This window comes from Roseobacter sp. HKCCA0882, from assembly GCF_037805225.1.
Lineage (GTDB): Bacteria > Pseudomonadota > Alphaproteobacteria > Rhodobacterales > Rhodobacteraceae > M30B80.
Window position 1 is genome coordinate 564,115 of the sequence record NZ_JBBLYI010000001.1, and the last position, 55,954, is coordinate 620,068.

Annotated in this window: 58 protein-coding genes, 1 tRNA gene and 1 pseudogene (2 of these 60 running past the window's edge); 37 read left to right on the plus strand and 23 right to left on the minus strand. The window is 54.6% G+C overall.

What is annotated here, in order from left to right; translation table 11 throughout:
* The 8 genes from AAC622_RS02910 to AAC622_RS02945 form a co-directional block, all read left to right on the plus strand.
* Nucleotides 1–449 carry the 3' portion of an Lrp/AsnC family transcriptional regulator gene (locus AAC622_RS02910; protein ID WP_340242252.1) on the plus strand. The gene continues 7 nt to the left of window position 1, outside the view, so the window shows 449 of its 456 coding nt (coding positions 8–456); its start codon lies off the left edge, out of view; it ends in the stop codon at nt 447–449.
* On the plus strand, nt 446–904 hold the full coding sequence (locus tag AAC622_RS02915; protein ID WP_317655199.1) for an Lrp/AsnC family transcriptional regulator: 459 nt from the start codon (nt 446–448) through the stop codon (nt 902–904). Before AAC622_RS02910 ends, AAC622_RS02915 begins: the two co-directional genes overlap by 4 nt.
* Before the next feature lie 18 nt (nt 905–922).
* Complete coding sequence (locus AAC622_RS02920) at nt 923–1,078, plus strand: DUF2256 domain-containing protein (protein ID WP_340260226.1); 156 nt, start codon at nt 923–925, stop codon at nt 1,076–1,078.
* 127 nt (nt 1,079–1,205) lie between these two features.
* Nucleotides 1,206–3,350 carry a malate synthase G gene (locus AAC622_RS02925; protein ID WP_340260227.1) on the plus strand — a complete coding sequence of 715 codons (2,145 nt, stop codon included), beginning with the start codon at nt 1,206–1,208 and terminating at the stop codon, nt 3,348–3,350.
* A gap of 253 nt (nt 3,351–3,603) precedes the next feature.
* The gene (locus AAC622_RS02930) at nt 3,604–3,774 is read left to right on the plus strand and encodes a hypothetical protein (RefSeq protein WP_340260228.1); all 171 of its coding nucleotides are present in this window, start codon (nt 3,604–3,606) and stop codon (nt 3,772–3,774) included.
* Between the two features lie 63 nt (nt 3,775–3,837).
* Nucleotides 3,838–4,257, plus strand: a complete 420-nt coding sequence (locus AAC622_RS02935) for a GlcG/HbpS family heme-binding protein (protein WP_340242257.1) — start codon at nt 3,838–3,840, stop codon at nt 4,255–4,257.
* Nucleotides 4,254–4,658, plus strand: a complete 405-nt coding sequence (locus AAC622_RS02940; protein WP_340260230.1) for a RidA family protein — start codon at nt 4,254–4,256, stop codon at nt 4,656–4,658. The genes AAC622_RS02935 and AAC622_RS02940 overlap by 4 nt, the downstream gene beginning before the upstream one ends.
* A gap of 119 nt (nt 4,659–4,777) precedes the next feature.
* Nucleotides 4,778–5,557: a gamma-glutamyl-gamma-aminobutyrate hydrolase family protein gene (locus AAC622_RS02945; RefSeq protein ID WP_340260232.1), complete on the plus strand. Its 780-nt coding sequence runs from the start codon at nt 4,778–4,780 to the stop codon at nt 5,555–5,557.
* On the opposite strand, the gene AAC622_RS02950 is transcribed toward AAC622_RS02945, so the two are convergent.
* Complete coding sequence (locus AAC622_RS02950; RefSeq protein ID WP_340260234.1) at nt 5,554–6,219, minus strand: pyrimidine 5'-nucleotidase; 666 nt, start codon at nt 6,217–6,219, stop codon at nt 5,554–5,556. The two genes, AAC622_RS02945 and AAC622_RS02950, sit on opposite strands and share 4 nt — an antisense overlap.
* Before the next feature lie 92 nt (nt 6,220–6,311).
* On the opposite strand from AAC622_RS02950, the gene AAC622_RS02955 reads away from it, so the two are divergent.
* The gene (locus tag AAC622_RS02955) at nt 6,312–6,953 is read left to right on the plus strand and encodes a GntR family transcriptional regulator (protein WP_340260235.1); all 642 of its coding nucleotides are present in this window, start codon (nt 6,312–6,314) and stop codon (nt 6,951–6,953) included.
* A gap of 228 nt (nt 6,954–7,181) precedes the next feature.
* Here AAC622_RS02955 and carA read toward each other — a convergent pair whose 3' ends face one another.
* Nucleotides 7,182–8,321, minus strand: coding sequence for a glutamine-hydrolyzing carbamoyl-phosphate synthase small subunit (gene carA / locus AAC622_RS02960; RefSeq protein ID WP_340260237.1), 1,140 nt, complete (start codon nt 8,319–8,321; stop codon nt 7,182–7,184).
* Between the two features lie 196 nt (nt 8,322–8,517).
* Between carA and AAC622_RS02965 the strand changes: the two genes are divergently transcribed.
* Nucleotides 8,518–8,976 (plus strand): GatB/YqeY domain-containing protein, encoded by a 459-nt coding sequence (locus AAC622_RS02965; RefSeq protein ID WP_340242262.1) that lies wholly within the window; start codon nt 8,518–8,520, stop codon nt 8,974–8,976.
* 14 nt (nt 8,977–8,990) lie between these two features.
* Here AAC622_RS02965 and AAC622_RS02970 read toward each other — a convergent pair whose 3' ends face one another.
* The 3 genes from AAC622_RS02970 to lipB form a co-directional block, all read right to left on the minus strand.
* Nucleotides 8,991–9,536, minus strand: a complete 546-nt coding sequence (locus AAC622_RS02970; RefSeq protein ID WP_340260238.1) for a DUF2244 domain-containing protein — start codon at nt 9,534–9,536, stop codon at nt 8,991–8,993.
* A gap of 32 nt (nt 9,537–9,568) precedes the next feature.
* Nucleotides 9,569–11,233 carry a cytochrome c oxidase subunit I gene (ctaD, locus tag AAC622_RS02975; RefSeq protein WP_340260239.1) on the minus strand — a complete coding sequence of 555 codons (1,665 nt, stop codon included), beginning with the start codon at nt 11,231–11,233 and terminating at the stop codon, nt 9,569–9,571.
* A gap of 204 nt (nt 11,234–11,437) precedes the next feature.
* Complete coding sequence (gene lipB / locus AAC622_RS02980; RefSeq protein WP_340242264.1) at nt 11,438–12,190, minus strand: lipoyl(octanoyl) transferase LipB; 753 nt, start codon at nt 12,188–12,190, stop codon at nt 11,438–11,440.
* Between the two features lie 144 nt (nt 12,191–12,334).
* Between lipB and AAC622_RS02985 the strand changes: the two genes are divergently transcribed.
* Nucleotides 12,335–12,421, plus strand: a tRNA-Leu gene (locus tag AAC622_RS02985).
* Nucleotides 12,422–12,787: 366 nt separating this feature from the next.
* Here AAC622_RS02985 and AAC622_RS02990 read toward each other — a convergent pair.
* Complete coding sequence (locus tag AAC622_RS02990) at nt 12,788–14,026, minus strand: aspartate kinase (RefSeq protein ID WP_340260240.1); 1,239 nt, start codon at nt 14,024–14,026, stop codon at nt 12,788–12,790.
* Between the two features lie 241 nt (nt 14,027–14,267).
* Here AAC622_RS02990 and AAC622_RS02995 point away from each other — a divergent pair, with 241 nt between their 5' ends.
* Nucleotides 14,268–14,720 (plus strand): GNAT family N-acetyltransferase, encoded by a 453-nt coding sequence (locus AAC622_RS02995; RefSeq protein WP_340260242.1) that lies wholly within the window; start codon nt 14,268–14,270, stop codon nt 14,718–14,720.
* 33 nt (nt 14,721–14,753) lie between these two features.
* On the opposite strand, the gene AAC622_RS12420 is transcribed toward AAC622_RS02995, so the two are convergent.
* From AAC622_RS12420 to glmU, 3 genes are all read right to left on the minus strand, one after another.
* Nucleotides 14,754–14,960: a recombinase family protein gene (locus AAC622_RS12420; protein WP_445322419.1), complete on the minus strand. Its 207-nt coding sequence runs from the start codon at nt 14,958–14,960 to the stop codon at nt 14,754–14,756.
* A gap of 122 nt (nt 14,961–15,082) precedes the next feature.
* Nucleotides 15,083–16,891 carry a glutamine--fructose-6-phosphate transaminase (isomerizing) gene (gene glmS, locus AAC622_RS03000; protein ID WP_340260243.1) on the minus strand — a complete coding sequence of 603 codons (1,809 nt, stop codon included), beginning with the start codon at nt 16,889–16,891 and terminating at the stop codon, nt 15,083–15,085.
* Between the two features lie 5 nt (nt 16,892–16,896).
* Complete coding sequence (gene glmU, locus AAC622_RS03005; protein ID WP_340260244.1) at nt 16,897–18,249, minus strand: bifunctional UDP-N-acetylglucosamine diphosphorylase/glucosamine-1-phosphate N-acetyltransferase GlmU; 1,353 nt, start codon at nt 18,247–18,249, stop codon at nt 16,897–16,899.
* A gap of 174 nt (nt 18,250–18,423) precedes the next feature.
* On the opposite strand from glmU, the gene AAC622_RS03010 reads away from it, so the two are divergent.
* The 5 genes from AAC622_RS03010 (at nt 18,424) to AAC622_RS03030 (ending at nt 23,325) form a co-directional block, all read left to right on the plus strand.
* Nucleotides 18,424–19,152 (plus strand): HAD hydrolase-like protein, encoded by a 729-nt coding sequence (locus AAC622_RS03010; protein WP_340255514.1) that lies wholly within the window; start codon nt 18,424–18,426, stop codon nt 19,150–19,152.
* A 41-nt stretch (nt 19,153–19,193) separates the two neighbouring features.
* Entirely contained in the window at nt 19,194–20,393 is a 1,200-nt protein-coding gene (locus tag AAC622_RS03015) for a DegT/DnrJ/EryC1/StrS family aminotransferase (protein WP_340260246.1), read from the plus strand.
* 198 nt (nt 20,394–20,591) lie between these two features.
* Nucleotides 20,592–20,906, plus strand: coding sequence for a DUF3572 family protein (locus AAC622_RS03020; RefSeq protein ID WP_340260247.1), 315 nt, complete (start codon nt 20,592–20,594; stop codon nt 20,904–20,906).
* A gap of 31 nt (nt 20,907–20,937) precedes the next feature.
* Nucleotides 20,938–21,639, plus strand: a complete 702-nt coding sequence (locus tag AAC622_RS03025; protein ID WP_340260248.1) for an HAD family hydrolase — start codon at nt 20,938–20,940, stop codon at nt 21,637–21,639.
* A 123-nt stretch (nt 21,640–21,762) separates the two neighbouring features.
* A complete protein-coding gene (locus AAC622_RS03030; RefSeq protein WP_340260250.1) occupies nt 21,763–23,325 on the plus strand; it encodes a trimethylamine methyltransferase family protein in 1,563 nt (520 codons plus the stop codon).
* Nucleotides 23,326–23,531: 206 nt separating this feature from the next.
* Here AAC622_RS03030 and AAC622_RS03035 read toward each other — a convergent pair whose 3' ends face one another.
* On the minus strand, nt 23,532–23,894 hold the full coding sequence (locus AAC622_RS03035; RefSeq protein ID WP_340260251.1) for an OB-fold nucleic acid binding domain-containing protein: 363 nt from the start codon (nt 23,892–23,894) through the stop codon (nt 23,532–23,534).
* 147 nt (nt 23,895–24,041) lie between these two features.
* Here AAC622_RS03035 and AAC622_RS03040 point away from each other — a divergent pair, with 147 nt between their 5' ends.
* The 3 genes from AAC622_RS03040 (at nt 24,042) to AAC622_RS03050 (ending at nt 27,070) form a co-directional block, all read left to right on the plus strand.
* Complete coding sequence (locus AAC622_RS03040; protein WP_340255532.1) at nt 24,042–24,365, plus strand: 2Fe-2S iron-sulfur cluster-binding protein; 324 nt, start codon at nt 24,042–24,044, stop codon at nt 24,363–24,365.
* A gap of 149 nt (nt 24,366–24,514) precedes the next feature.
* Nucleotides 24,515–26,293: an aspartate--tRNA ligase gene (gene aspS, locus AAC622_RS03045; RefSeq protein WP_340261402.1), complete on the plus strand. Its 1,779-nt coding sequence runs from the start codon at nt 24,515–24,517 to the stop codon at nt 26,291–26,293.
* A gap of 78 nt (nt 26,294–26,371) precedes the next feature.
* Nucleotides 26,372–27,070 (plus strand): GNAT family N-acetyltransferase, encoded by a 699-nt coding sequence (locus AAC622_RS03050; protein ID WP_340260252.1) that lies wholly within the window; start codon nt 26,372–26,374, stop codon nt 27,068–27,070.
* Here the strand turns inward: AAC622_RS03050 and AAC622_RS03055 are convergent.
* Nucleotides 27,065–27,760 carry a response regulator gene (locus AAC622_RS03055; protein ID WP_340260253.1) on the minus strand — a complete coding sequence of 232 codons (696 nt, stop codon included), beginning with the start codon at nt 27,758–27,760 and terminating at the stop codon, nt 27,065–27,067. The genes AAC622_RS03050 and AAC622_RS03055 overlap by 6 nt on opposite strands.
* A gap of 144 nt (nt 27,761–27,904) precedes the next feature.
* Between AAC622_RS03055 and mce the strand changes: the two genes are divergently transcribed.
* Both mce and AAC622_RS03065 read left to right on the plus strand, forming a co-directional pair.
* On the plus strand, nt 27,905–28,309 hold the full coding sequence (gene mce / locus AAC622_RS03060) for a methylmalonyl-CoA epimerase (protein WP_340260254.1): 405 nt from the start codon (nt 27,905–27,907) through the stop codon (nt 28,307–28,309).
* A complete protein-coding gene (locus AAC622_RS03065) occupies nt 28,309–28,596 on the plus strand; it encodes a DUF1467 family protein (RefSeq protein WP_340260255.1) in 288 nt (95 codons plus the stop codon). The genes mce and AAC622_RS03065 overlap by 1 nt, the downstream gene beginning before the upstream one ends.
* On the opposite strand, the gene AAC622_RS03070 is transcribed toward AAC622_RS03065, so the two are convergent.
* The 5 genes and pseudogenes from AAC622_RS03070 to tldD all read right to left on the minus strand — a co-directional run bounded on the left by AAC622_RS03070 (nt 28,590) and on the right by tldD (nt 35,293).
* Nucleotides 28,590–29,291, minus strand: a complete 702-nt coding sequence (locus AAC622_RS03070; protein WP_340260256.1) for an EI24 domain-containing protein — start codon at nt 29,289–29,291, stop codon at nt 28,590–28,592. The genes AAC622_RS03065 and AAC622_RS03070 overlap by 7 nt on opposite strands.
* A 78-nt stretch (nt 29,292–29,369) precedes the next feature.
* A complete protein-coding gene (locus AAC622_RS03075; protein WP_340260257.1) occupies nt 29,370–29,963 on the minus strand; it encodes a nitroreductase family protein in 594 nt (197 codons plus the stop codon).
* Nucleotides 29,960–32,581, minus strand: a complete 2,622-nt coding sequence (gene topA, locus AAC622_RS03080) for a type I DNA topoisomerase (protein ID WP_340260259.1) — start codon at nt 32,579–32,581, stop codon at nt 29,960–29,962. The genes AAC622_RS03075 and topA overlap by 4 nt, the downstream gene beginning before the upstream one ends.
* Nucleotides 32,582–32,695: 114 nt before the next feature.
* Nucleotides 32,696–33,786 (minus strand): annotated as a pseudogene (gene dprA / locus AAC622_RS03085) (DNA-processing protein DprA).
* Between the two features lie 46 nt (nt 33,787–33,832).
* Nucleotides 33,833–35,293 (minus strand): metalloprotease TldD, encoded by a 1,461-nt coding sequence (tldD, locus tag AAC622_RS03090; protein WP_445322592.1) that lies wholly within the window; start codon nt 35,291–35,293, stop codon nt 33,833–33,835.
* Nucleotides 35,294–35,484: 191 nt separating this feature from the next.
* Between tldD and coxB the strand changes: the two genes are divergently transcribed.
* The 11 genes from coxB to AAC622_RS03145 all read left to right on the plus strand — a co-directional run bounded on the left by coxB (nt 35,485) and on the right by AAC622_RS03145 (nt 45,682).
* The gene (coxB, locus tag AAC622_RS03095; RefSeq protein ID WP_340260261.1) at nt 35,485–36,369 is read left to right on the plus strand and encodes a cytochrome c oxidase subunit II; all 885 of its coding nucleotides are present in this window, start codon (nt 35,485–35,487) and stop codon (nt 36,367–36,369) included.
* A gap of 85 nt (nt 36,370–36,454) precedes the next feature.
* A complete protein-coding gene (gene cyoE, locus AAC622_RS03100; RefSeq protein WP_340260263.1) occupies nt 36,455–37,423 on the plus strand; it encodes a heme o synthase in 969 nt (322 codons plus the stop codon).
* Nucleotides 37,424–37,426: 3 nt separating this feature from the next.
* Nucleotides 37,427–37,636: a hypothetical protein gene (locus AAC622_RS03105; protein WP_317655154.1), complete on the plus strand. Its 210-nt coding sequence runs from the start codon at nt 37,427–37,429 to the stop codon at nt 37,634–37,636.
* Nucleotides 37,633–38,190: a cytochrome c oxidase assembly protein gene (locus tag AAC622_RS03110; protein WP_340260264.1), complete on the plus strand. Its 558-nt coding sequence runs from the start codon at nt 37,633–37,635 to the stop codon at nt 38,188–38,190. Before AAC622_RS03105 ends, AAC622_RS03110 begins: the two co-directional genes overlap by 4 nt.
* A 23-nt stretch (nt 38,191–38,213) precedes the next feature.
* A complete protein-coding gene (locus AAC622_RS03115; protein WP_340255574.1) occupies nt 38,214–39,023 on the plus strand; it encodes a cytochrome c oxidase subunit 3 in 810 nt (269 codons plus the stop codon).
* Between the two features lie 91 nt (nt 39,024–39,114).
* Nucleotides 39,115–39,813, plus strand: a complete 699-nt coding sequence (locus tag AAC622_RS03120; protein ID WP_340260265.1) for an SURF1 family protein — start codon at nt 39,115–39,117, stop codon at nt 39,811–39,813.
* Nucleotides 39,814–39,826: 13 nt separating this feature from the next.
* Complete coding sequence (gene thrC, locus AAC622_RS03125) at nt 39,827–41,215, plus strand: threonine synthase (RefSeq protein WP_340260266.1); 1,389 nt, start codon at nt 39,827–39,829, stop codon at nt 41,213–41,215.
* Nucleotides 41,212–42,474 (plus strand): M16 family metallopeptidase, encoded by a 1,263-nt coding sequence (locus tag AAC622_RS03130; RefSeq protein WP_340260267.1) that lies wholly within the window; start codon nt 41,212–41,214, stop codon nt 42,472–42,474. Before thrC ends, AAC622_RS03130 begins: the two co-directional genes overlap by 4 nt.
* On the plus strand, nt 42,474–43,058 hold the full coding sequence (locus AAC622_RS03135) for a GNAT family N-acetyltransferase (protein ID WP_317655148.1): 585 nt from the start codon (nt 42,474–42,476) through the stop codon (nt 43,056–43,058). Before AAC622_RS03130 ends, AAC622_RS03135 begins: the two co-directional genes overlap by 1 nt.
* A 27-nt stretch (nt 43,059–43,085) precedes the next feature.
* Entirely contained in the window at nt 43,086–44,492 is a 1,407-nt protein-coding gene (locus AAC622_RS03140) for an FAD-binding oxidoreductase (RefSeq protein ID WP_340260269.1), read from the plus strand.
* An 89-nt stretch (nt 44,493–44,581) separates the two neighbouring features.
* On the plus strand, nt 44,582–45,682 hold the full coding sequence (locus AAC622_RS03145) for a mandelate racemase/muconate lactonizing enzyme family protein (protein WP_340260270.1): 1,101 nt from the start codon (nt 44,582–44,584) through the stop codon (nt 45,680–45,682).
* Nucleotides 45,683–45,692: 10 nt separating this feature from the next.
* Here the strand turns inward: AAC622_RS03145 and AAC622_RS03150 are convergent, their stop codons facing one another.
* A complete protein-coding gene (locus AAC622_RS03150) occupies nt 45,693–46,688 on the minus strand; it encodes a hypothetical protein (protein WP_340260271.1) in 996 nt (331 codons plus the stop codon).
* A 63-nt stretch (nt 46,689–46,751) separates the two neighbouring features.
* On the opposite strand from AAC622_RS03150, the gene AAC622_RS03155 reads away from it, so the two are divergent.
* Nucleotides 46,752–47,549 carry an SDR family NAD(P)-dependent oxidoreductase gene (locus AAC622_RS03155; RefSeq protein WP_340260272.1) on the plus strand — a complete coding sequence of 266 codons (798 nt, stop codon included), beginning with the start codon at nt 46,752–46,754 and terminating at the stop codon, nt 47,547–47,549.
* 273 nt (nt 47,550–47,822) lie between these two features.
* Here the strand turns inward: AAC622_RS03155 and AAC622_RS03160 are convergent, their stop codons facing one another.
* Nucleotides 47,823–48,512, minus strand: coding sequence for an RraA family protein (locus AAC622_RS03160; protein WP_340255604.1), 690 nt, complete (start codon nt 48,510–48,512; stop codon nt 47,823–47,825).
* A gap of 15 nt (nt 48,513–48,527) precedes the next feature.
* Nucleotides 48,528–49,556 (minus strand): C-terminal binding protein, encoded by a 1,029-nt coding sequence (locus tag AAC622_RS03165; protein WP_340260274.1) that lies wholly within the window; start codon nt 49,554–49,556, stop codon nt 48,528–48,530.
* Between the two features lie 102 nt (nt 49,557–49,658).
* Here AAC622_RS03165 and AAC622_RS03170 point away from each other — a divergent pair, with 102 nt between their 5' ends.
* Together AAC622_RS03170 and AAC622_RS03175 are read left to right on the plus strand one after the other, a co-directional pair.
* Nucleotides 49,659–50,330, plus strand: a complete 672-nt coding sequence (locus AAC622_RS03170; protein WP_340260276.1) for a GntR family transcriptional regulator — start codon at nt 49,659–49,661, stop codon at nt 50,328–50,330.
* A gap of 90 nt (nt 50,331–50,420) precedes the next feature.
* Entirely contained in the window at nt 50,421–50,711 is a 291-nt protein-coding gene (locus AAC622_RS03175) for a DUF1330 domain-containing protein (protein ID WP_340260277.1), read from the plus strand.
* A 151-nt stretch (nt 50,712–50,862) separates the two neighbouring features.
* Here AAC622_RS03175 and AAC622_RS03180 read toward each other — a convergent pair whose 3' ends face one another.
* The 3 genes from AAC622_RS03180 to purB all read right to left on the minus strand — a co-directional run bounded on the left by AAC622_RS03180 (nt 50,863) and on the right by purB (nt 54,374).
* Entirely contained in the window at nt 50,863–51,978 is a 1,116-nt protein-coding gene (locus tag AAC622_RS03180) for a serine/threonine protein kinase (RefSeq protein WP_340255616.1), read from the minus strand.
* 120 nt (nt 51,979–52,098) lie between these two features.
* A complete protein-coding gene (locus tag AAC622_RS03185; protein WP_340255619.1) occupies nt 52,099–52,872 on the minus strand; it encodes a short-chain dehydrogenase/reductase in 774 nt (257 codons plus the stop codon).
* 200 nt (nt 52,873–53,072) lie between these two features.
* The gene (gene purB, locus AAC622_RS03190; RefSeq protein WP_340260278.1) at nt 53,073–54,374 is read right to left on the minus strand and encodes an adenylosuccinate lyase; all 1,302 of its coding nucleotides are present in this window, start codon (nt 54,372–54,374) and stop codon (nt 53,073–53,075) included.
* Between the two features lie 108 nt (nt 54,375–54,482).
* Between purB and AAC622_RS03195 the strand changes: the two genes are divergently transcribed.
* Entirely contained in the window at nt 54,483–54,914 is a 432-nt protein-coding gene (locus AAC622_RS03195) for a DUF6314 family protein (protein WP_340260279.1), read from the plus strand.
* Between the two features lie 170 nt (nt 54,915–55,084).
* On the opposite strand, the gene AAC622_RS03200 is transcribed toward AAC622_RS03195, so the two are convergent.
* Nucleotides 55,085–55,954: the 3' portion of a pyridoxal phosphate-dependent aminotransferase gene (locus tag AAC622_RS03200; RefSeq protein ID WP_340260280.1), read on the minus strand. The gene runs 333 nt beyond the window's last position; only the last 870 of its 1,203 coding nucleotides appear in the window; its start codon lies beyond the right edge, outside the window — the gene reads right to left on this strand; its stop codon occupies nt 55,085–55,087.

Consider the following 55,954-nt stretch of genomic DNA (forward strand, 5'->3'; position numbering starts at 1 on the left):
ATGATCTGGATCGCCGCATTTTGCGCCATCTACAGTCTGACCCTGACCAACCTGTGGCGCGGGTGGCCAAAGCGGCGGGTGTTCCTGTGGCGACCTGCTATAAACGGCTTGATCGCATGCAGGCGATGGGCGCGTTGCGCGGGACGCGCGCTGTTATTGATTGGCGGGCGCTTGGCTATGCGGTTCAGGTGTCGTTGCGGATCTCATTGGATAAAACAGATCCACGCGCCTTTGATGAATTTATCGCCGCCGCGCGCGCCGTGCCAGAGGTGACTGAAATTCAAACATTCTTGGGCCGTGTTGACGTGCGCCTTGAGGTGATTGCGCGCACCATGCCGCATTACCAAGAAATTTATCGCGACCGCATTCTAAGCCTGCCGCATATCGCGGATATCGAGGCCCTGATGCATGTCGCGGCAATCAAAGACAGCGAAAGCTTGCCCCTATGATTGATCTTGATCCGATTGACCGCCAAATTCTCCGCGCTTTGCAGGAGGACGCCACGCAAAAGGCCGCCGAGATCGGGCGGCGCTTTGGCTTAAGCCAACCCGCAGCATGGCGTCGCATTAAGCGCCTGTCTGATGCAGGTGTGATCACCACCCGTCGTCTTGATCTTGATGCTGAAAAGCTAGGCTTTGGCGTGACAGTGTTTCTGGGCGTGAAATTGGCCACCAAAGGGCGCGTCAGCCTTGAGGATTTCGAGCGCGCGGTGACCGCCATCCCCGAGGTGCAATTGGTGCAGCATGTTCTGGGCCTTTATGATTACAGGCTGCGCATTATTGCCCGTGATCTGCCAGATTTTGAGCGGGTGCTGCGCCGCCGTATCATGACCCTGCCTGGGGTTGGGAATGTCGAGGCGAATGTGCTGTTGTCAGAGGAACGCCGCCCTGGCCCCTTGGGGTAGGCGTGCTAAATTTCAGCCATGCCCAAAATGAAACGCAAATCAGACCTTCCTCAAAAAACCTGTGCCACCTGTGGTCGCGCCTTCGTGTGGCGGCGCAAATGGGCCAAGGATTGGGAGGAGGTGCGCTATTGCTCGGACAAATGCCGCGCGGCGCGCAAGTCGGTCAAAGCGTAATTTACCTTCCCTTGATAATTGGTCTGTTTATTTTACCAGATCGCTTGCCTCTCGTCTGATTTTTGGCTAACGCGAGGGAAGGGACGCGGGCTGCTTTTGTGCAGCATGAAGAGAGGAGACCCCGCAAATGACCAAACGTGTAGAGCGTGCAGGCCTGCAAGTGGCGCAGGTTTTGGCGGATTTCATAGAAACTCGGGCCTTGGATGGCACTGGCGTGACCGCTGATGCGTTTTGGACGGGGTTCTCCGATCTTTTGCATGGCAAGGCTGACAAGAACCGCGCCCTTTTGCAAAGGCGTGAAGATTTGCAGCGTCAGATTGATGAATGGCATATTGCACGCCGTGGTCAGCCCCATGATGGCGATGCCTATCAGGCCTTTTTGCGTGAGATCGGGTATCTCTTGCCTGAGGGGGAAGATTTCCAGATCGACACAGATCGCGTTGACCCTGAGATCGCCACAGTGGCAGGCCCGCAATTGGTGGTGCCCATCACCAATGCGCGATTTGCCTTGAACGCGGCCAATGCGCGTTGGGGCAGTTTCTATGATGCGCTTTATGGCACGGATGCTGTGGGCAACCTGCCCCCCAAAGGCGGCTATGATCGCGGCCGTGGATCGCGCGTTGTGGCGCGCGCGCGGGTTTTCCTTGATGACAGCTTCCCCATCGAGGGGGCAAGCCATGCCGATATCCGCCGCTACAGCGTGGATAAGGGGCAGTTGATGATGGATGACAAGCCCCTCGCAGATCCTGCGCAGTTCAAGGGCTATACGGGCAATGCAAAGGCGCCTGATACCATCCTTCTGCGCAACAACGGCCTGCATGTTGAATTGGTCTTTGACCGCGCCCATCCGATTGGCAGCCGTGACCAAGCCTTGCTTGCAGATATCCGTTTGGAATCTGCGGTTTCGGCTATCATGGACTGCGAAGATTCGGTGGCCTGTGTCGATGCCGAGGACAAGGTTTTGGCCTATTCCAATTGGCTTGGTTTGATGCAGGGCGATTTGGTGGAAAGCTTTGAGAAGGGCGGGCGAACCATGACCCGCCGCTTGGCCGCCGATAAAACCTTTACCGCGCCCGATGGTAGCACGTTTGACGTGAAAGGCCGCGCTTTGATGCTGGTGCGCAATGTGGGTCATTTGATGACCAACCCTGCGATTTTGCTCAAAGATGGCAGCGAGGCTTACGAGGGCATGATGGATGCGATGATCACCGCATTGATCGCCATGCATGACCTTAAGAAAGCGGATGGTCTGCGCAACAGCCATGCAGGGTCGGTCTATGTGGTGAAGCCTAAGATGCACGGGCCTGAAGAAGTTGCCTTTGCGGACGAGATTTTCACCCATGTTGAGGGCGTTTTGGGTCTGAAACCAAATACGGTCAAACTGGGTGTCATGGATGAAGAGCGCCGCACCTCGGTTAACCTCAAGGAATGTATCCGCGCGGCCAAACATCGCTTGTGCTTTATCAACACAGGCTTCCTTGATCGCACGGGGGATGAAATTCACACCTCCATGGAGGCAGGGCCATTCAGCCGCAAGGATTTCATCAAGCGCAAATCATGGATCACCGCCTATGAAAACCAGAATGTGGATATTGGTTTGGAATGCGGGTTGCGCGGTCGCGCGCAGATCGGCAAGGGGATGTGGGCCATGCCCGATGCCATGGCCGCGATGCTCGAGCAAAAGATCGAGCATCCGCGGGCGGGTGCAAATTGCGCTTGGGTTCCAAGCCCGACTGCTGCGACCCTGCACGCCACCCATTATCACCGCGTAAATGTGGCTGCGGTGCAGGAGAAACTGGCCGCAGGTGGTCGCCGTGCCTATGTGACGGGTCTGTTGGATATTCCAATGGCCAGCTATCGCCGTTGGTCGCAAGACCAGATCACCCGTGAATTGGACAATAACGCCCAAGGGATTTTGGGCTATGTTGTGCGTTGGGTGGATCAGGGTGTTGGCTGCTCGAAAGTGCCAGACATTAACAATGTGGGCCTGATGGAAGACCGCGCCACCTGCCGCATTAGCGCGCAGCATATCGCGAATTGGCTGCATCATGGTGTCGTCAGCGAGGATCAGGTCATGGCCGCCATGCGCCGTATGGCCGAGGTGGTTGATGGCCAAAATGCAGGCGACCCTGCCTATAGCCCAATGGCGCCCGGGTTTAACGGCATCGCCTTTGCGGCGGCTTGTGATCTGGTATTCAAGGGCCGTGTGCAACCCTCTGGCTATACTGAGCCAGTCTTACACGCCCGCCGCCTTGAATGGAAAGCGGCCTAACGCGACCCGATTTTATCGGTTTATCTCTGCCCCCCGTGCCTGTCTGATCGCTGGCGCGGGGGTTATTTTATCGTGGAACCCGCGCGAAAAAGGGGGGGGGCTTACCTGCCACAAGACGGGTGTCTTTACTTTCGATAGACCGCCGCGCGTCTTTTGAGGGGTCGTGATACCTCTGCGCGGCAGACCTAACCCTCCGCCCATCTACACAAAGCCCGAAAATGTCGTTGTCACTGTCAAACACTGTGTTTGAAGAGTGCAAGTCATTGATCGTCTTGCCTTTCAGCTAGAGGGGCTATCGGTGATGGAGGCGTTGAGTCTCTCGTGCGAAGAAACGGATTTGATTTTGAACTACGGCCTAGGCTCGGTCGTTTTATCAGGTCAGGCTGAGGCAGAGCTGACAGAAGACCATTTCCTCTTTGTTTGAACGTGCTATCTGAAGAGGCGGGGGCTATGGCCCCAAGATCAAGACAAGAGGGACAAGACCAAGATGATCACACTCGATCAGGCACGCACAATCATTTCTGCAACCCGCGCCAAAGGCGGCGAGATGGGGCTAAAGCCCCTTTCGGTCGTTGTTCTCGATGCAGGCGGTAATATTCAAGCCTTTGAGCGCGAGGATGGCGCAAGCCCAGGTCGGTTTGAGATTGCGCGCGCCAAGGCCTATGGCGCGGTGATGTTGGGCATGGGCGGCAAGGCGCAAATGGCGCGGGCCGAGGCGCAGGCCTATTTCGTCAATGCGGTCAACGGGGCCTTTGGGGGCCGTGTCGTGCCTGTGCCCGGTGGTGTTCTGGTCAAGCGGGATGGCGTTGTGATCGGCGCAGTTGGGGTCACGGGTGACACATCCGATAATGACAGCGATGCGGCTGTGGCGGGTATTGCCGCAGCAGGGCTTGACGCAGAACCATGAGCGCGGATGCCCCATCAGGGCGGCGCCTGATTTCCTCAGGCTCGCCCTTTGAGGCCGAGATCGGATATGGTCGGGCAGTTGTGCAAGGTGATTGGATTTTCGTGTCGGGAACCACGGGATTTGATTACAGCACCATGCAAATTGATGCCAATATCGCGGCCCAAGCCGAGCAATGCTTTGCCAATATTGACACCGCCCTGCGGGCAGGTGGTGCGTCAATCTCCGATGTGGTGCGGGTGCATTACATTGTGAACGATGCCGCCCTTTGGCCCGCGTGCTGGCCTGTCACGCAAAAATGGCTTAGCGCAGTGCGCCCTGCGGCCACAATGTTTGTGGCAGGCCTGCAAGACCCACGCATGAAGATTGAGATCGAGGTGACAGCCTATCTTGGCTCAAAATGAGGATAAATTTATCGAAAGCAGCCCCGCTAAATTCTTGCGACGAGTTGGGCGAAGGCCTATAGATTTGAGGAACAGATTTTTCCTAACGGCGTCCCCAAAAGCCTGAAGGGGAGGATATCATGGCCCGCCCGGTCATTGGAATTATTGGAAATTTTCATCTGATCAATGATCAATACCCCGCGCATACAGTGGGGGCTATGGACTGTTGTGCTGTATCGGATGTCGCCAAATGCACGCCCTTGGCCATTCCTGCCAATCCAAATTTCGTCAATTACGAAGACCTGCTTGAGATTTGTGATGGGTTTTTGTTCACGGGCGGTCGCCCGAATGTTCATCCCGAGGAATATGGCGAGGAAGAAACAGAGGCGCATGGCGCCTTTGATCGCAACCGTGATGCTGTGACATTGCCCCTGATCCGCGCGGCGGTCGAGCGGGGCTTGCCTATCCTTGGTGTTTGCCGTGGGTTCCAAGAGGTGAACGTGGCCATGGGGGGCAGTCTTTACCCCGAAATCCGCGATTTACCCGGACGGATGAATCACCGCATGCCGCCCCATGGCACCTTGGAGGAAAAATTCGCACCGCGCCATGTCGTGCGCTTCACGCAAGGAGGGCCGTTTCAGCGGCTCTATAACAGCGCCGAGGTGACCACCAACAGCTTGCATGGTCAGGGGTTAAAGACCTTAGGCCGTGATGTGGTGGTTGATGGATGGGCCCCTGATGACACGCCTGAGGCCATCTACATCAAAGGCGCGCGGGGGTTTACCCTCTCGGTGCAATGGCATCCTGAATATCGCGCCGCAGAAGACCCTGTCTCGCGCCTATTATACGAGGCCTTTGGCCGCGCGGCTCATGCATGGCAGGCCGATGGCAAGCCCATGCCAGTCGCGGATGTGGCTTAATCGAGATCACCCAATATATGGCCTAAAAACCATGATAGATCGTGGGTCTGGTGATGGATGTGGGCACTTGGGCCCTCATGGCTACGCTCTTCGTCAATCAAGATCGTCCGCAGGCCCAATTCATGCGGCACGGCCAGATTGCGCGGGTCATCCTCGAACATCGCGGCGCGCGTTGGGCTGAGCCCGTCTTTGCCAAATATCATTGCAAAGGCATCAGGGTCTGGTTTTGGGCGATAATTGGCGTCTTCGACCCCGTAAATCGCGTCGAATAGGCCCGACAAACCCCGATGGTGCAAAACATTACGGGCATAATCAGCGGTGCCATTGGTGTAGACGATACGCCGCCCCCTCAGGCGCGTGATACGGTCTGCCAAAATCGGATCTGGTTTGAGGATGCTGAAATCTATCTCATGCACCTCGTCCAAATACGGATAGGGCGGGACATTATGCTGTGCCATCAGCCCCGCCAGGGTTGTGCCATGGGCGCGCCAATAGGTGTGGCGGATACGATCCGCCTCCTGCGCATCGACATTCAAGGCGCGCATGACAAACGCGGACATGCGGATATTGATCTGATCAAACAGCGCCATTGAGGCGGGATAAAGCGTGTGATCGAGATCGAACACCCATGTGTCGACATGTTGGAAATCTGCGTGTTTCATGGCCGCTACACTAGCCTTAGGTGCTTTTGCTTGCCAAGGGGGGCGGGGCTGCTTAGCTTTGGCAGCGTTAAGAATTGGAAAGATCCCACGCGATGCACAGCAAGCCACAGCAAAAAGACGCCTATGATATGATTTTGGATGCGATAGATGGCGGCATCTATCGCCCTGGATCGCGTTTGGTGGAATCGGAATTGGCCGAGCGGTTCGGTGTCAGCCGCACACCCGTGCGCGAGGCGTTGCAGCGGTTGGAAACCCAAAGCCTGCTCACCCGCGATGGGCGCAGTCTGATTGTGGCCTCATTGAATCATGCACAGATGGCCGAACTTTATGCCGTGCGCACCGAGTTAGAGGCCTTGGCCGCCCGTTTGGCCGCGCAACATGCCGCAACCGAGGAGGTGCGCGTCTTGCGCGAAATGGCACAGGCGGATCGCAAATTATTGAATGATCCGCAGGCGCTGAGCCGTGCAAACCGCCGCTTTCATAAGCAAATCCATCTTGCCAGCCATAATCGTTATTTGGTGCAGCAATTGGATCTTGTGCATCGCTCAATGGCGTTGATGGCCACCACATCCTTGGCCGCAAAAGGGCGGGGCGAAAAAGCCTTGGACGAGCATGATGATATCGTCAACGCCATTGCCGCGCGTGATGGGGATGCAGCGGCCGATGCATTGCGGCGACATCTTTCCATTGCCTTTGAGGTGCGCCTCAAGGAGGAGGCGGGCGCGGTCAGCTAGGTTTGCGTGTCACCACCGTGCCACCAAAAACCCCATGCTTTGTTTTCGCCCAATGAAGCGGGGGCCCGCACCCCTGATGGCCGACTTGAAATCTTCGCGTTTCAAGCCCCGTTAGGGAAGCGCTGCGATGGTTAACAAAATCCTAATCGCGGATAATTTTTTTACGAAAATTCAAAGATTTCCGCGTTATACAGCCTTGGGTTTAGGGGGTTTTTGCCCCCTTCAACTTTAGCGTGTTGCCATGGCGGCTGCGAAGCGCTCGAACAGGTAATAGCTGTCTTGAGGGCCGGGGCTGGCTTCGGGGTGGTGCTGAACGGAAAAGATCGGGCGATCCTTGACGCGGATGCCGCAATTTGACCCATCAAACAAGCTGACATGAGTTTCCAAAACATCATCAGGCAGGGTTTGGCTGTCGACAGTGAACCCGTGGTTCATCGAGGTGATTTCGACTTTGCCCGTTTCCAAATCTTTGACAGGGTGGTTTGCGCCATGATGCCCGTGGTTCATTTTCACGGTTTTCGCCCCAAGCGCCAAAGCCAGCATTTGGTGGCCAAGGCAAATCCCGAAAACAGGCAGGTCTTTTTCCAAAATCGCACGGATCATCGGCACGGCATATTCCCCCGTTGCGGCAGGGTCGCCTGGCCCGTTCGACAGAAATACACCATCGGGGTTTTGCGCAAGGATTTCTTCGGCGGTGGTTCTGGCGGGCATCACGGTGACATCACATCCGGCACTTGCGAGACAGCGCAGGATATTGCGCTTGGCACCGTAATCAATCGCCACCACTTTGGGGCCAGTGCCCGTGCGCTTGCTATAGCCCTCAGGCCATGACCAACCCATCTCGTTCCAACGATAGGATTGCGCGCAAGTCACCTCACGGGCGAGGTCGAGCCCCTCCAGACCCTGCCATGCGCGCGCCTCCTTCAGCATCGCCTCAATGTCGAAATTGCCCTTAGGATCATACGACAAGCAGACATGTGGCGCGCCTTGTTGGCGGATCGCGCGGGTGAGGCGGCGGGTGTCAACACCGCCCATTCCGATGCGGCCCCGTGCGGACAGCCATGTGGTCAGGTTCTGCTCCATCCGCCAATTGGAGGGCTCTGTTGGATCCCATTTCACAATCATCCCTGCCGCGACTGGATCGGCGGTCTCGTCATCCTCGGCAGTGATGCCTGTGTTGCCAATATGCGGGAAGGTGAAGGTTACGACCTGCCCAGCATAGGAGGGGTCGGTCATAATCTCTTGATAGCCCGTCATCGCGGTGTTGAAGCACAGCTCGGCAACGGTCTGGCCTGTGGCGCCAAAACCCTTGCCGTAGAACACGGTTCCATCAGCCAAAACAAGACATGCAGTAGGGCGTTCAGTCATGGCGCTGCTCCGATTACGGCGATGTTGAAATTCGCGGCAACCTAAGTGTCCAAGCGTGCAGGGTCAAGCACCTTGCGACACCAAGTTGCAACCACCAATCTGCCCCCTATTTCAAAGGTTGTTGCGCGGCAAAAAATGCCTTAAATGGGCGGTCTGGTGCGGGTCAGATGGCCCGTTGCAATCTGGGGATGAGACCATGAGTTTGCGAGAGCGTATCACCAACGGCCTAAAAGACGCGATGCGGGAAAAGGATGCTGCGCGTTTATCAACCCTGCGTTTGATCAATGCGGCGATCAAGGATCAGGACATTGCCGCGCGCGGCGCAGGCAAGACCGAGGGTGTCGATGAAGGTGAGATTCTCGCCATCCTTGCCAAAATGGTAAAACAACGGATCGACAGCGCCAATGTCTATGAAGAGGGCGGGCGCCTTGAATTGGCCGAAAAAGAGCGTGCAGAGATCAAAGTGATCGAAGGGTTCTTGCCGCGCCAACTGTCCGAGGCGGAAATCGCCGCAGCGATTGATGCCGCAATTGACCAGACAGGGGCGAGCAGCATTCGCGATATGGGCCGTGTGATGGGGGCGCTGAAAGCGGCCTATGCGGGGCAGATGGATTTCGGTGCCGCAGGGGCGCTGATCAAGGAGCGGTTGGCCTAAACCGCCCCTGGCCCTTAGGCCTTTGCCTGTGCCAAGGCCTCTTCCAATGCGAATTTCAGCTTGACTCTTTCGCTGGGCGTCAGAAACGCGCCAAGCTCGATTTCGCGTGTTGCCTTATCGCCGCGCAAGGTCAGGTAATTGGGCACAGGCCCACCCGTTTTATGCAAGGTCAGCCGCACCCAATAGGGGTTTGCTTCCCAGATTTTCGTTTCTTTGCGGGGCTCTTTGCGCTCAACCCTAATGTGATCGGGCCACAATGTCAGGGTTTCTGCGATTTCCTTATCGCGCCATGAGCGTTTCAGCGCGGCCCAAATGGCCCAAATCGCCGCCAATAGAAAGGGCAGCAGCGTCCAGAACACCGCCGTGCCTAGAATTCCGAAAAGCGGCAGGGCAATTAGCGCGGCGGTCGCACCGACAAACCAAACGAACCCTTCAGGTGTCAGCGATTTATGCGGCGTAATCCGCATCAGCATGTGAGGTGCGCCGCGATCAGGATGAGCAAAGGCCCCGAATTTCTCCGGGGCCTTCTCTATTTGCGGCGTCTCGATATGAAACGGCATATTTTCTCTCAACTGTTCAAAAAGCGGCCAGATTAGTGGCTTGGCTGTTTGTCCCACATTTCGCGTGTGGGCAGTTCCTCGAACGTGTGCTCGGGCGGTGGGTTTGGCAATGTCCATTCCAAGGTATCGGCATGCTCGCCCCAGTAGGCAGGTTCGCTCAGTTTGCGGCCTGCAAGCAGGGTGTAGGCGACAATGCCAAGGAAGAAGAGGAAGGACGCGAATGCGATGAACGCACCGATCGAGCTGACGTAGTTCCACGTTGCAAATGCATCAGGATAATCGATGTAGCGGCGTGGCATGCCCTGACGACCCAAAAAGTGCTGTGGGAAGAAGGTCAGGTTTGCGCCGATGAAGAACAACCAGAAATGCAGCTTGCCCGCCCATTCAGGGTATTGGCGACCTGACATTTTGCCGATCCAGTAATAGATGCCTGCGAAGATACCGAATACGGCACCCAAGCTCATTACGTAGTGGAAGTGCGCTACTACATAGTAGGTGTCGTGATAGGCACGGTCAACGCCGGCTTGGCTAAGTACAATCCCAGTTACACCGCCAACGGTGAAGAGAAAGATGAAGCCAATCGCAAACAGCATTGGTGCTTCAAAGGTTATCGAACCTTGCCACATCGTTGCAATCCATGAGAAGATTTTGATGCCTGTTGGCACCGCAATAACCATGGTTGCGACCATGAAATAGGCCTGCTGGTTCAGCGTCATGCCCGTTGTATACATGTGGTGTGCCCACACTACAAAGCCCAAGCCGCCAATCGCGATCAACGCCCAAACCATCGGCAGATAGCCAAAGACGGGCTTGCGCGAGAAGGTCGAGATCACATGGCTGACAATACCAAATGCGGGCAGGACCACGATGTAAACTTCGGGGTGGCCGAAGAACCAGAAGATGTGTTGGAACAACAGTGGATCACCGCCGCCTGCCACGTCAAAGAAAGTTGTGCCAAAATTACGGTCAGTGAGAAGCATGGTGATTGCACCCGCCAAAACGGGTAGCGACAAAAGCAGCAACCAAGCTGTCACGAAGATCGACCATGCAAACAAAGGCACTTTGAACAGGCTCATGCCAGGTGCACGCATGTTGAGGAAGGTCGTGATGATATTAATCGAGCCCAAGATGGAGCTTGCACCAGACACATGAACCGCGAAAATCGCGAAGTCTACAGCGCGACTAGTAGGGGCGTCTTGCCATGATATGGGCGGATAAAAGGTCCAACCCGGTCCGGCACCACCATCTACAAATACGGAGCAAAAGGCCAAACATGTGCCTGCAACATACAGCCAGTAGGACAAGTTGTTAAGGCGAGGGAAGGCCATATCAGGCGCGCCGATCATCAGCGGCATGAAGAAGTTACCAAAACCACCGAACAGGGCAGGAATGACGACAAAGAACATCATCAATACGCCATGGCCCGTGATCAACACGTTCCACAAATGCCCATCAGGGGTACATTCGCCCGCAGCAGCTTGGCTCAAGACGCGTGCGCCTTCGGCACACATGTATTGAACGCCAGGCTCCATCAACTCGAGGCGCATGTAAACGGTGAAAGCAACCGATACGAGACCCACCAAACCTGCAGTGATGAGGTAGAGAATCCCGATATCTTTATGGTTTGTGGACATGAACCAGCGGGTAAAGAAGCCCGGCCGTTCGTGATCATGTCCAGAAATGGCTGCATCGGCCATGTCTGTCTCCTGTTCATAATTATGAGGGGCAGGGGTCTGGCCACCTGTCCCTTTGACGTTCCACTGACCCCCGTTCTAGTGCGCCTCGCGCGTGCGATCAATTGCGATCACGCCTTTCAGGTGGGAAAAATTGCCTCATGCCAGATCAGCAAGTTTCGCGCCAAAATCTTACGAAAATGGAAAAGGGGGCGGTTGCAATGATCTTTAGGGGTTAGCTGGGTCAGCCAGATCCGCGTCCTGCGTTGGCCCAAAGCGCCGTTCAAATTCTTGGCGCAAAGCGACATCAAGGTCATCTAGGCTCACGGGCAGGCCTAAATCCACAAGGCTTGTCACGCCGTGATCACGGATCCCGCAAGGCACGATTCCCTCAAAATGGCTCAGTTCAGGATCGTGATTGATCGAAATGCCATGAAAGGACACCCATTTGCGCAAGCGAATCCCGATGGCTGCAATTTTGTCCTCACGCGGGCTGCCATCGGGCAGGGCGGCTTTGTCGGGCCGCGCAATCCAGACTCCAACGCGCCCCTCTCGAATTTCCCCGCGCAAGTTAAAGCTTGCAAGCGTGTCAATCACCCAATTTTCCAGATCTTCGACAAAACGGCGAACATCACGACCGCGTTTGTTGAGATCTAGCATGACGTATATAACCCGCTGACCTGGGCCGTGGTAGGTATATTGCCCCCCGCGGCGCGCCTCGTAGACAGGAAAGCGATCAGGGTCAGTTAAATCGTCGGGCTTGGCCGAAGTGCCTGCGGTGTAAATCGGTGGATGCTCCAGCAGCCAAATCGCTTCGGCTGCATCCCCTGAAGAAATTTTTGCGATGCGAGCCTCCATAACGCGAAGTGCATCCTCATAATCGGTCAGCTTATCTGATATTATCCAATCAACCAATTTAAGGCTCTTTAACTTAATAATTTCTTTGCAATGATGTATGCGGGAGACGAGAGGCACGGTCATCCCCTTTCAGTCATAACCTTGTGTTAATAGCAAGTAGGCGTTTCATACTAAACAGAAAAATCAGCTTGGCCAAAATCCACAATTTTAACCCTTGAGCACGGCGCCTGCTTGGTCTAGACAGCGCCATATTAAGCGTCAGACAGTGCGGTCGTGGCGGAATTGGTAGACGCGCAGCGTTGAGGTCGCTGTGGGGTAACTCCCGTGGAAGTTCGAGTCTTCTCGACCGCACCATTACCTTCAGAAGTTACCTAAAGATCGCGCCGCAATCATTTGATAAAATTTATAATTTTAAAAATTCATGCTTAAATTTTGTCGGGATTTTAATTGATACAAAGATTAAACGGCTTCTCCGTATGTATAAGTGTGGGGCCTTTTTTGCTACTTCCGTCGAGTTCAGCAACGCCTGCTTAAACAAAAATCGTGCGGCTGCATTGTTTAGCCTCATTCTATAAAAACTAGTCGTTCGTGCCCAGCGAATTTGCGCGTACGTAATAGCAGTAAGAAACGCCTCTGTGGCGGGGCTGGTACAAAGTCAACAAACCAAGGCCGCCAAAAGAAGGGCCCGAGCAAACAGCGTAAAATCAGCCTAAGGTGAAATCAGGCTGCGCGATCTAGATCGAAGGCGTCATGCAGGGCCTGCACAGCCAATTCCAGATATTTGCGATCCACAAGAACCGAAACTTTGATTTCGGATGTGGTGATGACTTTGATATTGATGCCTTCATCGCGCAAAGTTGCAAACATCTTCGCGGCCACGCCTGCATGGCTGCGCATCCCGATCCCTACGATTGACACTTTGCAAACATCGCTGTCGATCAGCAATTCGGAAAAGCCGATTTCATTGCGGGCTTTCGCCTCTTCAAGGGCCTTTTCAGCGCGTTTGACCTGATCAATCGGCAGCGAGAAGGTCATATCAGTTTTGCCTTCTTCCGAGATATTTTGCACGATCATGTCTACATTGACCGCGGCCTCGGCGAGGGGGCCGAAAATAGCGGCTGCAATGCCCGGGCGATCTTCGACCTCGGTCAGGGTCATTTTTGCTTCATCGCGCGAATAGGCCACGCCCGCCACAGCTTTGCTTTCCACGATTTCCTCCTCGTCACAGACCAATGTGCCCGCGCTGTCATCCATTTCTTCAAAACTCGACAAAACCCGTAAGCGCACCTTATAGCGCATCGCCAGTTCAACCGAGCGCGTTTGCAGAACCTTCGCACCGAGGCTTGCAAGCTCAAGCATCTCTTCAAACGAGATTTTCTCAAGTTTGCGAGCCTTGTTGGTGATGCGCGGGTCGGTCGTGTAGACCCCGTCAACATCTGTGTAGATATCGCAGCGCTCGGCATCGAAAGCGGCGGCAAAGGCCACGGCAGTCGTGTCTGACCCGCCACGGCCCAATGTTGTGATACGCCCTTCAGTGCTGATGCCTTGGAACCCCGCAACCACGGCAACCTTCATCCCTTCGCCAAATTTGGCCATGATGTTATCGGTTGGGATTTCTTCAATCCGCGCGCTTGCATGGGCAGAGGTGGTTTTGACGGGCACCTGCCATCCTTGCCATGACCGCGCGGGGATATCCATTTCTTGCAAGGTCAGCGCCATCAGGCCGGCTGTAACATTCTCGCCCGAGGAGACGACCGCATCATATTCGCGCGCGTCATAGAGCGGCGAGGTTTCGCCCACATATCCCACAAGTTTGTTGGTTTCGCCCGACATGGCCGAGACAATCACGATCAAATCATACCCATTGGCCACCTCGCGCCCCACACGTTTTGCGGCGCGGCGGATGCGATCAAGGGTGGCCACTGATGTGCCCCCGAATTTCATGACCAAAAGCGGCATAGCACTTCCCACTTATAAAGTTGCGCCGAGGCTTTACGCGCCAACGCAAGCGGGCGCAAGTGGAAGCGCTATTCCACCGTCACAGTTATAGGCAAGTTGCGACGCTGGTCACCCAAACTCATCAGAGGTTGAAATACCAAAACCATATTAACATTAGTTTCAATACTGAAATAATCGTTGTAAATCAGAAAAACATAAACAATATGCTAGATATTCACTGGTGTTTTTGAAGGTTAACAACATGATATTCGTTCGTAAATTAGATAAGTCTGATTTTAATTCTTGGTTAGATGTATATCGTTATTACGCTAATCATTACCAGACTGAACTTACTGATAACGGCATTGCAACGACTTGGGATTGGTTGATGGATACTCAACATCCATTGACGGGTATTGTTGCAGAGAGCAACAACGAGTTGATCGGTCTAGCACACTTCAGAGCAATACCAAGTCCGTTGAGGGGTGTAAACTTGGGTTTTCTGGATGATTTGGTGGTGAAACCCCAAGAAAGAGGTAGTAACGCCGCCAGACTATTATTGGATGAATTGAAATCTATTGGCAAAAAAGAGAACTGGGCAAAAATCCGCTGGATTACGGGGGATGATAATTATCGTGCCCGCTCTCTCTATGATAAAGTTGCAACAAAAACTAATTGGACAATGTATGAAATGGAAACTGAGGTTTGGCGTTAATCATTTAATTCAACCTAGATGGTAACCGCTTAGTTATTCTGGACTTGTGTCCAACAGAATCATTGATAACTTACCCATCTGTAATTCATAACGCTTATTCTGGCGTTCATCCCTCACCTTCTTCTTTTTCAAAATAGAAAAGACATGAGTATTTTTGAACTCATGTCCTCTTGGTGTGGTGTATCCATGTTCATTCAACCAGTAGGCAATCCTACGATAACCTATGCCTGAATCATGCATTGTCTTGATTAGATGGTGCAGTGATTCTTGGTAATCAGAATAGTGTGAATACCAAAGGTGAGATGCCCTCAAAGTCACTGTAAAACATAAGAAACCCTGTAGAAAATGTCGTCCGTTGGAAACTACTCCACGGTGACCGATTTCGCCAAATTGCGCGGTTGATCCACATCGGTGCCTTTGGCGATTGCGCTGTGATAGGCCAAAAGCTGCGCCGGCAGGGCATAGAGGATGGGCGCGCTCAGCGGCGTGGTTGCGGGCAGGGCCAATGTGGCAGCGGTGCCTTCAGCGGCGGCTTTGCGCCCCATCTCATCGGTGATTAGTGTCACTTGGCCGTGGCGCGCCATAACCTCCTGCATGTTTGATATGGTTTTATCAAACAGCGCATCATGCGGCGCGAATACCACCACAGGCAGGCTGCGATCAATTAGGGCGATCGGGCCATGTTTTAGTTCACCTGACGCATAAGCTTCGGCGTGTATATAACTGATTTCTTTTAATTTTAATGCTGCCTCAAGGGCTGTGGAATACATCACGCCACGGCCCAGAAACAGCGCGGATTTTGCATCACTCAAGCCTTCGGCTAGATCGGCAATCTCGCCCTCCATCGTCAGAACTTGGCGCATTTGATCAGGCAGTTTTTCCAAACTTTGGATGTGATCCCGCACCTCATGGGCGGACAGCGCGTCGCGCTGCGCCGCGGCCTGCACCGCCATCAGCGCAAGGATGGTCAATTGGTTCACATAGGCCTTGGTTGAGGCTACCGAGACCTCGACCCCTGCTAGAATGGCCAAGGCCAGATCGCTTTCGCGGGCGATGGAGGATGTGCCAACATTGACAAGGCTTGCCACCATGGCAGCGCGTCCGCGCATATATCGTAGGGCCGCCAATGTGTCAGCCGTCTCGCCAGATTGACTGACGAAAAGCGCAAGGGTGCGGGGCGCCACGGGCGGTTCACGATAACGGAATTCCGATGCCATATCGACATCGCAAGGCATCCCTGCCACCTGTTCGAACCAATATTTGGCGGTCAGGCAGGAATAATAACCTGTCCCGCAGGCCACCATCACAACGCGGTCGAATTGGGTGAAATCCAAGGCTTCGGGGAAGGCGGGCGCACCTTTGGGGGCATAGCGCCCCAAGGCCTCGCTCATGGTTTGGGGCTGTTCATGGATTTCTTTCGCCATGAAATGCTTATAACCCGCCTTGTCGATTACGGCGGCCCCTTGTTCAATGCGGGTTTTGGCGCGGCTGACAGCGTGGCCCGCCTCATCAAAAATCTTGATGCTGCTGCGGGTCAGGATGGCGCAATCGCCCTCCTCAAGATAGGTGATTTCATGGGTGAGGGGGCCAAGCGCGATTGCATCCGAACCTACATAGGTTTCACCATCGCCATGACCAATGGCCAAGGGCGACCCTTTGCGCGCGGCGATCATCAGATCATCTTCGCCCTCAAAGAGGAAACAAAGCGCAAACGCGCCTTCAAGCCGTGACAAGGTTTTTCGTGCGGCCTCAGCAGGGCTTAGACCTTGGGCAAGGTAATGCGCGCAAAGCTGAGAGACGGTTTCCGTATCGGTTTCGCTTTCAAAATTGCGGTCTTTTAATTCAGCGCGTAATTCGCGGAAATTCTCGATAATGCCATTATGCACCACCGCAACCTGCCCCGATTTATGCGGATGCGCATTGGTTACAGTCGGCGCGCCATGCGTGGCCCAACGGGTGTGCCCGATACCAGACTTGCCTGCCAAAGGGTGATGCACCAATTCATCCGACAGGTTCACAAGCTTACCCACCGCGCGGCGGCGATCAAGCGCACCATTTTGCACAGTCGCAATGCCTGCGCTGTCATAGCCGCGATATTCCAGACGTTTAAGCGCCTCAACCAATGTGGGCGCAACCTCGTGGCTGCCCAAAATGCCAACGATCCCGCACATAGCCCTTACCCCTTTTTGGTCTTTTCTTTCAGCGCCAGCAGCCGCGCACGCAGGCGTGTGGCAAGCCCCGCTTTGTTTTCTTGCCGTCCACGCGCCACCGCCAAAGCCCCCTCTGGCACGTTTTCGGTGATCACCGAACCTGATGCGGTCAGTGCATCCGCACCAATGGTAACAGGGGCCACAAGCATCGTGTTTGACCCAATAAAGGCCCGCGCGCCCACTTCGGTGTGATGTTTGAACACGCCATCATAATTGCAGGTGATGGTTCCTGCGCCGATATTGGCCCCTTCGCCGATGGTCGCATCCCCGATATAGGACAGGTGGTTGACCTTAGCCCCTTCTTGGATTTGCGCTGATTTTACCTCAACGAAATTACCTATCCGCGCGCCATTGTCGATTTCAGCACCAGGGCGCAGGCGGGCATAAGGCCCCACAACCGCCCCTTGCGAGACATGCGCGCCCTCAAGATGGCTGAAGGCGCGGATATGCGCGCCCGACTCAACAGTCACATTGGGGCCGAAGACCACATATGGCTCGATCACCGCATCGCGGCCAATATAGGTGTCATGGGCAAAATAGACTGTCTCAGGCGCGTGCATGGTGACGCCCAAGTCTAGCATCTCGGCGCGGCGGGTGGCTTGAAAAATCCCTTCGGCGCGCGCCAGTTCCGCACGGCTATTGATCCCCAAGGTTTCCGCTTCTGTGCACGTCACATAGCCTGCTTTCAGGCCCGCCTTATGCGCCAAAGCAGGCACATCTGTCAGGTAATACTCGCCCGCTGCATTTGCGTTATCGACCTGTTCCAAAAGGTCGAATAATTGCGCGGCGTCTGCGGCCATGAGGCCAGAATTACACAAGGTTATAGCAAGCTCGTCTGGGGTCGCATCCTTGGCCTCGACAATTTTATGCAAGGCCGTGCCCTTGGTCACCAAGCGGCCATAGCGCGCAGGGGTGTCTGCCTCAAATCCCAAAACGACCACATCATGATCAGCGCGGGCCGCGATCAATTTGGTCAGGCTGTCCTCGCTGACAAAAGGCGTATCGCCGAACAACACCACCGCATCGCCCGCGAAATCCGCCAAAGCGGCGCGGGCCTGCGCCACGGCATGACCTGTGCCCAATTGTTCATTTTGGCGAATGCAGATCACAGGGTGGTCGGCCAAGGCCGCCTCAACTTGATCCGCGCCATGACCTGTGATCACCACAACCCGCGCAGGCTCAAGGCTGAGGCCGCTGGCAAGGCTGTGTTCAATCATCGGAACGCCGCCCAAAGGATGCAGCACCTTGGGCAGGTCGGAATTCATCCGCGTCCCTTGGCCTGCGGCCAGAATGATCAGGGCAACGGGGCGTGTGCTCATGAGGGTGCCTTTTGGGATTTATGCCTGTTTGGTGTTCTCTTAACCTTCTTCACTTGATCTGCAAAGCCCGCAGGTGGTCACTTCCTCTTTCGATTTGTTACGATGTGCCATCGGCCCTTGGCGAAAATCCGCCTTTAGGTCATAAGCGGGGCACATCTCAGGCAAGAGGACGGAATGGGAGCGCATATTATCGTTTTCGATTTGGATGGCACTTTGGCCGATACCAGCGCCGATCTTCTTGCTGCGGCCAATCAAGCGGTGGCAGAGGCGGGATGGCCCCCGATGTTGTCTCATCCAAAAGACGCGCTTTGTGCCTTTCGGGGCGGGCGGGCGATGTTGAAGCTTTCCTATGCGCGGCTTGCGGCGCAGGGTGGGTCTGACCTGCCACAGGAGGAGGCCTTCATCGAGGCGGGCTATCCCCGTCTGCTTGCGGCCTATGGGGCCGCGATTGACACGCATACAAGGCTCTATGAGGGCGCAGTTCAGGCGGTGCAGGCGTTGCGTGTCGCAGGCTATGCAACGGCGATTTGCACCAATAAGCCCGAGGCGCTGGCCGTGGATTTGGTCGCGAAATTGGGTGTTTCTGATCTTTTTGATGCTTTGGTCGGGGCCGATACATTGCCCACACGAAAGCCAGATGTGGCCCCTTATCATGAAACGCTGCGCCGTGCGGCCAAGCGGCGCTTTGGCGTGGATTTGGGGGCGGATGTGCGCGATTTTCCGCAATCCTGTTTGATCGGGGATACAGTCACTGACCGCGAAACGGCGCGCGCGGCAGGGGTGCCTTCTATTCTCGTGGGCTTCGGGCCAGAGGGGGGCGATATTGCACGGCTCAGCCCTGAGGCGATTTTGGATCATTACAGCGATCTGCCTGCGCTGATTGAGCGGGTCTTATCGGCGTGAATTCAATTGACCTGCCGCGCGAGAACCCTAACCTGTGCGCTATGAGCGACAAACCCATTTTCACCCGGTCTTTCACCCAACAAGAGCCAATCCCAGCGGCGGCGATTGAGGCTGCCAATCGGGTTTTGCGAACGGGCAGGTTGCACCGCTATAACACCGCCCCTGATGAGATTGCCGAAGCCGCCCTTTTGGAGGAGGAATTCGCGGCGATGACAGGGGCGAAATATGCGCTTGCCGTGGCATCGGGTGGCTATGCAATGGGGGCGGCCTTTCGTGCAATTGGCGTGGGGCAGGGGGATTTGGTTCTCTCAAACGGATTTACGCTTGCGCCTGTACCGGGTGCCATCGCCTCGGTGGGCGCTGTGCCTGTCTTTGTCGAGGTGACCGAAAACTTAACCATTGATCTTGAAGATTTGAACACCAAAGCCCAAGCTAGCGGTGCGCGAGTGTTGCTGTTGTCGCACATGCGCGGGCATATCTGCGATATGGGCCGCCTCATGGCAATATGCGATGCGGCGAGCATCACCGTGATTGAGGATTGCGCCCATACCATGGGGGCCGCATGGAATGGTCTGGCCTCAGGGCGGCATGGCAAAATCGCCTGCTATTCCACCCAGACCTATAAACATATCAACTCAGGCGAAGGTGGTTTCCTTACCAGTGATGATGCCGATGTGATGGCGCGGGCCATTCTGCTGTCGGGCAGTTACATGCTTTACGCGCGCCACCGCGCCGCCCCCCCGCCTGAGGCTTTTGCCCAAGCGCGTTTTGAGACGCCCAATGTTTCGGGGCGGATGGATAATTTGCGCGCCGCCATCCTGCGCCCGCAATTGGCCGGTTTGCCGCGCCAAGTGGCACGTTGGCGCGAGCTTTACGAGCGGATGGAGGCGGGGCTTGCCAATCTGCCCCATCTGCGCTTGACCGAGCGCGATCCGCGCGAGGATTACGTTGGATCCTCGTTTCAATTCCTTTTGCCCGATTGGTCGCCCGATAAAATCACGGCATTTGTCCAAGCGGCCGCGCGGCGGGGTGTTGAACTGAAATGGTTCGGCGCGGCAGAACCTGTTGCCTTTACCTCGCGCTATGACAGTTGGCGCTATGCACCTGCGCAAACCCTGCCCAAAACGGATCACATTTTGGCGGGGTTGATTGACTTAAGGCTGCCTTTGACCTTTGCGCCCGAAGATGTGGATCTTCTCGCCGAGATTCTGCGCGATGAGGTGATCGCGCATGCCCCCTGATGTCTCAGGCGGGTTTGGCAAGGCTTGTGCGATTTCGACCATCGTGTAAGATCACAGTATCATCGCGCTTTTAACCTCTATCTTTGTGGAGTTGCTGACAGTCTTCGTGCTCATCCCCTAAAATGTGGCATACGGTATTGCCTTAAGCTCTGCATGGCCGAATTGACATCTGAAGTCATACAAGAGGAATGGCTAATAATGTCTCTAGATACGCCCGGAATGCTTGGAATGAAGAAAAAAATCGCACAGGAAAAGGCGATTGCAGCCCTCGTGTGGCTTTCGTCCGATGACGCGCTGACGGGGCAGTTCTTGGGCGCATCTGGCCTGTCGGTCGAAGATATGCGGGCCGCTATCGCCAAAGGTGATCACGGGTTCTTATCCGCCGTGGTTGAATTTATCTCGCAAGACGATGCTTGGGTGGTTGATGCTGCGGAGGCAATTGGCCTTACGCCAGATGAATTTGTTACCTTGCGGCAGGTGATGCTTGGGCGCTCTGCTACCCATTGGACATAAGTTTATCGTCGTCCTTGAGGGTTATAAAAATATGCAACAAAATTACTTTAAATTGCTAATTTTTGACAAAGACGGAACACTCTTTGACTTTTCTAGATCTTGGAACAATTGGGCGAAATCGGCTCTATTGGCGTTAGCGGACGGCGATGAAACATTATTTCGCACCCTCGCTGATCGCTTGTCCTTTGATCCCGATCGGGGCGTTTTTTTGCCCGATAGTATAGCTATTGCGGGCACGCTTGATGAGACTGCTCACCACCTGGCCCCGCTTTTCGGAGCCGATTTTACCCCGCAGCAGATCGCAGCACTGCTGCATCAGCTTGCACAATCTGCTGTCATGGTCGAGGCGGCCCCGTTGGCGCCGCTGCTTACGGGTTTGCAGAAGGCGGGCTATCTTTTGGCAGTGGCGACCAACGGGCAAAAGGACGAGGCCGAGGCCCATTTGGCGGCACATGAGATCCGCCCCTATTTTGCCGAAGTCATCGGGTGCGACAGTGGGCATGGTGCAAAACCTGACCCTGCCATGTGCGCCCATATCGCACAGGCCTGTGGTGTTGCGCCTGCTCGCGCTGTGATGGTGGGCGATAGCCTGCATGATCTACGGGCGGGCCGCGCCGCTGGGATGGCGACAGTGGGCGTTCTCACGGGCCTTGCCGTTCATGGCGCGCTCATGCCGCATGCTGACGCCGTGTTGCCAGACATTGGCCATCTTCCCGCTTGGCTGGGGCATTGAAGCTGCGTTTGTCTATTCGCGTCAAAATGGCGGGGGGTTTGGTCGGAATTTGTCGGGTTTTTCTCGCCCGCGCGCGGGCAGTCTAAAGGGGCTTTGATCTCCCTTTTTGTAAGACCTGATCCTATGACCGAAACCACAGTTGATCCAAAACGCCGCCGTTCCGGGGGCGCGCGCGCCAAGCATCAAGGTGTCAGCCAACATGCGATTGCGCAAATGCCGTGGCGTATTCCGCAAAACATAGATCAACCAACCGAACCCTTGCCGCCTGAGGGTGTCTTGGCCATCCACAACAACGCTATGCGGATTCTGTCCGAGCTCGGGCTTGAGATGCTGCACCCTGAGGCGCGGCAAATATTGGTGCAAGCGGGCTGTCGCCAAGAGGGCGAGACGATCTTTTTTGATCATGATTTTGTGACCGAGATGGTCGCGCGTGCGCCTCAAAGCTTTACAGTGACGCCGCGAAACCCTGCGCGTCAGCTGACCATTGGCGAGGGGCATATTCTCTTTGGCAATGTGTCCTCCCCCCCCAATGCATGGGATATGGCACGCGGCAAACGGGCGGGCGATTTTGAGACATTTCGCGAATTCATCAAATTGACGCAATATTTTAACTGTATCCACTTTGCAGGTGGCTACCCCGTTGAGCCGATAGATATTCATCCTTCAATCCGCCATTTGGATTGCTTGCATGAAAAGCTCATCGCGACTGACAAGGTCGTGCACACATACTGCCTTGGCAAAGAGCGGGTCGAAGACGCTATGGAGATGGTGCGGATCGCCGCAGGCCTAAGCCATGAGGAATTCGAGGAGACACCGCGGTTTTACACCAATATCAACTCGGTCAGCCCGCTGAAACATGACTATCCAATGTTGGACGGGGCGATGCGTATGGCGCGGCGCGGGCAGCCTGTGGTGGTTACACCCTTCACCTTGGCGGGGGCGATGGCGCCTGTGACCCTTGCGGGGGCTGTGTCCTTGTCCATCGCCGAGGCTTTGGGGGCGATTGCCTTGTTGCAATATATCGCGCCGCACGCGCCTGTGGTGATTGGCACGTTCACCTCAAATGTCGATATGAAATCAGGTGCGCCTGCCTTTGGTACACCTGAATATATTCGTGCCACCCAGATGACAGGGCAGATGGCTCGCTTTTATGGGCTGCCTCTGCGCTCCAGCGGGGTTTGCGCCGCCAATGTGCCCGATGGGCAGGCACAAGCCGAAACTCTACAAAGCCTTTGGGCGGCGGTGCAATCTGGCACAAATATGGTCTATCATGCCGCGGGTTGGCTGGAAGGTGGGCTGATTGCAAGCCCCGAGAAATTCGTGATGGATTGCGAATTGCTGCAACAATTCCAACGCTATTTTGACCCCGTTTTGACCCAGACCAGTGATGACGAACTTGCCTTTGATGCGATGCGAGATGTTGGGGCTGGTGGCCACTATTTTGGCACTTCACATACCCAAGCCCGCTATAGCACTGCCTTTTATCAGCCGTTTCATTCTGATTGGCGCAATTTTGAGGCTTGGGAAAAAGATGGGGCCGTTTGGAGCGCCGAGCGCGCGCATGGGATTTACAAGGCAATCTTGGCCGAAGCAAAAGATCCGCCGATTGATCCTGCAATTCGCGAGGGATTGGACACGTTTGTCGCCAAGCGCAAGGAGGAGGGCGGCGCGCCAACCGATTTCTAGCGCGGGTACCCGTTTGGCCTGATCTGCGTGTTCCTTTTGCAATATGTGGTGCATTTTGAACACGAGGTGTCGGCTCAATCTGGAAAGGTTTGCTCATGGCACAGCCCGAGAATCCAAATGTCACCCAACCATGCTGCAAGGTCATTCTTATTTCTCCGCAATAATAGGCAAACCGCTTTGAATGGCTTCGCGCAAGCTTAGGCGCTCTAGGTGGCGGTGTGATGCAAAACAATCTCGTCCAGTAGTGGCGATATATCTTCGATCTGCTCGGCGATGATATGGGTGATGCCCGCCTGCCGTTGCAGCCGCCCCGTCACGCGCACTAGCCGCGCTGCGATGACCGCACGGCGAAATTGCTGATATATTTTCTGCCAGATGATCACATTGCAGGCGCCAAACTCATCTTCCAAGGTGATGAAAATCACACCTTTGGCCGTGCCTGGTCTTTGGCGCAGCACCACCAAGCCCGCCACCGCAACCTGCGCCCCCTCAGGGGGCAGATGCAGCAAATGATGGGGCAGGCAATCGGGCGGTTTGGGCCAAAAGCGTGGGGCGAGATCGGGTTCCATGGCAGATATCCTATTTGAGAACAAAAATAGAACACTTGCCTTGAGATGCAAGTGCGCCTGCATGACATAAATTTCGGGGCTAGAAAGTGGCATCAGGGAACGCTACCTAGGCAGGATCCGAGGTTAACAGCAAGAAAGTGCGCGTTTATGGCTAAGATCACCTATATCGAACATAACGGAACCGAGCACGTCGTTGATGTGCCAAACGGGCTGACCGTGATGGAAGGCGCGCGCGACAATGGCATTCCTGGCATTGAGGCTGATTGCGGCGGCGCCTGCGCCTGTTCAACATGCCATGTTTATGTGCATCCTGATTGGGCAGCAAAACTGCCAAGCATGGACGCGATGGAACAGGACATGCTGGAATTCGCCTATAAACCAGACGAGGGGCGTTCGCGCCTGACCTGCCAGTTGAAGGTGACAGATGCGCTTGATGGTCTGGTTGTGCAGATGCCAGAAAAACAAATTTGACCTAACAGGCCTCAAAATGACACCAAAGCCCGCGCTGTGCAGTCGCGGGCTTTTCGCTGCTTGGGGTTGACTTCGCGCCCCGCTCAATGTGTATCGGCGGCACAGAGATGACAGGCCAAAAACAAGGCCAATATATGGGATATTTCGTGATGCACGCTTTCCGCAGCCATACCTGCGCAGACTTGACTAAGGAAAATGTCGGTCAAACGATCCGCCTCTCGGGCTGGATTCATCGGGTGCGCGATCATGGTGGGGTTTTGTTCATTGACCTACGCGACCATTATGGGATGACACAAGTGCTCTGTGATCCCGACAGCGCTGTGTTTGCCGAGGTTGAAAAACTGCGTGCGGAATGGTGTATCCGCATTGATGGCGAGGTGAAGGCCCGTGATGCCAGCCTCGTGAACCCAAAAATTCCTACAGGCGAAATCGAAGTTTTTATTCGGGATCTCGAGGTTCTGGGTGCGGCGAATGAATTGCCCCTGACGGTCTTTGGCGATCAGGAATATCCTGAGGAAACCCGCCTGCGCTATCGCTATCTCGATTTGCGCCGCGAGGTGATGCAAAAAAATATGACCTTGCGTTCTGATGTTGTGGCCTCAATTCGCAAGCGGATGTGGGACAAAGGCTTTCGCGAATTCCAGACCCCAATTATCACGGCCTCTAGCCCTGAGGGCGCCCGCGATTTCCTTGTGCCTTCGCGTCTGCATCCTGGCAAGTTTTACGCGCTGCCACAGGCACCGCAGCAGTTTAAGCAGCTGTTGATGGTGTCGGGCTTTGATAAATATTTCCAAATCGCCCCTTGTTTCCGCGATGAAGACCCGCGCGCGGATCGCTCGCCGACTGATTTCTATCAGCTCGATATGGAAATGAGCTTTGTGACACAGCAAGATGTGTTTGATACGATCCAACCCGTGCTCAAAGGCCTGTTTGAGGAATTTGGTGGCGGCAAGAAGGTCGATCAAGACTGGCCGCTGATTTCCTATAAAGATGCCGCGCTGTGGTACGGCACCGATAAGCCAGACCTGCGCAACCCGATCAAAATGGAAGTTGTGAGCGAGCATTTCAAAGACTCGGGCTTTGCAATTTTCGCAAAAATCCTTGAGCAGGACGGCACCGAAGTGCGCGCCATTCCTGCCCCCACAGGCGGCAGCCGTAAATTCTGTGACCGCATGAATTCATGGGCGCAAGGTCAAGGCCTGCCTGGAATGGGCTATATGTTCTGGCGCGAAGGCGAGGATGGCACGATGGAGGCCGCAGGCCCCTTGGCCAAAAACATTGGCCCTGAACGGACCGAAGCCATCCGCACGCAATTGGGTCTTAGTGTCGGTGATGCGGTGTTCTTTATGGCAGGCAAGCCCGCGGATTTCGAGGCCGTTGCAGGGCGCGCGCGCACCGAAGTGGGCCGCGAATTGGGGCTGATTGATGAGAACCGCTTCGCCTTTGCATGGATCGTGGATTTCCCGATGTATGAAAAGGACGAGGAAACGGGCAAAATTGATTTCAGCCATAACCCGTTCTCGATGCCCCAAGGCGGGATTGACGCACTTGCGGGTGACCCGCTTGAGGTCTTGGGATATCAATATGACCTGGCCTGTAACGGCTATGAATTGGTGTCGGGTGCGATCCGAAACCACAAGCTTGAGATCATGTTCAAGGCGTTTGAACTTGCAGGTTATGGTGAGGACGAAGTCCGCCGCCGTTTTGGTGGTATGGTCAATGCGTTCCAATTCGGCGCGCCGCCTCATGGCGGCTGTGCGGCGGGGATTGACCGCATCGTGATGCTCTTGGCGGAAACGGCGAATATCCGCGAGGTGATCCTCTTCCCGATGAACCAACGCGCGGAAGATGTGATGATGAATGCACCCTCCGAGCCGATGCCAGATCAGCTGATGGAATTGGGTCTGCGGGTTTTGCCGCGCGACTGATCCCGTTTCACCCTTGCCAATTTTTGCGGCCTCTGCCCTGATGGGCGGGGGCCTTTACGCGTTTTGATGGGGGTTACGATGCAGGATTTGTCAAAATATGTGCCGCCCGCGCGGCCCGAATTCCAACACCGGCAAGGGCGCTATGCGCGGCTTGAACGGCTCAGGGCGCATTTACACGCGGATGAGCTGTTTCGGGCCTATGACGGCGCGGAAGATTTGTGGCAGTTTCTGCCCTATGGCCCTTTCATTTCTGCCGCCGCCTATCATCGCTTTTTGCGCGGCTTTGAGGTGGGCGAAGATCCTGTGTTTTACGCAATCCGCGACATGGCGCGGGGGCAGGTGATGGGCGTGGTCTCTTATTTGCGTATCGCGCCTGAGAAAGGATCGATTGAATTGGGGCATATATGCCTTGGCCCCGCCTTGCAAAAAAGCCCCGCCGCGACCGAAGCATTTTTTATGATGATGTCATGGGCCTTTGAGGCGGGGTATCGGCGTTTTGAGTGGAAATGCGATGCGCGCAACCTGCCCTCGCGCCGCGCGGCGCAGCGTTTGGGGCTGAGTTACGAAGGGGTGTTTCGCCAAGACAATATCGTCAAAGGCAAAAATCGTGACACCGCATGGTTTGCCGCCATTGATGCGGAATATCCCGCGCTGAAAGAGGCCTTTATCGCATGGCTTTTACCGCAGAATTTCGATGCGACAGGGCGCCAGATCGAACGTCTTTCTGACCTGACGGGATTGGTGCGGGTGGCGCGCGACCCCGCGCTTGGCTCATAGTCGTGGGCTGATTTCCGCGATTTTTTGTGTTAGCGCATGGCGCAGCGCCGCGCGGGTGTCACGCATCAGACCGCGCGCGGCTTCGGCCAATTCACGATCGCCAGCCTCCTGCGCGATGCCCATCAAGAAGGGGTGCAGATAGGGCAGGTGTGGGTCTGGCTGATCCAAGAGATCAATCGCATGGGTCAAATCCTCGCGATAGGCAATAGGGTTAGGGATCACGGTGTCGCCTGCCACAGCATGGGGGGTTTTAGGGGCCAAATCGCGGGGCAAATGGCGCAAGATTGTTTTTTGGAAATGCGCTAGGGTTTCGATGGGTTTGGTCAAAAAACCATCGGCACCTGCGGCCTTTGCCTCGGCGGCGCTGTCATGGGGGTCAGCGGCGGAACAAGCCAAGATCACGGGCAAGCGGGGGCTTGCCATGGCCAAATCTTGGATCAAATCCAAGCCAGACCCATCTGGTAGACCGAGGTCGATAATGGCCACGCTGGGGCGATAGACCTGCAGGTGACGCCGCGCGGAGGACAGGCAATCGGCGCGCCTTATCCGCGCGCCCGAACGCAGGCTCAGCAATCGCAGCGATTCCGAGGCGTATCGGCTATCCTCAACGATTAAAATGGTCAGCCCCATCAGCGGATTTAGCGCCTGCATTTTCGCCTGACGGGTTGGCGGCAATTTGAACTCATCCATTTCAGGCACCTCGAATTTGTGATTCCCTTCCCCGATTACAGCCTGTCGCGGTTACCGAAGGGTAAACAGGGCGCGACCACACGCCTCTTGCCCACAGGATTTTGCGCAGGCATATCGTGGGGCGAGTGACCGAAGGAGATGAAAATGATCGGTAGATTGAACCATGTGGCCATTGCTGTGCCTGATCTCGAGGCCGCGTCAGCGCAATATCGTGATACGCTCGGCGCAAAAGTTGGCGCGCCGCAGGACGAACCTGATCACGGGGTGACGGTAGTCTTCATCGAATTGCCCAATACCAAGATCGAGTTGCTCTATCCTTTGGGCGAAAATTCCCCCATCACGGGCTTTCTTGAGAAAAACCCCTCGGGCGGCATTCACCATATTTGCTACGAGGTCGAAGACATTTTGGCGGCGCGCGATAGGCTTCAGGAAAGTGGCGCGCGCGTTTTGGGCAAGGGGGAGCCGAAAATTGGGGCACATGGCAAGCCCGTGTTATTCCTCCACCCCAAAGATTTCACAGGCACCTTGGTCGAATTGGAGCAGGTCTAATGGGTATTGTCACAGGCCTCGTGGTTTATGCCATTGTATGGTTCATGTCGCTGTTTCTGACATTGCCGTTTTTCGTGCGCACCCAAGGGGATGAGGGCGAGGCTGCGCGCGGCACATCGCAATCTGCCCCCGCCTCAAGCTTTAATCTGCGCCGCAACCTGTTGATCAACACAGCCATTGCCACGCTGATCTGGGCCGTGATCGCGGGGATCATTTTATCGGGTCGTGTCTCTATCGAAGATATTAATCTCTTTGCCCTCTTTGGCATGGGCGACAGCACTTATTGACGTGCCCCCGTCAGGCCCACCCGATGGGCCATATGGGTAAAGGTCGCAGCCCCCAAGATGGGCACGATGAGGTTCAAGATTGGTACGCTTAAGGGGAGTGCCATCATGACCCCGCCTGCAAAAAATGTCAGGCGATTTTTGCGCCGAAATTCAATCGCCGATACGCGATCGAGGCGGCGCTGTGCCACCATCTGCGAATATTCACGCCCCAAGAGAAACCCGTTCAACCCCCAGAACACAAAGGGGGCGAAGGGCGTGAAATAAAGAACCAAGGCCAATGTGTTGGCCAATAGGATCACGCCCAAAAATCGTAGGCTGTCACCGATGGCTTCGGCCAATTTCACATGGCGGGCGGGCGGCAACTGGGGATAATGTTCTGCTTCAACCGCGTCTGCGATTTCGTCTAAGAACAACCCCGTAAAAGCCGATGCCACAGGCACCATCATCACCGATGACAGCAAGATCAAAAATGGCACGGCCGCCCATGAGAGTGCCGCCCCAAAGAAACTGATTGTGCCAATCCAAGGTAGGGTGATTGCATCAGGCAATAGCCATCCCAAAAAGATCAGAACCGCCGCTGAGATCGCAACCAGCAAAGCAATGGTCAACGCCACGCCGATCAACAAAACGCGCAAAAAGCGCCTGTCGCGGAATTGCAAAACGGATTTTAGGAAATCAGCAAGTAATGCGGCCATGTTGAGATGGCTCCTTTTGGGGCAGGTCTGTGCTTAGGTGGGGCAGGCCCCATCATGGCGCAAGGGCAAGGTCACGCCCTAATCGCGATATGTGACGATATCGCCCATCTCGGGGCGGGGGCGTTCTGGGGCCTTGGCGCTTGGCGTTCCAAGATGGATGAACCCTGCCACGAATTGCGGCGCCGTAATGCCATAGGCACGGGATAAAAATTCGGGATCAAAGGCCATCCATCCGCTCAGCCAATTTGCGCCAAAGCCGTGGGCCATCGCGGCATGCATCATTTCAAGACAAACCGCACCTGCCGACAACTGCTGTTCCAACAGGGGGATCGCGTCATGCGCAACGGGGTGAGACAGAACCGCGACCACAAGAGGGGACTGGTCAAATGCCGTGGCGGATTTTTCGACCTTTTCGGGCACGCGGCCTGCGCCATGGCCCAATTCGCGGGTGAGCGCGGCTAAGCCCGCGCGGCTTTCTGGCCCATGAACAACAAAGCGCCACGGGGCCAATTTTCCGTGATCTGGCACCCGCATGGCGGATGTGAGGATATCTTCCAACACCGCCCCCTCAGGGGCGGGGGCATTGAGCAGCTGCGCAGGGGTAGATCTGCGCAGGCGCAAAAATTCCGCCAATTGTGGCCAATGCGGGGGCTGATAGGGGGCGTCCGTCATGAATTTTTCGCCGCAGCCTTGCGCGAGGTTTTTCCGCCTTTGGCGGCCTTGGCCGCGATCAGCGCCAAGGCCTCCTCCATCGTGACGGCTTCGGGTTCGGTGCCCTTGGGCAGGGTCGCATTGATTTTGGCCCATTTCACATAAGGCCCATAGCGGCCATTCATCACCTGAACCGCCCCGCCATCAGGATGCTCGCCCAACTCTTTGAGAGGGGCGACCGTGGCCCCACGGCCTGCACCGCGCGAAGCGGCCTTGGCGGCCAAAACCTCAACCGCGCGGTTCATGCCGATCTCGAACACCTCATCCACGTCGGGCAGGTTGGCGTAAAGGCTGCCATGCTTGACATAAGGCCCGTAACGGCCAATGCCCGCCTCGACCAAAACGCCATCCTCAGGATGCGCACCAATCGCGCGGGGCAATGACAAGAGACGCAGTCCTTTCTCCAAATCCATGCCCGCAGGGGGCCATGTTTTGGGCAGTGAGGCGCGCGGGGGTTTGGGGCTGTCTTCAGTCGCTTCGCCCAATTGAACATAAGGGCCAAACCGCCCTGCTTTCAGCCACACGGCCTGTCCGCTTTCGGGTTCAACCCCCAGCATTTTATCGCCCTCGCTTTCCTCGCCATTGGGGGCGAGGGGGCGGGTATAGCGACATTCAGGGTAATTGGAGCAGCCGATAAACGCCCCACCAGAGCGCGCTGTGCGCAAGGATAGACGCCCTTCACCACAAGCCTGACATTGGCGTGGATCACCACCATCGGGGCGCTGTGGGAAGAGGTGCGGTTCCAACACCTCGTTGATTTTTTCCAAAACATCGGTGATCCGCAGCTCGGCGGTTTCATCGACCGCCGCTTTGAAATCGCGCCAGAAACGGGTCAGCAAATCGCGCCAATTGCGCGCACCTGCACTGACCTCATCCAGTTGGTTTTCCAAATCCGCAGTGAAATCATAGCCCACATATTTCTGGAAATAATTGCTGAGGAATATTGTGACCAAGCGCCCCTTATCCTCGGGGATCAGGCGCCCCTTATCTTTCAGCACATAGCCGCGATCTTGGATTGTGGTGACGATCGAGGCATAGGTGGACGGGCGGCCAATGCCCAATTCTTCCATGCGCTTGACCAAAGTGGCCTCGGTGTAGCGGGGGGGCGGTTGGGTGAAGTGGCGCTGTCCAAATACTGCGCCTGAATTGTCGATGATGCCCCCTTCCGAGAGGCGCAAGCCGCCGCTTTCGCTGGCTGTGGCCCCGTCCAAGGCCTTGGTGAAATCACCCATCAAACTGCTTTGATCAAAGCCAAGCTTGTCGCCAACCGCCATATTGGGCAGGCGATTTGCGTCTTCCTCATCGCTGTCATCGCGCCCTTCTACATAAACCTTGAGGAAACCCTCAAACTGGATCACCTGACCGCTTGCGCGCAGCACGACATTCTCATCGTTTGAGGAAATATCAACCGTGGTGCGTTCAAGGCGGGCGGCCTCCATCTGGCTTGCGATGGTGCGTTTCCAGATCAGTTCATAGAGTTTTTTCTGATCCGCATCCGTGATGCGCAGCTTTTCTGGCCCCATGGACATATCGGTGGGGCGGATACATTCATGCGCCTCTTGGGCGTTTTTGGCCTTGTTCTTATACATCCGCGGCGATTTTGGCAGGAAGTCTTCGCCAAATCGCGCGCGGATTGTGTCGCGGGCGGACATCACCGCCTCGGGGGCCATATCGATCCCGTCTGTTCGCATATAGGTGATATGCCCCGCCTCATAAAGGCGCTGAGCCGCGCTCATGGTTTGGCGCGCGCCCATGCCAAATTTGCGGCTGGCCTCTTGTTGCAGGGTTGAGGTCATAAAGGGCGGGCTTGGATTGCGGGTGGCGGGTTTCGCCTCGACACTGGCCACAGTGAGCGCACGACTTGCCACCGCACTGACCGCCATCTGGGTCGAGGATTGCGTGGCCAAGTCGAATTTATCCAACTTCTTGCCACCAAAATGGGTCAAACGCGCCTCAAAGGATTGTCCACGCGGTGTCACAAGGCCCGCGCGCACTGACCAATATTCTTGGGCGCGGAAGGCTTCGATTTCCATTTCGCGCTCCACGATCAGACGCAGGCAGACGGATTGCACACGGCCTGCTGATTTTGATCCGGGCAATTTGCGCCACAAAACAGGGCTGAGGGTGAACCCCACCAAATAATCCAACGCTCGCCGTGCCAAATAGGCATCGACCAATTCCATATCGACCTCGCGCGGGGCTTCCATCGCTTGGGTCACGGCGGTTTTCGTGATTGCGTTGAACACAACGCGGCGCACGGGCGTGTCTTTCTTAAGTGCCTTTTTCTGCGTCAGCGCCTCAAGCAAGTGCCAAGAAATCGCTTCACCCTCGCGGTCAGGGTCGGTGGCAAGGATCAAATCGGGGTCAGATTTCAGCGCATCCACAATCGCCTTGATGTGCTTTTTGCTGTCTGTAGCGACCTCCCATTTCATCTCAAACCCCGCGTCAGGATCGACTGAGCCATCCTTGGGGGGCAGGTCGCGCACATGGCCGTAAGAGGCCAAAACCGTATAATTCGCGCCCAGATATTTATTGATCGTCTTGGCCTTGGCGGGCGATTCGACAACGACAACGGGCATGAGTGGCAACCTAACTTTTTATGGAAATGTAATCGGTCTTAGGTCGCGCAACATTTGGTCTTGTGCAGGGTTTGTCAATGCACCCCTGTCACAATCACCCTATTTTTGTGGCATCTAGGCAGCGGTTTGGTGCCTCTGTGCGGCAGGGTCTGCGGCGCAATGATCACTGCGCGCCACCATGCCGCCTGCGCTGCGGGTGATCTCACCTGCAAGCTCCAACTCGGTCAAATGGCGAGCGAGATCGGCGCTGGACAGGGCGCTAACGCGCGCTGTTGTAGGGTCGGGCGGCTCTGCGCTGGCAGGGGCGCGGGCAAAAGCCCCCTCCAGATCAAGCGCTACGAGGACATCGCGCGCCTCGCGGATGAGATGCGCCCCTTCGCGCAGCAAAAAATTACACCCCGATGCGCGAGTGTCGAGCGGATGCCCCGGCACGGCCATCACCTCGCGCCCCTGTTCAGCAGCCATGCGCGCGGTGATCATCGACCCTGATCTTAATGCGGCCTCAATCACCAGAATACCGCGCGACAGCCCTGAAATGATGCGATTGCGCCTTGGGAAATGGCGCTCTTGGGGCGCGCGGCCCATCGGCATCTCAGACAGACGCAAACCGATTTGCGCGGCAAGTTCGGCGTTTTCGGGCGGATAGATCACATCCACCCCGCCTGCCATGACCGCGACCGTGCCTGTGCTGAGGCTTGCTTGATGCACGGCTGTATCAATGCCGCGGGCAAGGCCTGAGGCGGTCACAATCCCCGCTTGGCCCAAGTCGCGTGCCACAGCGCGCGCCGTCCGCAACCCAAGGGCTGACGCATTGCGCGTGCCGACCATGCCAACAATGGGGCGGGTGAGCAGGTCAAGATCGCCAATGGCCCACAGAAAAGGCGGGGCATCGGACAGTGCGGCAAGGGTTGCAGGTAGGCCGCCTCACCCAAAAACAGGGCGCGGGCCGCACAGCTTTGCGCCGCGCGAATTTCGGCCTGTGCCGCAGATTTGGAATAGACCGCATAGCCTGACACACCCGCCTTGGCCGCAATCTGTGGCAGGGCCGCCAAGGCATCGGCCCCCGATCCATATTCGGCAATCAATCGCCGATAGGTCACAGGCCCAACTTTTGGCGAGCGGATCAACCGCAGCCGCGCCAGGCGTTCGGCCGTGTCATCGGACGGGGCAGGGAGAGGGGCAGAAGGGGCGGCATGATCTGTCATGCCGCAACCCTAGACGCAGCTTGGTTGAGAAGGCGTTAATGCAGGATCAGGCCGAACCGCCGACTGTCAGACCGCCAATCATTAATGTAGGTTGACCGACCCCCACAGGCACCCATTGCCCCGCTTTGCCGCAATTCCCCATGCCCGGATCTAGGGCCATATCATTGCCAATCGCGCGGATTTGCTTCAGCGCAGTGGCCCCATCTCCGATGAGCGTAGCCCCTTTGACAGGCGCCCCGATCTGGCCGTTTTGCACGCGATAGGCCTCGGTGCAGGAAAAAACGAATTTGCCATTGGTGATGTCAACCTGCCCGCCGCCAAAGCCAACCGCATAAATCCCGTCTTTCAAATCCGCCAAAATATCGGCAGGCGCGTTGTCGCCGCCAAGCATATATGTGTTGGTCATCCGCGTCATCGGGGGGTGGGCATAAGATTCGCGCCGCCCATTTCCTGTCGCAGCCACACCCATCAGGCGGGCAGATTGGCGGTCTTGCATGTAGCCAACCAAAATTCCGTCCTCAATGAGCGGGGTGGCTTGGCTTTGCGTGCCCTCATCATCAATCGAAATGGATCCACGCCGATCAGGCAGCGTGCCATCGTCCAAAACAGTCACGCCTTTGGCCGCCACTTGCTGCCCCATCAGACCTGCGAAGGCGGATTGGCCTTTGCGGTTGAAATCCCCCTCTAGACCATGCCCCACAGCCTCGTGCAGTAGGATACCTGGCCAGCCTGGCCCCAGCACCACATCAATCACGCCCGCAGGGGCAGGGACGCTGTCGAGGTTCACGCAGGCTACGCGCAGGGCCTCACGTGCAACCGATTGCCAATGCGCAGGGGCCATGACGCGGCCAATCGCAAACCGCCCCCCACCGCCTGCCGAGCCACTTTCACGGCGGCCTTTTGCCTCGACAATGACCGATATGTTCAAGCGCACCAAAGGCCGTGCATCGCGCAACACCTGTCCCTCAGGGCGGAGGATTTCGACCTCTTGATGCGAGGCGGCAAGCGATACAGACACTTGCACAACGCGCGGATCAAGGGCGCGGGTATAGGCGTCAATCTCGCCCAATAGATCAATGCGGGCCTCAAAGCTGCTGCCATCCATTGGGTCATTGGGCATATAGAGGTGGCGGTTGGTGCCTTGTGGGGGGGCGGCCATGATCCCGCCGCTTTGGCGAATGGCCATGCGGGCAGTGTCACTGGCGCGGGACAGGGCCGCTTCGCTTAACTCGGTCGCATGGGCATAGGCTGAAACCTCCCCCAAGACCGCGCGCAGCCCGAATCCCTCGCTTGCGTCATAGGAGGCGGTCTTGATCCGCCCATCATCAAAAACCAAGGCCTCAGATCGTTTTCTTTCAAGAAATAACTCTCCGTCTTCGGCCCCTGTCAGGGTTGCGCGCAACAGTCGCAGGGCGGCCTCTTGGTCGAGGGATGTCTCGAAGGGACGGAAGCTACTGGCACGATCAGACACGCAAATTCCTTTCAAAATTGGGCACTTGGCCCGCATTCCGCCGCCGCGGCGGCAGCATAACCACCCCATGTGAGCCGTGAAAATGATCCAAATCAACATTCCCAAGGGTGAGACATTTTTATCCAATGTCTTGTAATGTAACCCTCTATATGGTTGTTGCAGCTTTGAACGCAACGGGATGTCACAGACCTTAAACGGGCATCACGAAAAAACAGGACGACATGACAATGGCACTTCGTACCAAGCTCTCAAGCTTTTGGGCCGCAGCAGCGGCAACATTTGCCCTGACGGGTGGTGCATCTGCGCAGGCGTTGCGCGATGGTTTGGAGATTATCGGCGCACCCCATCTGGGTGGTGTAAATATGCAAACAGGCGTGACCGAATTGGCGCATGACGTTCGCATGTTGGATAGTCTGCTTTTGGTGATTATCACCGCGATTGTTATCTTCGTGACCGCATTGATGGTCTATTCCATCGTGCGCCACAATCGCCGTGCGAACCCAAAACCTGCAACCTTCACCCATAACCGCAAGATCGAGATCATCTGGACAGTCGTGCCAATGATCATCTTGTTTGTGATCGGCGGCTTCTCGTTGCCTGTGTTGTTCAAGCAGCAGTCCATTCCTGATGGCGAAGTGGTGATCAAGGCAACAGGCTATCAGTGGTATTGGGGCTACGAATACCCGCAGCATGACATTGTTTTTGACAGCTTCATGTTAGCCGAAGATGAATTGGCCGAATACGGCTACACGCGCGATGAATATTTGCTCGCCACCAACACGGCAATGGTTGTGCCAACAGGCCGCGATGTTGTGGTTCAGGTCACGGGCGCGGATGTGATCCATTCTTGGACAATTCCCGCCTTCGGTGTGAAGCAGGACGGAATCCCGGGTCGCCTTGCGCAGCTGTGGTTCAATGTTGAGCCTGGCCGTGAAGGCATCTATTTCGGGCAGTGTTCTGAGCTGTGCGGCGTGAACCACGCCTACATGCCGATCACCGTCTTCGCAGTGACCCCTGAGGAATATGACGCATGGACACGCGGCGAAATCAGCGACTTCGCCTCTGTAGATGCGCGTGCGCCACAGGTTGTGGAACTGGCCGAGGCGCAATAAGCGCAGCAAAGCTTCTGCCAAGCCACCCGCGCAATCAGGTGGCTTGGCGATTTCGCAAATAACCCCCCTAAGGACGCGCCCGCAGATGAGCGATGCATCCATTGATATCACGACCAAATCGGCGAAACCCGCTGAACTGGAACCCAAAGAAGCAAGCTTTGGGGATTATGTGCTGCTGCTTAAGCCGCGCGTGATGTCTTTGGTGGTGTTCACCGCCTTTGTTGGCATTGTCGCGGCCCCTGTGGCGCAGCCTTTGTTCATCTCTTTCTGTGCCATTTTGTTCGTCGCCATTGGTGCGGGGGCGTCTGGCGCGCTGAATATGTGGTATGATGCCGATATTGACCGCGTCATGAAACGCACCGCCTCGCGCCCTGTGCCGTCTGGGCGTGTCACCGCGCAAGAGGCGTTTCAGATCGGTCTTGCGCTCTCGGTCATGTCGGTTGTGTTCCTTGGCCTTGCGACCAATTGGGTTGCGGCGGGGCTCTTGGCCTTTACCATCTTTTTCTACGTTGTGATTTACACGATGTGGCTGAAACGCGCGACCCCGCAGAATATCGTCATTGGTGGCGCGGCAGGGGCCTTTCCCCCAATGGTGGGATGGGCCGCTGTAACGGGGGATGTTTCGCTGGCCTCTACGCTAATGTTCGGCTTGATCTTCATGTGGACGCCGCCGCATTTCTGGGCCTTGGCCTTGTTTATGAAGTCGGATTACCACAAGGCCGATGTGCCGATGCTGACGGTGACCCATGGGCGCGCGGCGACCCGCCGCCATATCTGGATTTACACTGTGCTCTTGGCGCCTGTGGCGCTTGGCATTGGTGTGACGCAAATCGGCGGCCCGCTCTACATGGCGGCAGCGGTGGTTTTGAACCTGATCTTCTTGAAAGGCGCGTGGGATATCCGTGCCCGCAGCGAAGATGTGGCAGAGGCCGATGGCTATGCGACTGAAAAGAAATTCTTCCGCTTTTCCCTGTATTACCTTTTCCTGCATTTCTGCGCGATCTTGGGCGATATTGCCCTGCGCGCCGCGGGTCTGTCATTGGGGGGGTGGTAAGCTATGGCGATCCGTGAACAAAGCGATATGCACAAGCGCCGCCTGAGCCGCAATATCGGCGTAGGGCTGAGCCTTGTTGCCTTTTGCGTGATCGTCTTTGGGATGACGGTGGCAAAAATCCGTGAAGGCTCGAAGATGGAGGCCTTTGATCATCAACCGCGCGTGTCGATGACCCCTGCGCAAGAGGGGCAATCAGGAGGCACGCAGCAATGACGCAAAACCGTAAAACTGTTTACAGCCTGTTTGGTGTCATCGTCTTTATGGGGGCGATGGCATGGGCGGCTGTGCCGCTTTACGATCTTTTTTGCCGTGTCACGGGCTATGGCGGCACCACGCAAGTTGCGGATACTGAAAGCGCGGTGGTGTCCGATCGCATCATTACTGTGCGCTTTGATGCAAGCACCGCGCGCGACATGCCGTGGGAATTCCGCCCCATGCAGCGCGAAATTGATGTCCGCCTAGGCGAAACAGCCTTGGTGTTTTACGAGGCCTATAACCCGACCGATCAAGTGGTGGCAGGCACTGCGAGTTATAACGTGCTGCCCTATACGGCGGGCGCGTATTTTGCAAAAATCGCCTGCTTCTGTTTCACCGAGCAGGTGCTGCAACCAGGTGAGCGGGTCGAAATGCCTGTGACCTTTTTCGTAGACCCCGAAATCCTTGAGGATGAAGAGGCCTATGACACACAAGAAATTACCCTGTCCTATACATTTCATGTTATGGATATAACCGAAGAACTTGCCGCCCTGAGCGGCACAACTGAATGACCGAAAGCGAAGGACCAAAACAGATGTCCCATGCAAAGAACCACGATTATCATATCATTTCGCCCTCGCTCTGGCCGTTGATTGGCGCCGTTGGGGCTTTTGTAATGCTCACGGGCGGCGTGCTGTGGATGCATGGCTCTGGCCCGTGGATGTTCCTGATGGGCCTTGTGGCTGTCCTTTACGTGATGTTCGGCTGGTGGTCGGATGTGGTCGCGGAAAGCAACCAAGGCGATCACACCCCCGTTGTGCGGATCGGCCTGCGCTATGGCTTTATAATGTTCATTATGTCCGAAGCCATGTTCTTCGTTGCATGGTTCTGGGCGTTCTTTAAGCACGCGATATACCCGATGAACGAATATCTCGGGTCGCAATATGTGCAGCCAAGTTTCTATCAGATGGATGTCTGGCACCTACCTCTGATTAACACGCTTGTTTTGCTGTTGTCGGGTGCGGCGGTGACATGGGCGCACCACGCGTTGGTGCACAATGAAAGCCGTAAGGATGTTGAATGGGGCCTTTTGATCGGCGTCGCGCTTGGCTTGTTCTTTACGGGGCTGCAAGCCTTTGAATATTGGGAGTTGCTAGCGCACAAAGACTGGACATTCGGTGGCGATAAGTTTTTCTCTACCTTCTTCCTTGCGACCGGTTTCCACGGGATGCACGTGATCATCGGAACAATCTTCTTGTTCATCTGCTATTTGCGCGTGCGAAGTGGCCATTTCACCGCCGAGAAACATATCGGCTTTGAGGCGGCCGCATGGTACTGGCACTTTGTTGATGTGGTCTGGTTGTTCTTGTTTGCCGCAGTCTATATTTGGGGCATTGGCGGCTGAGCTGGTCCCGCGTGATCACCTGATTTCGGAACGGCCCGCCACCACAAAGGCGGGCCGTTTCTCGTTCGACCCGCCATCGATGAGAGGTGCTATGACACATTCGCGTTTTGCGATTTTCTCGGTTCTGTCATTCGGGGTTGCGGGGGCCGCTATCCTGATTGCGCTTGGCGTGTGGCAGACCCAACGTTTGTCTTGGAAACAGGGCGTGTTGGCCGATATCGAGGCGCGGATTGTTGCTGAAGCGGTGACCTTGCCTGACGCGCCAGATGCGATCCGTGATCGGTATTTGCCTGTGATGCTTGAGGGGCCGTTTATCCGCGAGGCAGAAGACACGCTGCGCGTCTTGGTCAGCCGCAAGGGCGTGGGGGCGGGCTATCGCCTGATCTCAGGGTTTGAGGATGATCTGACGGGGCGCCGTATCCTTGTGGATCGTGGGTTTTTACCCGTGGCCGATGAGATGCGTTCTGCGCCAGAAGGCCGCTTTGCCCTCACGGGCAACCTGCATTGGCCAGATGATCGCAACAGTTCGACCCCCGATAATGACCGCGCCGCAAATATCTGGTTCGCGCGCGATTTGGCGGATATGGCCGCGGTGCTTGGCACAGACCCCTATCTTGTGGTGCTGCGTGATGGCACCCCGCCAGAGGCAGACCTGACACCGATGCCCGTGGACACATCCGCCATCCCCAATGACCATTTGCAATATGCGGTGACATGGTTTTCGCTTGCAGCGGTATGGTTGGGGATGACAGCCTATCTTCTGTGGCGTATCAGGCACAGAACGCTTTGAAGGGACAATAACCATGCGCTACATCTCGACACGCGGCACAGCGCCTGAACTGACATTTGAGGACGCCATGTTGACGGGGCTTGCCCGTGATGGGGGGCTGTATGTGCCTGCAAGCGTCCCGCAGTTGAGCCATGCTGAGATCGCCGCAATGGCGGGTCTGCCTTATGAGGAGGTCGCTTTTCGCGTGATGCGCCCCTTTGTGGGCGATACATTCAGCGATAGTGAATTTGGCGATATCATCACCCGCGCTTATCAGGGCTTTCGCCACGCAAGCCGCGCCCCGCTCAAGGAATTGGCACCCAATCATTTCCTGATGGAATTGTTCCACGGCCCCACCTTGGCGTTCAAAGATTTTGCGATGCAGCTGATTGGGCAAATGTTTGAGCATAGCCTGACCAAACGCGGGCAGCATGTGACCATTGTGGGGGCAACGTCAGGCGATACAGGCTCTGCCGCGATGGAGGCATTTCGCGGGCTTGATGCGGTGTCGGTGTTCATCCTGTTCCCCCATGGCCGTGTGTCCGAGGTGCAGCGCCGCCAAATGACCACGGTCACCGAGGCCAACGCCCATGCTTTGGCCATTGACGGCACATTTGACGATGCGCAGGCGCGGCTCAAAGATATGTTCAATGATCTCACCTTTCGCGATGAGGTGCGCTTGGCAGGGGTGAACTCGATCAACTGGGCACGTGTCATGGCGCAGGTTGTTTATTATTTTACCGCCGCAGTCAGCCTTGGCGCCCCACATCGTGCCGTCAGCTTTACCGTGCCGACTGGTAATTTCGGTGATGTTTTTGCGGGCTATATCGCGCGCCAAATGGGTCTGCCGATTGATCGTCTTGTGGTGGCGACCAACAGCAATGACATTTTGGATCGCGCCTTGCGCACGGGCGGCTATCATATGGGCGGTGTGCAGGCCACAATCAGCCCTTCGATGGATATCGAAGTGTCGTCCAACTTTGAGCGGGCATTGTTTGATGCGTATGGTCGTGACGCAGGCGCGGTTGTGCAATCCATGGCTGCGTTGAAATCCGAAGGCGGGTTTGACATCAGCCAAGGCGCGCTTGAGGCTCTGCGGGACATCTTTGCCTCGGGTCGTGCAAGCGAGGATGAGACATCCGCGATGATCACATCTTGCCTGTCAACATCGGGCGAGCTGCTTTGCCCCCATACCGCAGTCGGGGTTCATGTAGCCCAAGATCACCTTGGGGCGACCCCGATGGTTACATTGGCCACAGCGCATCCTGCGAAATTCCCCGATGCGGTCGAGGCGGCAACGGGCATCCGCCCTGCATTGCCGCCCCATATGGCAGATTTGTTCGAGCGTTCCGAACGGGTGCAGCGCGTGCCAAATGACCTTGCCGCACTTGAGGCTTTGATCCGCGAAAAGGTGGCCGCATGAGTGTTGAGATGCACCAACTCTCCAACGGGTTGCGGGTGATCACCGAACGGATGGAGGGGCTTCAATCCGCAGCAATCGGGGTTTGGGTGTCCGCAGGGGGCCGCCATGAGCGGGTCGAGCAAAACGGCATCGCGCATTTCCTTGAACATATGGCGTTTAAGGGCACGAAACGGCGCAGCGCGCTGCGAATCGCCGAGGAGATCGAAGATGTAGGCGGCTATATCAACGCCTATACCTCGCGCGAAGTCACCGCCTATTACGCGCGCGTGCTGGAACAAGATGTGCCCCTTGCCCTTGATATGATTGCCGATATCGTGCTGAACCCTGTGTTTGATCCGCGCGAGATTGAGGTTGAACGGGGCGTCATCCTGCAAGAAATCGGTCAGGCGAATGACACGCCTGATGATGTGATTTTCGACTGGCTTCAGGAAACGGCCTATCCCAACCAACCGCTTGGGCGCACCATTCTTGGCCCCAGTGAGCGGGTGCGCAGCTTTGGTCGCGAGGATTTCAGCCAATTCGTGACCGAACATTATGGCCCCGATCAGATGATCCTATCGGCCGCAGGGGCGGTGGATCACGCGCAGATCGTGCGACTGGCCGAAGAGAATTTTGGCCATTTGCCCTCACGCCGCGCGGCCCCGGCACCGTTGGCGCAATTTGCAGGCGGAGAATTCCGCAAGGTCAAGAAACTGGAACAGGCCCATATTGCGATGGCCTTTGAAACACCAGGATATCGGTCCGACGACATCTACACCGCGCAGATTTACGCAAGCGCGCTTGGCGGGGGCATGTCCTCGCGCCTTTTCCAAGAACTGCGCGAAAAGCGTGGCCTGTGCTATTCGATTTTTGCCCAAGTGGGGGCCTTTGATGAAACGGGCCTTCTCACCATTTACGCAGGCACGGGCGGCAAGGATGTGGGGGATTTGGCGCTTTTGAGCATGGATGAGATCAAGCGCGCCGCAAGTGATTTGAACCAAGCCGAGCTTGATCGCGCGCGCGCGCAGATGAAAGCGGGGCTTTTGATGGGGCTGGAAAGCCCATCTTCCCGCGCCGAGCGTCTGGCACGGGTTTTGGCTATCTGGGATCGTGTGCCGCCCTTAGAGGAAACTGTGGCGCGGATTGATGCGGTCAGCCTTGCGCATATTCGTGACTTTGGCGCAGGGATTGCCGAAAGCGGTGCGCTTGCCTTGGCGCTTTATGGGCCCGTCAGCAAAGCGCCTGATTACGCGCAATTGACGCAGCGTTTGGCGGCTTGATGCTGAGGCGGCGGCCGAAACTTGCCATCGAAACCGAGCGCATGACCCTGCGCCTGCCTCTGCATGAGGATTATCGCCATTGGGCGGGATTGCGCGAAGCGTCAGCCGCCTTTCTGCAGCCATGGGAGCCTGCTTGGTCATCGGATCATCTGACCCGCAAAAGCTTTTCCGCGCGGGTCTATTGGGCACAGCGTGCCTCATCGGAGGAAAGCGCGCTGCCGCTGTTTTTGATCCGCCGCGAAGACCAACGCCTGCTTGGCGCGGTCACATTGGACAATATTCGCCGTGGCCCCGCGCAGGCGGGAACGATTGGCTATTGGATTGGGCAGCCATATGCGCGCAACGGATATATGCGCGAGGCGGTGGTGGCCTTGATCCACTATGCTTTTACCCGTCTTGATCTGTCCCGTATTGAAAGCGCCTGTTTGCCTGAAAACACCCCCTCCCGTGGTCTTTTGGAGAAATGCGGCTATAAATATGAGGGGGTCGCGCAAAGTTATTTGCAGATCAATGGGCGCTGGCGCAATCATGTGCTTTACGCCAATTTGCGCAGTGACCGCCGTGGCCGCACCGAAGTGGGCTAAGGCTTTGTGGGTGTAAGGGGGACAGGCGTGACAGCTTCATCAAAACTTGAAGCGTTGAAGGGCGATTTGCCTGCGGATATTTGGCGCGAGGCGACCCCGAACTATCTCGAAGAACCGCGCGGACGCTGGCAGGGCAAAGCTGCGGCGGTTTTGGCACCGCGCTCTACCGAAGAGGTTGCTTTGGCCCTGCGCGCCTGTGCGGCCCATCGGGTGGCGGTGATCCCCTATGGCGGCGGCACGGGCTTGGTCGGTGGGCAGCTGTCTGAAAATTTTGATCATGGCGTGATTGTATCTCTCGAGCGGATGCGCGCGATCCGCGCGATGGACGAAGATGGGCGCAGCCTAACCGTTGAGGCGGGTGTCATCTTGGCCGATATTCACGCGACCGCGCAAAAGGCGGGGCTGCTTTTCCCCTTAAGCCTTGCGAGCCAAGGATCGGCGCGCATAGGCGGCCTTTTGGCGACCAATGCGGGCGGGGTGAATGTTCTGCGTTATGGCAATGCACGGGATTTGGTCTTGGGCATTGAGGCGGTGATGCCCGATGGCAGCATTTTTCACGGGCTATCGCCTCTACGCAAAAACAACACGGGCTATGATCTGCGCCATTTGCTGATCGGCTCAGAGGGCACATTGGGCATCATCACAGCGGCCAGTTTGCGGCTTTTTCCTGAGCCTGCGGCGCAAGGCGCGGCCCTGATGGCTGTGCCTGATCCTAGCGCGGCCCTGTCTCTGTTGCGAATGACGCAGGATGTGGTGGGCGAGGGGCTTTCGGCCTTTGAATTGATGCACCGCCAAGGGTTTGATTTCTTGGCCGAGGTTGGGCCAGATTTGCGCCAACCTTTTGATGAAATCCCCGAGTGGTGCGTGCTGATCGATTTGGGCCTTGGTGTGGGTCAAGATCCCGCCGCGCTATTAGAGGGACTTTTTGCCCGCGCCTTTGAGGCAGATTTGGTCAGTGACGGGGTGATTGCCCAATCCATGGCGCAGCGGGATGATTTCTGGGCCCTGCGCGAAAATATCCCTGAAACAAATCGGCGCATCGGCTCAGTGAGTTCGCATGATATTTCCTTGCCCGTGGGGTTGGTACCTCAGTTTATCGCGGACATTCCCGCTCGCATCGCCCAGATCGGGGAATTCCGCCATAACTGCTTTGGCCATATGGGGGATGGGAATTTGCATTACAACATCTTCCCCATGCCAGGCAAAACCCGGGCGGATCATCTGGCAGAGCGGGATGTGATCAAGCGCGCCATGCATGATTTGGTACATGAGATGGGCGGATCCGTATCTGCCGAACATGGGATCGGGCGGCTTAAGGTGGATGACCTTGAACGCTATGGCGACCCTGCCAAATTGGCCGCGATGCGAGCGATTAAGGCCGCTCTTGATCCGCACGGCATCATGAACCCAGGCGCAGTATTGCGCGGCAGATAGTTTCAACTGAAAATTCAAATACTCTGGTAAAACTGTGCGCTTACTATAACGTTTGGCTCATCGATCAGTTTTTTATTGAGGTGTTGTTTATGGCGAAGATTGTAAGTGTCTTACCCCGCCTTTTCCGGTTGCCGTTGGCAGAAGTATTGTCTGATGCGAAGCACGGAGACCACACCCATTTTGAGTTGATTACGGCTACTGTGAAGTTGGATGACGGTAGTGAAGGTACTGGGTATTCTTATACCGGCGGATGGGGTGGTCACGCGATCAAGGCCATGATTGAGCATGATTTGACGCCGTTTTTGATTGGCAAAGATGCTACTCAAATTGAGCAATTACATGACCAAATGCGTTGGCATATTCACTATGTGGGACGAGGTGGTGTTTCTGCCTTTGCAATTGCAGCAGTTGATGTCGCCTTGTGGGATATTCGTGGCAAACGAAGTAATTTATCTCTGTGTGAAATGGCTGGTGGTGTAAGCCGAACCTGTAAGGCCTACGTGGGTGGCATCGATCTAAATTTCCCCCTTGAAAAACTTTTGTCCAATATGGACCAGGCCATTCAAAGCGGGTTCAATGGCGTAAAAATTAAGATTGGTCGTGAGAACCTGGAAGAAGACATCGAGAGAATATATGCGGTGCGAGAGCGAATTGGTTCAGACACGACCTTTATGGTTGATGCAAATTATGGCATGTCTGTCGACCAAGCAATTTCTGCCATCCGGCAGTTTGAAAATGCCAATATTACCTGGTTTGAGGAACCGATCGATCCTGATGACTTAAACGGATACAGGATTATAAGTGAACAAACTGGCTTCCCGCTGGCAATTGGCGAGAACTGTCACTCAATTCACGACTTTGAACTTTTAGAGAAAACTAAGGCATTCAAGTTTTTTCAACCAGATGTGGCCACTTGCGGTGGTATCACAACGTGGTTGCGTGCGGCGGCTTTTGCCGAGCGTAACGGAATAAGTGTTTGTACTCATGGAATGCAGGAACTTCACGTTAGTCTGTTGTGTGGACGCGAAAATGCAGGCTGGTTGGAAGTTCATGCCTTTCCCATCGATACGTACACGCATCAGCCGTTAAAGCTTAATCAAGAACACATGGCTGTTGCGCCACAGCTCCCTGGCATCGGTGTGACTTTTGATTGGGACAAACTTGAAGCTGAGAATAGCTTAGTATCCTAGTGGCATGTGGTCAGGAAATCTTGCTTACGCTCGATGACAGCGTAGCCCTTTGGTTGAACATTAATTTTTGGAATACTGGATCTGGCAGAAGAGAGCTCAGACGCATTATTAAGTAGCTAAACCCAAAAGCGAAAATTGCTCTCACCAGCAAAATCGTAGTTAAAGATGGTCCAAGCAGCATCATGAGGCCTACATCCTCGAATACCGAGTGAAATAAATTTATCAAAACCAACGCGCCGACGACGGATCGTATCGGGATTGCCCCTTGTTTAACTTCTTTGATCATGAGCCCGCCTCCGAACCCTAGCCCAAGAGTGAGGCCCACTATGACAATAGTTGCGGCGTTCGTTCCGATGTCTAATATTTTGAGAAAGGGCGATAGTATCAGCTGGATAATTTTTTCAACGCCGACTGATCTTAAAATTTCAATTGCAATCATCAATACGATGATAATGGCTTGGATAAAGAGCAGCCCAAAAATTTGGTCCAAAATCCATTGCTGCAGCGTAGGATCAGACACCATTGTTGGGAGGTGAAGGCTCGCTTGGTTTTGAAATAGCCCTAAATTTAAGAAGGATACGTGTAGGAGGTAACAAAAAATGAATCCTCCTCCCACGCGGATCAGAACAGTTGGTAGAATGCGCAAGCCTGCGTTTCGCGAGATTAGCGCCTCCACGATTAGCCCATGAGTGAAGAGCATAAATGAAGCAATAATGGTTGTTTGTGCTACAGTTAGGTTCAGTGCTTCAGGCGTGGAAGATAAGACCAATAGTCCTGCGTAGGGGTTAGTCAGCAATGTAGTGGTAATTGCTAGTGCAACTTCTGCCGGTAGCCCTATGACTCCAAGCAAAGGAGCAACCTGAATAGTCAACCATGACGTTGCACCAAAACTATCGAGGACTTTAATAACAATTATAGTCGGTATCATGACCTTAAATAGCTCAAATGATACAATATATATGTCTTTAATTAAATTATTTATTTTATTTTTAACTGAATTCGTCATGGGGGGCCTAAATATTTCAATAGACAGGGAGCCAATTCTTTATACGTTTAGATAAAGGCATCTTTGTTCAAAGGTAAAACAATGACTTCATTTAATGTTAATTTTTCAGAATTCGAGGGCAAGAAAATCCTGATAACAGGTGCATCGACCGGAATAGGAGCTGAGTTAGCGAAAGCGTTTGCGCAGCAAGGTGCAAGAGTGGGCTTGCACTATTTTTCTTCTGAAGATGCGGCCAATCAGCTGGCCGCAGATATTCGTAAATCTGGTGGTTCAGTTGAATTGGTAAGGGCTAATGCCAGTAACTCTAAAGAACTGGCTGCCGCCGTGAAAGATGTCGCAGAGCGTCTGGGCGGAATAAACGGTTTGATTAACAACGCAGGCGGTATGGTGCGCCGCGTGCCGTATGCTGAGGCAAGTGATAAGGACTATGACGAAATAATGGATCTCAATGCACGATCCATAATCGTCGCGTCAAAGGCTGCATTGCCTTATCTTAAAGCGGAGGGAGGGTTCGTAATTAATACGACTTCAATCGCAGCGCGCAATGGAGCAAGTGGAGGTGCCGGTCTGTATGGTTCGTCGAAGGCATTCGTATCTAACGTTACCCGCGGCATGGCCAAGGAGTGGATTGAGTACGGTGTCCGTGTAAACGCCGTCGCTCCAGGTGTGATTACAACGCCCTTCCATGAACGCTATTCAACCCAAGCCCAACTTGACGCGATGCTGAAAACTGTTCCGCAAGGGCGCCTTGGTCAGGCACAAGATTGTGTGGGGGCGTTCCTATTTTTAGCTTCACAGGCTCTTTCTGGGTACGTTATCGGACAAACAATAGAGGTCAATGGCGGACAACTGATGCCATGATTTCAAGTGCTGGCATGGCGCTACGATCAAGGGAAGAGGAACACTGTTCAATGCCATGCCAGCCTGTGAATGCTACCACAAGTTGTGGCGATGTTCAAGTCAGCAACTATATGATGTTTCTAAAGTGCATTCACTCATTTTTGTGAAGCTGTAAAAGTTCAACCAACGAAATGAAGCTGTGAAACTTTTCTAAAAGACTCATCAGCCTGAGAAGCGCATTAGTCACAAAACAGTATCAGGGGTTCGAAATTTTTTGTGCCGTCCAACAATGGTTTAGATGCGGCCAAATTCGTTCAATAAATCCTCAACAGTTTTTCCTTGCGCAACCCATTCTCGTGTTCTGGCTTCACGATCAGCTTGCTCTTGGGCAAGACGCACGGTTTCCTCCGCAATTTCTAGAGGGATGACGACGACACCCATAAGGTCAGCAACGATAAAGTCACCTGGGTTAACTACTACTCCACCGCACGCAATTGAGACGTTAATTGAAAGCTCTTCTTTGCGTTCAGAGAACATCGTGTGTGTTCCGCGTGGGGTGATCGCGCGGGTCCAGATTGGCCAATTAATGTCCTCCAGTTCATCGGTGTCCCGGCCAGCTCCATCAACAATCATGCCGCGGATGCCACGGTTTTGTGCAAGTCCGCCCATCAGCCCGCCACAGACCGAAGTTTGTAAATCGCCTCCAGCATCAACTACAATTACGTCATTCGGCTGAGCGATTTCCAAAGCCCTGAGAGGATCAACAAGATCGCCTTTTGACAATTGGACTGTTACTGCCTGACCGGTGATCTTTGCGCGAAAGGCTGGCTTGATTGCGCTATCCATCACGCCAGTTCGGTATTGCACATCTGCGAAGATGGCGGCTGCGGAATAGGACTCTAGTACCGCATCGAATTTTTTGAGTAGGTTTGGATTGCGCTCAAAGTCGTTGAAGATCCTGAGACTTGTACTTGTATCTGGCATCTTTATCTCCTGTTATCAGGGTGTTTTTGCCAATGCGTCTGCATTGACCGTATATTTTGGTTTTTGGTTGGTTAGCACCAATGCCACCTGGGTAGCCGCCGTAACCCGAGCGGCGATGATGGATTCCTCGGAGTAGTAGGCCGAATGTGGCGTCACTAATACGTTTGGAAGTTTGAAGAGGGGATTGTTGTCTGGCGACCAATTTTTCCGTTTGGCCGGTTCTTCTTCTGGATCATCAAGTCCTGCCGCCGCGAGATTGCCTTCGCTTAATGCGCGAAAAAGCGCGGTATTATCGATTGTTGGACCGCGCCCAGTGTTAACAAGGATGGCCCCAGGCTTCATAGCTGCAAATTCAGCATCCGACAGAAAATGATATGTTTCAGGTGTCATCGGAGCTTGCATCAATAGGTAGTCGGAACGGGCTAGCAATTCGGCCTTGTCTACCAACTCAACGCCTAAACTTGTGGCGACGTCGGGGAGCACAAAGGGATCGTAGGCGATTATTGTCACGCCAAAGGCACGCGCCCGTTCCGCGATAGCTTGTCCAATCTTGCCAAGTGATACGATACCAAGCGTGCGTCCACGCACTCGATAAACTGGCTGTCCACTTTGCCATCTCCAGATGCCTGCATGGGTTGCCCGATTGTATTCAGATAATTTTCTGGCGAGTGCCAGCCAAAGAGCAATTGCATGATCAGCGACCTCTTCAGTGCAATAGTCTTGCACATTAGTCACGAGGATTCCTTTTTCGGTCGCAGCGTCTACATCTACAATATCTACGCCAACACCATATCGAGCGATTACTTCACAGCGAGTCATTCGATTTATCGTTTCGCGCCCGATTTTTGCGTACTGATTCATCATAGCTGCGCAACTTGGTGCGACTTCGAAGAGATCGCTTTCCTGTTTTGCCTGTAGAGAAACTACCTTGGCCCCTGCGGCTTCCAGGATGTTTGTTTCGATCTCCACATCCGCAAAGTCATAGTCGGTGATGACGACAAGGGGGCGATCAGCGCGTGGTGTAAAACTATTTGTTTTTGCCATTTCGGGCTTCTCCAAATGCATATCTGATATCTGATATTCCAGATTGCAACTGCAGTTTTATCAGATACTCTAGTTTTCGCAACTGTTTTGGAGTGATTTCGCATGGCGTTACAGCGACCAAAATCGCTTAGAGAATTGGCGCTAGAATTCCTTCGCGAGCGGATAATAGATGGCACATTTCAGATGGGTCAGGTTCTTTCGGAGAGAAAGATTTCTGAAGAGCTTGGTGTATCAAAATCTCCAGTCCGAGAGGCGCTTGCGCAGTTGCGTGACGAGGGCTTAGTGCACATTGAACCTCAGAAAGGTGCACGAGTTTTCAACTTAACAGAGAATGAGGTCGTTCAAATATGTGACTTTCGTCAGGCAATTGAATCGGCATCCTTCGAGCTTGCTCTACAACGAAATCGTGCAGGTCTTGCTGCAGATATGGAAAATGTCGTGGAGATGATGGCTATTAGCAAAGCCAAAAACGACGACGATGCCTACATTGCATTAGACAACCAATTTCACCAACTTATTTTCGAACATGCGGACAATTATTACCTGGCAGCTAGTTACAGTCGCTATGCAGGTAAAATTGCGGCGCTTCGCAAACTTCTTTCGCGGCTCCCGAAACACACAGACTTATCCTTCAATGAACACAAAGCGATTATCAGAGCTGTGCACAGCGGAGACCTTTCCACAATCAAGAAATTACTTGCCGAGCACATTGATCGCACTCGAAAAGCCTACAGTATGGCTTTAAGTTCACTGCACGCTTCTGATGATAAGTAACCGCGGCGGTCTGGCGTACTTGACGGAGTAATCATAAATGCCCAAGCTGATCGCCTTTCTATGTGTAACGATCAGCAGAGGATATTTGATATGTCAAAAGGGTACTTGGTGGCCAATATCAGGGTCATAGATGCCGAAAAGTTTCAAACATTCTCAGGAATGGCTGCGCCGGCTATTAAGAAGTACGGTGGGAAGGTTTTGGCTAAAGGTCCAGCAGCCGACAGACATGAGGGTCAACTTACCGGCACAGTAATGATGATTGAGTTTGACAGCAAGGAAGTTGCAGAGACATTTTACTTTAGTGCCGAGTATCAAGCCGCGAAGGCAGTACGAGAAGAATGTGCAGATACAGACCTCATGATTATTGAGGGTACTGAGTAGTGTGACCATACCATGTGCTTCATGGATGTAATTTTCGCGATCACTTACTAAAAAATAGCTGTTCAGAATTTCGCATGAAAATTGGATTGCAGCTGTATCAACTCGTTACTGATTTGATACAGCTGCGCCAAGTTACTGCGCTCCAATTAATTCAACTTCCAATATTCGGAAAATAGTCTTCGCAGGAGCCTTCACGATAAACGTCTGCAGTGCAGCAGTGGAGCCCGCCACCAAAGGCATAAGCATCGCGTAGTTCAACTTCCACCACCTCCATGCCCAGACGATCCATTTGTTCAGCTTGGTAAACTTCAGATTTTTCGACACAAACTGTTTTTGGATCCAAAACTAAGACGTTCATCGACAACCAAACTGATGAATAGCAGAGTGGTGGGGGTGTGTTGTGTGCCGGTTGGGCGGCATCTACAATTTCCCAGTCATTATCAAAGAACATTTTTCTCTGTTCTTCTGGAAGTCTGCGCTGGGGGTTGTTCAAAATTAGACCAGGACGTAGAGGCGTAAAAGTCGCATCTATGTGGATTGGATATGGATCACCTGGAAAATTAACAGTGTGCACTCGGTGTTCTGGAAAATGGCGCCTCAGCCATTCAATGCCTTTCAGATTGGTTGTAAATCCGTGTTGTACAACCAAGTCTTTTCCGAACCGCAATACATCTGCAGCGTCAAATAGTGGTTCCTCTTCAGTAGTGACAAAGAATTTCTTTGCGGCCCACTCTAACCTTTTCGTATCGCCAATTTTTTCCGACAAATAATCTGGATGATAATCAGCGTCCGTTAGGCGCGGCTTTGGAGCGGCCTCATGCCTGAAATTTGGGTCCTCTTCCCAATATTTTTTTAGTAGTGGGCGATAATTTAAATATTCGAACCATCTACAGCGATAGGACATTGTCGCCTCTAGAATTTCCGATCCGACAGTCAGCAATACATCCCTAGGAGGCATGCAGCCGAACTGACTGTCTGTGTGGAAATCTGGCGTAGTAACTGGAAGAGAGTGATCAATCGGTGACGGCCGATCGACGCGTATGCCTCGAGCTTTTAATTGTCCAGCGAAGTTGTCCAGTAGCTCATTGGCTCTATCGATTGTTTCTTGAGGGCGACGGCCCCATTGGCCGCGCATGTCGCTGTCTTCAGGAACTTTCGCGTCAAGTGCGGGCTCTTCTGGCGGGATGTGACAATCATCAGCTCTTCCGACAATCACATGTTTCAGTGGATCCCATTCATTCCAGCTATTTACGACGGTGTTTTTCATTTTTGTTTCACTTCGTTGATTTATGCTTATGGATTACTGCATAGAAATTTTCAGTCCAGTGTTACCTGCGAAAGCACAGGTAACCAAAGAGCCAACTCTCCGCCGGAGCGGTTTATGTTTTCAAGACCACTGAAAGCCACCTGTTGAGTCAATGACAGTTCCAGAGAGATACTGTACTTTATCTGAACACAACATGACGGCCATGTTTGCTATCTCTTCAGGGTTCTGCAGGCGCCCAAATGGCAATGTCTCCGTGTTTATGAAATTTTTCCAGTTTTCTTCATTGCCAGTTTCACGCTTAGCACGTTGTTTTAGAAGCTCAATTGTTCTGTCTGTAGCAGTTGCAGACGGATTTATTCCGTAGGTACGCACACCGTTCTTCGCAGTTTCTGCCCCCAAAGCTTGTGTGAAAGCTATTAATGCAGCGTTGCCTCCGGCGCCGCAGATATAGGATGGGGTGGTGTGTCTGCCGCCTATTCCGATGATATTAACTATGACACCACTCTTTCGAGCCATCATCGCTGCAGAAAAGAGCTTGCATAAATGGATATATCCAAAGACTTTCAAATCCCATGCTTTACGCCATTCATCCATGCTGAGATCTTGTATGCCGCCGCTGGGAATAGCGCCTGCATTATTGACCACGATATCGAAGTCGTCGCGCGAGGAGTATAGCGCTTCTCTTTGTTCCTCGCATGAGAGGTCTGCGCTTACAGTGCTAACACCACGTGAAACTGCTTCTAGTTGAGTTCTCGCTTTTTCGAGGTTTGTCTCACTTCGGCCGACTATAGTGACAGTAGCGCCTTCCTCTAAAAAAATTTTTGCTGTAGCCAGCCCAATGCCGCGGGATCCGCCAGTAATGAGTACTTTTTTATTCTTAAGGTTTAAATCCAAGTCGTTTCTCCAGCTGACAGAGGCGCTTAATGCATCCTACACTATTAATCTGCATCATGATTTAGAGCCAAACAACTGATCAGAGATATTTCCGAAATACATTTCGTGTAGACTAAGCATGAACAAAAAGACCCAGCCTATTTCGGATGGGCCCCATATTTCTAAAAGATGATAGCCATCTTCAGAAGTTGTGCTTTAAATCAACCGAAAACACGCTTAAAAATCGTCTCCACGTGCTTGGTGTGATATCCTAGGTCGAATTTTTCTTCGATTTCAGCGGCGCTGAGTGCATCGGTCACCTCGGTATCTGCAAGAAGTTCGGTTTTGAAATCAGCCCCTTGCTCCCACACCTTCATAGCGTTGCGTTGTACAAGGCGATAGGCGTCTTCGCGACTGACGCCGGCTTGGGTCAATGCCAAAAGCACGCGCTGCGACATCACCAAACCCTTAAACTTGTTCATATTGGCAAGCATAGTTTGAGGATAGATCACGAGTTTTTCGACAACGCCTGCCAAGCGATTTAATGCAAAATCCAAGGTGATGGTGGCATCAGGCGCAATCCCGCGCTCAACCGAACTGTGCGAGATATCCCGCTCATGCCAAAGCGCTACGTTCTCCATCGCGGGGATCACCGCCATACGCACAAGCCGCGCAAGACCAGTCAGGTTTTCAGTTAAAACTGGGTTGCGCTTGTGTGGCATTGCGGAGGAACCTTTTTGCCCCGCTGAAAAGAATTCTTCAGCCTCAAGCACTTCGGTCCGTTGCATATGACGAATTTCGATCGCGATATTCTCAATGCTGCTTGCAATAACGCCAAGTGTGGCAAAGAACATCGCGTGACGATCGCGGGGGATCACTTGGGTCGAAATCGGCTCAGGCGAGAGGCCCATCATTTTGCAGACATGCTCTTCAACGGCGGGGTCGATGTTGGCGAACGTTCCAACCGCGCCTGAAATGGCACCGGTGGCGATTTCGGTACGTGCAGCTTGTAGGCGGGCCTTGTTGCGATCCATTTCGGCATAGAACCGGGCGAAGGTTAGGCCCATTGTAGTGGGTTCTGCGTGAATTCCATGGCTGCGGCCAATCCGAACTGTGTCTTTATGCTCAATCGCTCGGGTTTTCAGCGCAGCCAAGACCTTATCGAGATCCGCCAGCAGGATATCCGCCGCGCGTACTAGCTGCACGTTGAGGGTGGTATCCAAAACATCCGATGAGGTCATGCCCTGATGCACAAAACGCGCATCTTCGGCCCCGATATGCTCGGCCAGATGGGTGAGAAAGGCGATCACATCATGCTTGGTGACGGCTTCAATCTCGTCAATGCGCTCCACATCGAACTCTACATCTTTCGCCTTCCAAACGGCTTCGGCGTTTTCGCGGGGGATCACACCAAGCTCGGCCTGCGCATCGCACGCATGGGCTTCGATCTCATACCAGATACGGAATTTGGTTTCAGGCGACCAGATGGCAACCATTTCGGGGCGGGCATAGCGGGGGATCATTGGCGAACCTTCTGTGATGCGGTTTCAAGGGGTTGCGCGCCTTCTAATCTAAATGTCACAGAAGAGGAAACCGCTTTTCGACTACCTGCGACCATGAGGAATGCCAAATTGGATCATATCTCCTCCATACCAGAGAGCGACGCGCTGGCAGGTGCGTGGCGGGTAGCGCGCGACATCCACGATCACTGCGCAGAGTTGAAAGGTCATTTCGAAGGGCACGCGCGGTTCACCCCCGCCGAGGGTGATGTCCTGCAGTATCAAGAGGAAGGGCGTTTAACCTATGGTGCGGGTCAAATCTTTGATGCAGAGCGGCGTTATATTTGGCGGCGTGTCCCAGAGGGTTGGCAAGTGGATTTTGACGACAACCGTCCCTTTCACCTCATTCGCGCCGCAGACCACCCTGCGCGCCATGACTGCGCCCCTGATCTATATATCTTGCGCTATCAGTTTGATGCGCTTCCGCGGCAGTGGCAGTGCCAATGTCGTATCACGGGGCCGCGCAAAGATTTGGATTTGGTGACCACGTACTATCGAGACTGATCGCGATTGACGCTCGGATTTCTTGCGCGCCAACAAGCTGTGAAGATTATGCATCACCAAAACCAAGTGATGGGTGAAATCTTCGAGATCTTCATCATGGGCGCGGGATTGCGCCCAAGGTGCCGCCCGCAACAGGCGCTTGCGGCGCTGCTGCGGGAGAGGGATTAGGGTTATTTCATGCCTGCGCAGAATCGTTGAATGCGGCTGCATGCCTCGCGCAGATTTTCGTCTGATGTTGCATAGGATACGCGGAAATTGGGCGATAGGCCAAAGGCGCCACCAAACACCACAGCTACGCCTTCTTCTTCAAGAAGGGCTGTCGCGAAATCCTCGTCTGAGTCGATTTTTTTGCCATCAGGGCTAGTCTTTCCGATGCAGCCTGCGATGGACGGATAGACGTAAAATGCCCCGTCTGGTGTTGGGCAAGTGATGCCCTCTGCCGCGTTCAGCATTTCAACCACTAGATTGCGGCGGCGCAAGAACAAGGCTACGTTATCCGCCAGGAAATCTTGCGGCCCATTGAGTGCCTCAACGGCGGCCCATTGGCTTACTGATGAGGGGTTCGAGGTGGACTGGCTTTGGATTTTGCGCATCGCACCAATCAAGTTCTCGGGCCCTGCCGCATAGCCGATCCGCCACCCAGTCATCGCATATGCTTTGGAGACGCCATTGCAGGTCAAGGTGCGCTCGTAAAGGGCGGGCTCTACCTCGGCAGGGGTGCAGAATTCAAAGCCATCAAAGACCAGATGCTCATACATATCATCGGACATGATCCAGACATGTGGATGGCGTAGCAAAACATCGGTCAACGCTTTCAACTCGGCGCGGGTATACCCTGCGCCTGTGGGGTTGGAAGGGCTGTTGAAAATGAACCATTTGGTCTTAGGGGTGATGGCCGCCTCAAGCGCCTCGGGTGTGAGTTTGAAATTCGTTTCAATCGTGGCCGTTGCAATCACGGGGGTGCCGCCTGCGAGTAAAACCATATCGGGGTAGCTCACCCAGTATGGGGCAGGGATGATCACCTCGTCGCCAGGGTTTAG

Coding starts and splice junctions, on each gene's coding strand:
- AAC622_RS02915 (WP_317655199.1), top strand. CDS start 446: ATGATTGATCTTGATCCGATTGACCGCCAAATTCTCCGCGCTTTGCAG.
- AAC622_RS03115 (WP_340255574.1), top strand. CDS start 38,214: ATGTCCCATGCAAAGAACCACGATTATCATATCATTTCGCCCTCGCTC.
- mce (WP_340260254.1), top strand. CDS start 27,905: ATGATCGGTAGATTGAACCATGTGGCCATTGCTGTGCCTGATCTCGAG.
- AAC622_RS02970 (WP_340260238.1), bottom strand. CDS start 9,536: ATGCCGTTTCATATCGAGACGCCGCAAATAGAGAAGGCCCCGGAGAAA.
- glmS (WP_340260243.1), bottom strand. CDS start 16,891: ATGTGCGGGATCGTTGGCATTTTGGGCAGCCACGAGGTTGCGCCCACA.
- glmU (WP_340260244.1), bottom strand. CDS start 18,249: ATGAGCACACGCCCCGTTGCCCTGATCATTCTGGCCGCAGGCCAAGGG.
- AAC622_RS03035 (WP_340260251.1), bottom strand. CDS start 23,894: ATGGAACCCGATCTCGCCCCACGCTTTTGGCCCAAACCGCCCGATTGC.
- AAC622_RS02920 (WP_340260226.1), top strand. CDS start 923: ATGCCCAAAATGAAACGCAAATCAGACCTTCCTCAAAAAACCTGTGCC.
- AAC622_RS02935 (WP_340242257.1), top strand. CDS start 3,838: ATGATCACACTCGATCAGGCACGCACAATCATTTCTGCAACCCGCGCC.
- AAC622_RS03175 (WP_340260277.1), top strand. CDS start 50,421: ATGTCAAAAGGGTACTTGGTGGCCAATATCAGGGTCATAGATGCCGAA.
- tldD (WP_445322592.1), bottom strand. CDS start 35,293: ATGCGGGCCAAGTGCCCAATTTTGAAAGGAATTTGCGTGTCTGATCGT.
- AAC622_RS03015 (WP_340260246.1), top strand. CDS start 19,194: ATGAGCGACAAACCCATTTTCACCCGGTCTTTCACCCAACAAGAGCCA.
- cyoE (WP_340260263.1), top strand. CDS start 36,455: ATGAGCGATGCATCCATTGATATCACGACCAAATCGGCGAAACCCGCT.
- AAC622_RS02940 (WP_340260230.1), top strand. CDS start 4,254: ATGAGCGCGGATGCCCCATCAGGGCGGCGCCTGATTTCCTCAGGCTCG.
- AAC622_RS03105 (WP_317655154.1), top strand. CDS start 37,427: ATGGCGATCCGTGAACAAAGCGATATGCACAAGCGCCGCCTGAGCCGC.
- AAC622_RS03070 (WP_340260256.1), bottom strand. CDS start 29,291: ATGGCCGCATTACTTGCTGATTTCCTAAAATCCGTTTTGCAATTCCGC.
- AAC622_RS03135 (WP_317655148.1), top strand. CDS start 42,474: ATGCTGAGGCGGCGGCCGAAACTTGCCATCGAAACCGAGCGCATGACC.
- AAC622_RS03150 (WP_340260271.1), bottom strand. CDS start 46,688: ATGACGAATTCAGTTAAAAATAAAATAAATAATTTAATTAAAGACATA.
- AAC622_RS03040 (WP_340255532.1), top strand. CDS start 24,042: ATGGCTAAGATCACCTATATCGAACATAACGGAACCGAGCACGTCGTT.
- thrC (WP_340260266.1), top strand. CDS start 39,827: ATGCGCTACATCTCGACACGCGGCACAGCGCCTGAACTGACATTTGAG.
- lipB (WP_340242264.1), bottom strand. CDS start 12,190: ATGACCGTGCCTCTCGTCTCCCGCATACATCATTGCAAAGAAATTATT.
- AAC622_RS03010 (WP_340255514.1), top strand. CDS start 18,424: ATGGGAGCGCATATTATCGTTTTCGATTTGGATGGCACTTTGGCCGAT.
- AAC622_RS02950 (WP_340260234.1), bottom strand. CDS start 6,219: ATGAAACACGCAGATTTCCAACATGTCGACACATGGGTGTTCGATCTC.
- AAC622_RS03180 (WP_340255616.1), bottom strand. CDS start 51,978: ATGAAAAACACCGTCGTAAATAGCTGGAATGAATGGGATCCACTGAAA.
- AAC622_RS03020 (WP_340260247.1), top strand. CDS start 20,592: ATGTCTCTAGATACGCCCGGAATGCTTGGAATGAAGAAAAAAATCGCA.
- aspS (WP_340261402.1), top strand. CDS start 24,515: ATGCACGCTTTCCGCAGCCATACCTGCGCAGACTTGACTAAGGAAAAT.
- carA (WP_340260237.1), bottom strand. CDS start 8,321: ATGACTGAACGCCCTACTGCATGTCTTGTTTTGGCTGATGGAACCGTG.
- AAC622_RS03110 (WP_340260264.1), top strand. CDS start 37,633: ATGACGCAAAACCGTAAAACTGTTTACAGCCTGTTTGGTGTCATCGTC.
- purB (WP_340260278.1), bottom strand. CDS start 54,374: ATGATCCCCCGCTATGCCCGCCCCGAAATGGTTGCCATCTGGTCGCCT.
- AAC622_RS03145 (WP_340260270.1), top strand. CDS start 44,582: ATGGCGAAGATTGTAAGTGTCTTACCCCGCCTTTTCCGGTTGCCGTTG.
- AAC622_RS03130 (WP_340260267.1), top strand. CDS start 41,212: ATGAGTGTTGAGATGCACCAACTCTCCAACGGGTTGCGGGTGATCACC.
- AAC622_RS03050 (WP_340260252.1), top strand. CDS start 26,372: ATGCAGGATTTGTCAAAATATGTGCCGCCCGCGCGGCCCGAATTCCAA.
- AAC622_RS03030 (WP_340260250.1), top strand. CDS start 21,763: ATGACCGAAACCACAGTTGATCCAAAACGCCGCCGTTCCGGGGGCGCG.
- AAC622_RS03160 (WP_340255604.1), bottom strand. CDS start 48,512: ATGCCAGATACAAGTACAAGTCTCAGGATCTTCAACGACTTTGAGCGC.
- AAC622_RS03170 (WP_340260276.1), top strand. CDS start 49,659: ATGGCGTTACAGCGACCAAAATCGCTTAGAGAATTGGCGCTAGAATTC.
- topA (WP_340260259.1), bottom strand. CDS start 32,581: ATGCCCGTTGTCGTTGTCGAATCGCCCGCCAAGGCCAAGACGATCAAT.
- AAC622_RS03025 (WP_340260248.1), top strand. CDS start 20,938: ATGCAACAAAATTACTTTAAATTGCTAATTTTTGACAAAGACGGAACA.
- AAC622_RS03075 (WP_340260257.1), bottom strand. CDS start 29,963: ATGACGGACGCCCCCTATCAGCCCCCGCATTGGCCACAATTGGCGGAA.
- coxB (WP_340260261.1), top strand. CDS start 35,485: ATGGCACTTCGTACCAAGCTCTCAAGCTTTTGGGCCGCAGCAGCGGCA.
- AAC622_RS03120 (WP_340260265.1), top strand. CDS start 39,115: ATGACACATTCGCGTTTTGCGATTTTCTCGGTTCTGTCATTCGGGGTT.
- AAC622_RS03065 (WP_340260255.1), top strand. CDS start 28,309: ATGGGTATTGTCACAGGCCTCGTGGTTTATGCCATTGTATGGTTCATG.
- AAC622_RS02965 (WP_340242262.1), top strand. CDS start 8,518: ATGAGTTTGCGAGAGCGTATCACCAACGGCCTAAAAGACGCGATGCGG.
- AAC622_RS02945 (WP_340260232.1), top strand. CDS start 4,778: ATGGCCCGCCCGGTCATTGGAATTATTGGAAATTTTCATCTGATCAAT.
- AAC622_RS03165 (WP_340260274.1), bottom strand. CDS start 49,556: ATGGCAAAAACAAATAGTTTTACACCACGCGCTGATCGCCCCCTTGTC.
- AAC622_RS02925 (WP_340260227.1), top strand. CDS start 1,206: ATGACCAAACGTGTAGAGCGTGCAGGCCTGCAAGTGGCGCAGGTTTTG.
- AAC622_RS12420 (WP_445322419.1), bottom strand. CDS start 14,960: ATGCATGATTCAGGCATAGGTTATCGTAGGATTGCCTACTGGTTGAAT.
- AAC622_RS02955 (WP_340260235.1), top strand. CDS start 6,312: ATGCACAGCAAGCCACAGCAAAAAGACGCCTATGATATGATTTTGGAT.
- AAC622_RS03055 (WP_340260253.1), bottom strand. CDS start 27,760: ATGGATGAGTTCAAATTGCCGCCAACCCGTCAGGCGAAAATGCAGGCG.
- AAC622_RS02990 (WP_340260240.1), bottom strand. CDS start 14,026: ATGCCGCTTTTGGTCATGAAATTCGGGGGCACATCAGTGGCCACCCTT.
- ctaD (WP_340260239.1), bottom strand. CDS start 11,233: ATGGCCGATGCAGCCATTTCTGGACATGATCACGAACGGCCGGGCTTC.
- AAC622_RS02995 (WP_340260242.1), top strand. CDS start 14,268: ATGATATTCGTTCGTAAATTAGATAAGTCTGATTTTAATTCTTGGTTA.